Annotated in this window: 39 protein-coding genes and 4 pseudogenes; 22 read left to right on the forward strand and 21 right to left on the reverse strand. The window is 69.7% G+C overall.

Translation table 11 applies throughout. The annotated features are described in order from the left end of the window. Positions 1-136 precede the first annotated feature (136 nt). Positions 137-1075, reverse strand: coding sequence for an AurF N-oxygenase family protein (locus ABD932_RS27450; protein ID WP_345016286.1), 939 nt, complete (start codon positions 1073-1075; stop codon positions 137-139). An 89-nt stretch (positions 1076-1164) separates the two neighbouring features. Here ABD932_RS27450 and ABD932_RS27455 point away from each other — a divergent pair, with 89 nt between their 5' ends. After that, complete coding sequence (locus ABD932_RS27455; RefSeq protein ID WP_345016288.1) at positions 1165-2271, forward strand: ferritin-like domain-containing protein; 1107 nt, start codon at positions 1165-1167, stop codon at positions 2269-2271. Here ABD932_RS27455 and ABD932_RS27460 read toward each other — a convergent pair. After that, positions 2265-2558 (reverse strand): hypothetical protein, encoded by a 294-nt coding sequence (locus ABD932_RS27460; RefSeq protein ID WP_345016290.1) that lies wholly within the window; start codon positions 2556-2558, stop codon positions 2265-2267. The genes ABD932_RS27455 and ABD932_RS27460 overlap by 7 nt on opposite strands. Positions 2559-2702: 144 nt before the next feature. Between ABD932_RS27460 and ABD932_RS27465 the strand changes: the two genes are divergently transcribed. Then, on the forward strand, positions 2703-5147 hold the full coding sequence (locus ABD932_RS27465; protein WP_345016292.1) for a S8 family serine peptidase: 2445 nt from the start codon (positions 2703-2705) through the stop codon (positions 5145-5147). 73 nt (positions 5148-5220) lie between these two features. Here ABD932_RS27465 and ABD932_RS27470 read toward each other — a convergent pair whose 3' ends face one another. Next, a complete protein-coding gene (locus tag ABD932_RS27470; protein WP_345016294.1) occupies positions 5221-5739 on the reverse strand; it encodes a DUF3291 domain-containing protein in 519 nt (172 codons plus the stop codon). 167 nt (positions 5740-5906) lie between these two features. Here ABD932_RS27470 and ABD932_RS27475 point away from each other — a divergent pair, with 167 nt between their 5' ends. Next, a complete protein-coding gene (locus ABD932_RS27475) occupies positions 5907-7874 on the forward strand; it encodes a sensor histidine kinase (RefSeq protein WP_345016296.1) in 1968 nt (655 codons plus the stop codon). A 2-nt stretch (positions 7875-7876) separates the two neighbouring features. Here the strand turns inward: ABD932_RS27475 and ABD932_RS27480 are convergent, their stop codons facing one another. The 6 genes from ABD932_RS27480 to ABD932_RS27505 all read right to left on the reverse strand — a co-directional run bounded on the left by ABD932_RS27480 (position 7877) and on the right by ABD932_RS27505 (position 14099). Beyond that, positions 7877-9352 carry a penicillin-binding transpeptidase domain-containing protein gene (locus ABD932_RS27480; protein WP_345016298.1) on the reverse strand — a complete coding sequence of 492 codons (1476 nt, stop codon included), beginning with the start codon at positions 9350-9352 and terminating at the stop codon, positions 7877-7879. Beyond that, entirely contained in the window at positions 9349-10767 is a 1419-nt protein-coding gene (locus ABD932_RS27485) for an FtsW/RodA/SpoVE family cell cycle protein (protein ID WP_345016300.1), read from the reverse strand. The genes ABD932_RS27480 and ABD932_RS27485 overlap by 4 nt, the downstream gene beginning before the upstream one ends. A gap of 43 nt (positions 10768-10810) precedes the next feature. Then, entirely contained in the window at positions 10811-11293 is a 483-nt protein-coding gene (locus ABD932_RS27490) for an SH3 domain-containing protein (protein ID WP_345016303.1), read from the reverse strand. Positions 11294-11479: 186 nt separating this feature from the next. After that, entirely contained in the window at positions 11480-12718 is a 1239-nt protein-coding gene (locus ABD932_RS27495; RefSeq protein WP_345016305.1) for an ATP-binding protein, read from the reverse strand. Further along, positions 12715-13500 (reverse strand): hypothetical protein, encoded by a 786-nt coding sequence (locus ABD932_RS27500; RefSeq protein ID WP_345016307.1) that lies wholly within the window; start codon positions 13498-13500, stop codon positions 12715-12717. The genes ABD932_RS27495 and ABD932_RS27500 overlap by 4 nt, the downstream gene beginning before the upstream one ends. 92 nt (positions 13501-13592) lie before the next feature. Next, on the reverse strand, positions 13593-14099 hold the full coding sequence (locus ABD932_RS27505; RefSeq protein WP_345016309.1) for a protein-tyrosine phosphatase family protein: 507 nt from the start codon (positions 14097-14099) through the stop codon (positions 13593-13595). Between the two features lie 114 nt (positions 14100-14213). Between ABD932_RS27505 and ABD932_RS27510 the strand changes: the two genes are divergently transcribed. After that, positions 14214-15023: a nuclease-related domain-containing protein gene (locus tag ABD932_RS27510; RefSeq protein WP_345016311.1), complete on the forward strand. Its 810-nt coding sequence runs from the start codon at positions 14214-14216 to the stop codon at positions 15021-15023. Between the two features lie 195 nt (positions 15024-15218). On the opposite strand, the gene ligD is transcribed toward ABD932_RS27510, so the two are convergent. After that, on the reverse strand, positions 15219-16100 hold the full coding sequence (gene ligD / locus ABD932_RS27515) for a non-homologous end-joining DNA ligase (RefSeq protein ID WP_345016313.1): 882 nt from the start codon (positions 16098-16100) through the stop codon (positions 15219-15221). Between the two features lie 86 nt (positions 16101-16186). On the opposite strand from ligD, the gene ku reads away from it, so the two are divergent. Further along, the gene (gene ku, locus ABD932_RS27520; RefSeq protein ID WP_486389370.1) at positions 16187-17245 is read left to right on the forward strand and encodes a non-homologous end joining protein Ku; all 1059 of its coding nucleotides are present in this window, start codon (positions 16187-16189) and stop codon (positions 17243-17245) included. Positions 17246-17271: 26 nt separating this feature from the next. On the opposite strand, the pseudogene ABD932_RS27525 reads toward ku, so the two are convergent. Beyond that, positions 17272-18537, reverse strand: a pseudogene (locus ABD932_RS27525) (beta-ketoacyl-[acyl-carrier-protein] synthase family protein); the annotation flags it as partial. Positions 18538-18646: 109 nt separating this feature from the next. Further along, entirely contained in the window at positions 18647-19399 is a 753-nt protein-coding gene (locus tag ABD932_RS27530; protein ID WP_345016317.1) for a thioesterase II family protein, read from the reverse strand. A gap of 130 nt (positions 19400-19529) precedes the next feature. Here ABD932_RS27530 and ABD932_RS27535 point away from each other — a divergent pair, with 130 nt between their 5' ends. Further along, the gene (locus ABD932_RS27535; RefSeq protein WP_345016319.1) at positions 19530-20348 is read left to right on the forward strand and encodes an SAM-dependent methyltransferase; all 819 of its coding nucleotides are present in this window, start codon (positions 19530-19532) and stop codon (positions 20346-20348) included. Between the two features lie 6 nt (positions 20349-20354). On the opposite strand, the gene ABD932_RS27540 is transcribed toward ABD932_RS27535, so the two are convergent. Together ABD932_RS27540 and ABD932_RS27545 are read right to left on the reverse strand one after the other, a co-directional pair. Then, the gene (locus ABD932_RS27540; RefSeq protein WP_345016321.1) at positions 20355-21275 is read right to left on the reverse strand and encodes a helix-turn-helix domain-containing protein; all 921 of its coding nucleotides are present in this window, start codon (positions 21273-21275) and stop codon (positions 20355-20357) included. 142 nt (positions 21276-21417) lie between these two features. Further along, entirely contained in the window at positions 21418-21648 is a 231-nt protein-coding gene (locus tag ABD932_RS27545) for a DUF397 domain-containing protein (protein ID WP_345016322.1), read from the reverse strand. Positions 21649-21907: 259 nt separating this feature from the next. On the opposite strand from ABD932_RS27545, the gene ABD932_RS27550 reads away from it, so the two are divergent. The 6 genes and pseudogenes from ABD932_RS27550 to ABD932_RS27580 all read left to right on the forward strand — a co-directional run bounded on the left by ABD932_RS27550 (position 21908) and on the right by ABD932_RS27580 (position 27011). After that, positions 21908-22435, forward strand: a complete 528-nt coding sequence (locus ABD932_RS27550) for an ATP-binding protein (RefSeq protein WP_345016323.1) — start codon at positions 21908-21910, stop codon at positions 22433-22435. 190 nt (positions 22436-22625) lie between these two features. Then, entirely contained in the window at positions 22626-23000 is a 375-nt protein-coding gene (locus ABD932_RS27555; protein ID WP_345016325.1) for a hypothetical protein, read from the forward strand. A gap of 28 nt (positions 23001-23028) precedes the next feature. After that, positions 23029-23226 (forward strand): hypothetical protein, encoded by a 198-nt coding sequence (locus ABD932_RS27560; protein WP_345016327.1) that lies wholly within the window; start codon positions 23029-23031, stop codon positions 23224-23226. A 203-nt stretch (positions 23227-23429) separates the two neighbouring features. Continuing rightward, positions 23430-23931 (forward strand): annotated as a pseudogene (locus ABD932_RS27565) (VOC family protein); the annotation flags it as partial. Positions 23932-24183: 252 nt separating this feature from the next. Next, positions 24184-24822: a TetR family transcriptional regulator gene (locus ABD932_RS27570; RefSeq protein WP_345016329.1), complete on the forward strand. Its 639-nt coding sequence runs from the start codon at positions 24184-24186 to the stop codon at positions 24820-24822. Between the two features lie 581 nt (positions 24823-25403). Next, positions 25404-27011, forward strand: a complete 1608-nt coding sequence (locus tag ABD932_RS27580) for an MFS transporter (protein ID WP_345016331.1) — start codon at positions 25404-25406, stop codon at positions 27009-27011. Positions 27012-27200: 189 nt separating this feature from the next. Here ABD932_RS27580 and ABD932_RS27585 read toward each other — a convergent pair whose 3' ends face one another. Next, the gene (locus tag ABD932_RS27585) at positions 27201-27476 is read right to left on the reverse strand and encodes a hypothetical protein (protein ID WP_425587519.1); all 276 of its coding nucleotides are present in this window, start codon (positions 27474-27476) and stop codon (positions 27201-27203) included. Positions 27477-27588: 112 nt separating this feature from the next. Here ABD932_RS27585 and ABD932_RS27590 point away from each other — a divergent pair, with 112 nt between their 5' ends. Continuing rightward, positions 27589-28380, forward strand: coding sequence for a hypothetical protein (locus tag ABD932_RS27590; protein ID WP_345016333.1), 792 nt, complete (start codon positions 27589-27591; stop codon positions 28378-28380). Between the two features lie 324 nt (positions 28381-28704). Then, positions 28705-29350 (forward strand): annotated as a pseudogene (locus ABD932_RS27595) (SWIM zinc finger family protein); the annotation flags it as partial. A 126-nt stretch (positions 29351-29476) separates the two neighbouring features. Here the strand turns inward: ABD932_RS27595 and ABD932_RS27600 are convergent. After that, positions 29477-31189: a DUF6119 family protein gene (locus tag ABD932_RS27600; protein WP_345016335.1), complete on the reverse strand. Its 1713-nt coding sequence runs from the start codon at positions 31187-31189 to the stop codon at positions 29477-29479. A 143-nt stretch (positions 31190-31332) separates the two neighbouring features. Between ABD932_RS27600 and ABD932_RS27605 the strand changes: the two genes are divergently transcribed. From ABD932_RS27605 to ABD932_RS27620, 4 genes are all read left to right on the forward strand, one after another. Further along, entirely contained in the window at positions 31333-33489 is a 2157-nt protein-coding gene (locus ABD932_RS27605; RefSeq protein WP_345016337.1) for an N-6 DNA methylase, read from the forward strand. Between the two features lie 88 nt (positions 33490-33577). After that, complete coding sequence (locus ABD932_RS27610) at positions 33578-35569, forward strand: type I restriction-modification system subunit M (RefSeq protein ID WP_345016339.1); 1992 nt, start codon at positions 33578-33580, stop codon at positions 35567-35569. Further along, positions 35566-36717 (forward strand): restriction endonuclease subunit S, encoded by a 1152-nt coding sequence (locus tag ABD932_RS27615; RefSeq protein WP_345016341.1) that lies wholly within the window; start codon positions 35566-35568, stop codon positions 36715-36717. The genes ABD932_RS27610 and ABD932_RS27615 overlap by 4 nt, the downstream gene beginning before the upstream one ends. Further along, positions 36714-39911: a type I restriction endonuclease subunit R gene (locus ABD932_RS27620; protein ID WP_345016344.1), complete on the forward strand. Its 3198-nt coding sequence runs from the start codon at positions 36714-36716 to the stop codon at positions 39909-39911. Before ABD932_RS27615 ends, ABD932_RS27620 begins: the two co-directional genes overlap by 4 nt. 56 nt (positions 39912-39967) lie before the next feature. Here the strand turns inward: ABD932_RS27620 and ABD932_RS27625 are convergent, their stop codons facing one another. The 3 genes and pseudogenes from ABD932_RS27625 to ABD932_RS44030 form a co-directional block, all read right to left on the reverse strand. Next, the gene (locus ABD932_RS27625; protein WP_345016345.1) at positions 39968-40180 is read right to left on the reverse strand and encodes a DUF397 domain-containing protein; all 213 of its coding nucleotides are present in this window, start codon (positions 40178-40180) and stop codon (positions 39968-39970) included. Continuing rightward, positions 40177-41033: pseudogene (locus ABD932_RS27630) on the reverse strand (helix-turn-helix domain-containing protein). The gene ABD932_RS27625 and the pseudogene ABD932_RS27630 overlap by 4 nt, the downstream one beginning before the upstream one ends. A 77-nt stretch (positions 41034-41110) precedes the next feature. Continuing rightward, positions 41111-41359: a hypothetical protein gene (locus tag ABD932_RS44030; RefSeq protein WP_425587520.1), complete on the reverse strand. Its 249-nt coding sequence runs from the start codon at positions 41357-41359 to the stop codon at positions 41111-41113. A gap of 422 nt (positions 41360-41781) precedes the next feature. Here ABD932_RS44030 and ABD932_RS27640 point away from each other — a divergent pair, with 422 nt between their 5' ends. From ABD932_RS27640 to ABD932_RS27655, 4 genes are all read left to right on the forward strand, one after another. Beyond that, on the forward strand, positions 41782-43347 hold the full coding sequence (locus ABD932_RS27640; protein WP_345016347.1) for a serine/threonine-protein kinase: 1566 nt from the start codon (positions 41782-41784) through the stop codon (positions 43345-43347). 79 nt (positions 43348-43426) lie between these two features. After that, the gene (locus ABD932_RS27645; RefSeq protein WP_345016349.1) at positions 43427-45625 is read left to right on the forward strand and encodes an AIPR family protein; all 2199 of its coding nucleotides are present in this window, start codon (positions 43427-43429) and stop codon (positions 45623-45625) included. Between the two features lie 25 nt (positions 45626-45650). Next, complete coding sequence (locus ABD932_RS27650) at positions 45651-47777, forward strand: UvrD-helicase domain-containing protein (protein ID WP_345016351.1); 2127 nt, start codon at positions 45651-45653, stop codon at positions 47775-47777. A gap of 35 nt (positions 47778-47812) precedes the next feature. Further along, a complete protein-coding gene (locus ABD932_RS27655; protein WP_345016353.1) occupies positions 47813-48616 on the forward strand; it encodes a hypothetical protein in 804 nt (267 codons plus the stop codon). Positions 48617-48645: 29 nt separating this feature from the next. Here ABD932_RS27655 and ABD932_RS27660 read toward each other — a convergent pair whose 3' ends face one another. Together ABD932_RS27660 and ABD932_RS27665 are read right to left on the reverse strand one after the other, a co-directional pair. Beyond that, positions 48646-49059: a PIN domain-containing protein gene (locus tag ABD932_RS27660; RefSeq protein WP_345016355.1), complete on the reverse strand. Its 414-nt coding sequence runs from the start codon at positions 49057-49059 to the stop codon at positions 48646-48648. Continuing rightward, positions 49056-49319, reverse strand: coding sequence for a CopG family transcriptional regulator (locus ABD932_RS27665; RefSeq protein WP_345016357.1), 264 nt, complete (start codon positions 49317-49319; stop codon positions 49056-49058). The genes ABD932_RS27660 and ABD932_RS27665 overlap by 4 nt, the downstream gene beginning before the upstream one ends. Positions 49320-49480 lie beyond the last annotated feature (161 nt).

A 49480-nucleotide genomic window follows, 5' to 3' on the forward strand; every position in this document is an offset into this window, starting at 1 on the left:
TGTCCGTCCTCGGACCGGCGGTTGGACTTAGGCCGGGAGGTGCTGCGTGTTGACGCCGGCCACTGCGGGCGGACACCCCCCGACGCGTCCCCTTGCCGCCGTGCGCGGGTGCCGCGCCGCGGGGGTGCACCCCGCCTTATGCCAGGAGGCCGGATGACTTCCACAGGCGGCGGCCCACTCCGCGCAGTACGCCGATGTCGTCCAGGAAGTCCGTCAGCCTTTTCGCTCCCGTCTGCATGACCTCGCGGCGGTGGGCGCTGGCCTTCACCTGGGCCAGGGCCTCGCGCTTGTCCAGGCCTACGTTCGTGTAGACGTCGGGGTTGACGAAAGCGACCGAGAACACGCGGGCGAACTCGCCGGAGGTGACGCGGGTGAACTCCTGGGACCACTTCGGGGCCGTCACCATCTGGCGGCGCAGTTCCTCGCGGGCGTAGCGGACGTGGCGGGCCTCCTCGACCACGTGGATGCGGGTGACGCCGCGGATGAGGGGCTGTACCCGCTCGTCGGGGAACGTCAGGCGCTGCATCCAGTCGAGGACCTCCTCGCCGAGGAGGGTGGCGGTGAAGGAGCCGGGGGTGGTGGAGATCGTCTTGAAGAGGCGGCCCAGGTGCTGGTGTGCGCGGCTCACGGGGTACCAGGGTGTGTCGCCGTGGGAGATCAGGCGGGCGAACATCTTGGAGTGGCGGCACTCGTCCTCTATCTCGGTGAGGGCGTAGCGGACGTGTGCGCTCGTTGCCGCCTTGTCGTAGATGTGGCGGACCAGGAGCTGCATGAGGATGATCTCGAACCATATGCCCAGGGAGGCGAGCGCTGCGGCCTCGTGCTGGGAGAGCAGGAGGCGCTGTTCCTCGCTCATGCGCTTCCAGAGCGGGGTGTCGTAGAGCGAGAGCAGTTCCGGGGGCCAGAACCACTTGCCCTCCTCGAAGGGCGCGTCCCAGTCCAGTTCCTTGTCCGGGTCGAAGGAGTGCTTGGCGGAGGAGTCGAGCAGCCGCTGGGCCACCTGCTCCCGGTCCTTGAGCAGGCCGAGCGCGTCGCGGAGGCCCGCGAGCGCATCGGCGTCCGTCAGCGTCGTCATGTGCTTATGAGACTGCCTGTCAGCAAGGTCGTCAATCCCTTGCGCAAGAGTTGTTGACCCCGCGTCTACTACGTGTGAGCCTGCGGAGCATGCCGACTTACGACCTGTACGCCACGGATCCGGGAGACCCTCTCTGGCAGGTGCCGGCGACCGGCTCGGCACGTTTCGGCTGGGAGTACGACGACGGCCGCGACCGGCTGCTGGCCCTGTACCAGAAGGGCAAGGACAAGCAGTGGGACGGGCAGAAGCGCATCGACTGGGGGATCGAGGTCGATCCGTCCGACCCTCTGGGTACGCCTGATGAGTCCATGTCCCTGTACGGCACCAAGTACTGGGCCAAGCTGACCGAGAAGGACAAGGGGGAGCTGCGCAAGCACTACGCTTCCTGGCAGTTCAGCCAGTTCCTGCACGGCGAGCAGGGGGCGATGGTCTGCGCCGCGCGGATCGTGGAGTCGGTGCCGGACATGGACGCCAAGTTCTACTCGGCGACCCAGGTGATGGACGAGGCCCGGCACGCCGAGATCTACGGGCGCTTCCTGCACGAGAAGATCGGGATGCTGTACCCGATCAACGACAATCTGCAGGCCTTGTTGGGCGACACGCTGCGGGACAGCCGGTGGGACATGCCCTACCTCGGTATGCAGGTGCTGATCGAGGGGCTCGCGCTGGCCGCGTTCGGCATGATCCGGGACACCACCGACAAGCCGCTGCCCAAGCAGATCCTGGCGTATGTGATGCAGGACGAGGCCCGGCACGTGGCCTTCGGGCGGATGGCGCTGCGGGACTACTACCAGCAGCTGAGTGACGCCGAGCTCCGTGAGCGGGAGGAGTTCGTGATCGAGGGCTGCTATCTGATGCGCGACCGGCTGCGGGGCGTGGAGGTGCTGAAGAACTTCGGCATCCCGGCCGCCGAGGCCGAGGAGTACAGCGAGCAGTCCGAATTCCTCGCCCTGTTCCGCCGGTTGCTGTTCTCCCGCATCGTCCCCTGCGTCAAGGACATCGGGCTGTGGGGGAAGCGCCTGCAGCAGGCCTATGTCGACATGGGCGTGTTCGAGATGGGCGACTCCAATCTGGACCTGCTGATGGCCCAGGACGAGGAGATCGCCGAGCGGTTGGACGCCGAGCGGTTCGCGGTGGAGGAGAGGGAGCGGGTCACGGAGGTGGCGGAGGCGATCGAGGCGGGCGGCTCTCAGTAGGACGTCGGGCCGAAGTCGGGCGGCGAGAGGACGGCCACCGCCTCGATGCCGTCCGCGATCTCGCGCGGCAGCCGCTCCAGCGGCAGTTCGTCCGACTGTGTCGTGTCCGGGGCCGTCCCGAAAGTCTCCAGGTACACGGCCCGGGGACCGGTCAGCGCGAAACCCGAGGCGATCACCTCGCCCACGTCGAATCCATGGTCCGTGAAGTAGGCGAGAACCTGCTCGACGGGTTTCTGCGGAACGAGCAGCACATGGGACGAAAGAGGGTTCAGGGAATTCTGGGTCACGGTTCGTCCAACGGTCGAGAATCATGAGGGCATACGTCTAAATGAGTATGTCCAACGGGTGTGGTTTCCCCTATAGATGAAGGCTGTCCGCCGAAGAGTTTCTCGGCGGCTTCGTCGGAACGTTCATCGGAGTTGGGGGAGAAAATGCCCGATGAGGTCGATTCAAGGCTGCCCGAAATTCTGTTCGCCCAGGCGTCGCCGCGTTCCGTCGGCGGGACCTCGCTGTTCGAGGCGGACGACGTCACCGTCGGTCAGGCGGCGGACTACACGTCCGAGGACCAGGTCGTGGCGGCCGCCGAGGAGCGGCTGACCAGGGCCGGCTTCCGCGTCCTGCAGCGGTCCCCGCAGACCCTCAACATCGCAGGTCCGCCCGCGCTTTACCAGGAGTACTTCGGCACCCGGCTGATCACGGAGGAACGCCGGGTCCTCAAGCCGGGTGCGCAGGAGGCGACCGCCACCTTCATCGACTCGCCGGACACCGACCTGCCCGGACTGATCTCGACCGACGGCACGCCGGCCGGCGACGTCCTGGAGGGCGTGGCCATCGAGGAGCCGGTGTACACCTTCCAGAACGCCACTCCGCCGAAGGTGAATTACTGGCATCTGGAGGTGCCGGACCAGGTGGCGGCACTGCTGGGCGCGAACCGGGCGCACCAGAATGGAATCAAGGGAAATGGAATCCGGCTGACCATGGTGGACAGCGGCTGGTTCCGGCACCCGTATTTCACCGCACGGAATCTCAACGGTACGGTCGTGCTAGGCCCGGGTGCGAACAACCCGGCCGACGACGAAAACGGCCACGGAACCGGGGAATCCGCCAATGCGTTCGCTCTGGCCCCCGGGATCGACTTCTCGATGGTCAAGGCGAACTTCGTCAACATCCTCGGCGCGTTCAACACCGCCGTGGCCCGCACCCCGGCCCCGCAGATCATCAGCAACAGCTGGGGATACGACGTCCCGGACCGCCCGTTGAGCGCCATCCAGCGAGCCCTGGCCGCCTCGGTCGCGCTCGCCACGGCGAACGGCATCATCGTGGTGTTCTCGGCGGGCAACGGGCAGTGGGGCTTCCCCGCCCAGCACCCCGACGTCATCGCCGCCGGCGGTGTGTACATCGACCAGGTGGGCAACGCCCGCGCCTCCGACTACGCCAGCGGCTTCGCCAGCCGCGTCTACCCCGGCCGCAACGTCCCCGACGTCAGCGGACTGGTCGGGCTGCGGCCGCGCGCCGCGTACATCATGCTGCCGGTCCAGGCCGGCTGCGAGATCGACCAGGACCTGGGCAACGGGGTGGCCTTCCCGAACGGTGACGAGACCGCCCCGGACGACGGCTGGGCGGCGTTCAGCGGCACCTCGGCGGCGGCGCCGCAGATCGCCGGCATCTGCGCGCTGATCCGCCAGACCCAGCCCAACCTGAACCTGCGCGGGATGCGCAACGCCCTGACGCGCACCGCCAAGGACATCACGACCGGCACGTCCAACCGCTCGACGGGCGGCCACGCCGCGCACCCCGGCTTCGACCTGGCCACCGGCTGGGGCCTGGCCGACGCCCAGGCGGCCGTGCACGCCGCTGTCCCCGCGGCCGGCGGTCCCGCCGCCTACGCCCGCGGCACCGACCGGCACGTCTTCTACCGCGGCGCGGACAACCTCCTGCGCGAGCTGTGGTGGTCCCCGGCGACCGGCGGCTGGCGCGTCGGAGACCTGGGCGCGACGGCGCTCGGCATCCCGGCGTCGGGCAACCCGGCCGCGTACCTCCTCGGCGACAGCCAGCACGTGGTGTTCCGGGGCACGGACGGCCGTATCCGCGAGCTGTGGTGGTCTCCGGCGAGCGGCGGCTGGCGCACGCCCGGCCTGGACGCAGCCGCACAGGGCCTCCCGGCGGCGGGCGACCCGCACGGCTATGTCCTCGGGGACAGTCAGCACGTGGTCTTCCGGGGGACGGACGGCCGTATCCATGAGTTGTGGTGGTCGGCGGCCACGGGGTGGCGTGTGGGTGGTACGTCGGCGGTGGCGCAGGCGGTTCCGGCGGCGGGTGACCCGTTCGGTTATGTGCTGGGGGACACGCAGCACGTGGTCTACCGGGGGACCGACGGTCGTGTCCACGAGCTGTGGTGGTCGGCGCTGACCGGCTGGCAGCGTGGTGGTCTGGACGCGGTGGCGCAGGGCCTCGCGGCGGCCGGCGATCCGCAGGGTTACGTCCTGGGGGACAGTCAGCACGTGGTCTTCCGGGGGACGGACGGCCGTATCCATGAGTTGTGGTGGTCGGCGGCCACGGGGTGGCGTGTGGGTGGTACGTCGGTGGTGGCGCAGGCGGTTCCGGCGGCGGGCGATCCGTTCGGTTATGTGCTGGGGGACACGCAGCACGTGGTCTACCGGGGGACGGACGGTCGTGTCCACGAGCTGTGGTGGTCCGCGGCTACGGGCTGGCAGCGTGGTGGTCTGGACGCGGTGGCGCAGGGCATCGCGGCGGCCGGCGACCCTCAGGGGTACGTCGTCGGTGACGCCCAGCGCGTCGTCTTCCGGGGGACCGACGGCCTACTGAACGAACTGTGCTGGACCGCGGCGCGCGGCTGGTACATCGGAGACCTCTGACCCGTACGCCCGTGGACCGGGGGAAAACCTCCCGGTCCACGGGCGCGCAGTGGTGCGGGACGCCCTCTCGGAGCTAGACCTCGCAGCCCAGCCCCTCCGGCACGTTCCCCAGCACCGGCTCCGCGCCCTGCGGCGGGAAGGACGTGCGCAGGGTGAAGGCGTAGGGGGTCGGGCCGTTCGTGCGCAGGTGGAGCAGGCGGGACTCGGCCTCCGCGACCGTCGGGCGGTGGCCCGCCGGCACCCACCACAGGGCCGTCATCGCCTCCTGCACGCGCTCGAACCACTCGCGGCGGCGGGCCAGCATCTCGCGGTGGCGGCCCTGGTACATGTACGCGGTCAGGGCGTTCGTGTCCCGCCACATCGTCAGATTGATGATCAGCCACTCGTCGCCGAAGACGCTCACGTCCGTGGCGTCTCCCGAGTCGCCCTTCAGTCGCCAGACGAAGCCGTCAGCGGCGTCGGCGTCGGCGTTCACGGGGTCGAGGTTGTCGACGAAGTCCTTCAACTGCGGGGAATCCAAAGGGGCCTTGAGGCGGGCGATGTTGACCTGGGCGAGTTCGTAGGCGGCTTCCGGGTTGGCAGATGTCGTCATGGACCGAACGATAGGTCGGGCGGGAGAGAAGCCCCAGAGGGCGTCTCAGTACGTGGGCACATGTCCCTCTTTCACAGGCGCGGCCGTGCGGGGGTGAGTACCTGTCTACGGTTGTCTTACGGGCGGGAAACCGTGCCCTGACCGGCCCGCCCGTAGCCTCACGGGGCATGACGGGGAATGTACTGACCACCCTCCGCTCGACCGCCCGCCGCCCGGCCGCCCTTCCCGGCTGGAGCTCGATCCGTGGCCGTATGGCCATCGTGCTGGCCGTCCCGACCTGCCTGCTGCTCGCCCTCACCGGGCTCGGCGTCGCCGACCGGGCCGCCGACTGGTCCGCCGCCCGGGAGACCGAGGCACATGTCGGGGTGCTGCTGCGGGCGCAGGAACTCGTCCGCGAGGTGCAGCGGGAACGCGGCCTGACCAACGGGCTGTTGGGGGGTGAGGAGGGGTACCGCGACGATGTCGTCGCGCAGCGCGGCCGTACCGACGAGGCGCGGGACGCGCTGCATGCCGCCGTCGACGAGGAGAGCGGTGCGCTGCCCGATGCCGCGCTCTCCGCCCTGCGCGCCGCCGATGTTCCCCTCGCCACGCTCACCGCGACCCGCGAGGACGTCGACGCCGGCACCGCCGACCGCGCCGCCACCCTGCGGACGTACACCAAGGCCGTCACCGTCCTCATCGACGCCGAGTCGGCGGGTGCCCCGGACGGTGACCGGCGTATCGCCCAAGGGGTGCAGGCGCTCCAGGCCCTCGCCCGGGCCACGGAGGCCGTCGCGCTCGAACGCGGTTCCCTCAACGGGGTGTTCGCGGCCGGGCGGTTCCGTGCCGGGGAGTACCTGGACTTCACGGAGGTCCGGGCCACCCGGGTGGCCGCGCTGGGGCAGTTCCGGCAACTCGCCGGGGGAGACGAGGAGTCCGCGCTGGACGATGCCTTCGGTACGGCCGCCGCGCGCCGGGTCGCCGGATACGAGGCGCGGGCCGAGCGGGGTGCCGACGGATCCGCCCTGGCGGTTGCCCCCGGCCGCTGGTGGGCCGACATGACGACCCTCGTCGACGATCTGCACGGTGTGCAGAGGGCGGTGGGGGACGACGTCCGCGCGCGTGCCGACGAGGCCGGGTCCGCCGCCACCCGTCAGCTCGGCGGGTTCCTCGCCCTCGGGGTGCTGATCCTCGGTGTGGCCGTCGCCCTCGCCGTGTTCTCGGCCCGCTCCATCACCCGGCCGCTCGGCGCCCTCGCCGACGAGGCGGACGCCGTCGCCGGGAACCGGCTGCCCGAGGCCGTCCGGCGGATCCAGGAGGCCGACCCCGACAGCCCGCCCCCGTCGGAGTCCGAGCGGCCTCGACCGGCCGGTGGCGCCCGGGAGATCATCCGCCTGGCCGCCGCCCTGCGCAACGTCGAGGACACCGCCGTCGGACTCGCCGCCGAGCAGGCCGTCCTGCGCCGCACCAGCACCGAGTCCCTGGCCAGCCTCGGCCGCCGCAACCAGAGCCTGCTCAACCGGCAGCTCGGCCTGATCACCACCCTGGAGAGCCAGGAGCTCGACCCGGACGCCCTCGCCGAGCTCTTCGAACTCGACCACCTGGCCACCCGGATGCGCCGCAACGCCGAGTCGCTGTTGGTACTCGCCGGTGAGGAGTCGCCGGCCCGGTCCTGGAAGGGCACGGTCGCCGTCGCCGACGTGGTGCGGTCGGCCGTGTCGGAGGTCGAGCAGTACCGCCGAGTCGCCGCCGTCGACATCCAGCAGTGCGGGGTCCGGGGCCACTGCGTCGCCGAACTGTCCCACCTCCTCGCCGAGTTGGTGGAGAACGCGCTGATGTTCAGCCCGCCCAAGCAGCCCGTGGAGGTCTACGGCTGGCGGGACGGCACCGAGTACTGCCTGGCCGTCGTGGACCGGGGGATCGGGATGACGCCGGAGCGCATGGCCGAGTCCAACGCCGTGCTGTCCGGCAAGGGCGCCGCCCTGCACACCGCCCCGACCAGGTTCCTCGGACACCACGTCGTCGGCGCCCTCGCCGCCCGCCTCGGCGCCCACATCGAGCTCCGCCCCACCCAGGGCGCGGGCGTCACGGCGTACGTCGCCCTGCCGGCCGCTCTGATCCAGGAGCCGACGTCAACGGCCGTTGTCCGAGGGTAACTTCAGCGGCCGTGGCCCGAGGGTGACTTCAGCACCGCCTCCATCACCGCCCGCGCGATCGGCGCCGCGTCCCCGCCGCCGCTGATCTCGCCCCGGTCCGCGTCCGCGTCCTCCACCACCACGGCCACCGCGACCTTGGGCTCCAGGTCGCGGTCGCCCTGCGCCCAGGAGACGAACCAGGCGTACGGCGTCCCGGAGTTGCCGAGGCCGTGCTGGGCCGTGCCGGTCTTGCCGCCGACCGTCGCGCCGGGGATCCAGGCGTTGCTGCCGGTGCCCTCGCGCACCACGTCCACCATCAGTTCCTTCAGCAGCACGGCGGTCGACGGGCGCATCGCCTCCCGGGCGGGGCTCGACCCGGCGGTCGACACCGTGGCACCGCTCGCCCGCGTCGTGCGCTCCACCAGATACGGCGACCGCACCTTGCCGCCGTTCGCCACCGCCGCCGCGACCATCGCCATCTGCAGCGGGGTGGCCCGCGTGTTGTACTGGCCGATCGACGACAGGGCGAGCTGTGCCCTGTCCACCTTGGAGTCGAAGGTGCTCTCGGAGACCGAGAACGGGATCCTCAGGTCCGGCTCGTTGAAACCGAAGGCCTGCGCCGTCGCCGCCATCCGCTCCACCCCGACCTTGACCCCCAGCTTGGCGAACACCGTGTTGCACGACCACTCGAACGCGTTCCGCAGCGAGACGTCCGCGCAGCCCTTGGAGGCGTTCGTCAGCCGCGTCCTGGTGCCCGGCAGGCGGTACGGATCCGGGGAGTCCGTCCGTTTGTCCAGGTCCTCGACCACCCCCGCGTCCAGGGCCGCCGCAGCCGTCACCACCTTGAAGGTCGAACCCGGCGGATAGGTCTTGCGCACCGCCCGGTTGAGCATCGGCCGGTCCGGATCGCGGTTCAGCGACTTCCAGGACCGGGGGACCGCCGAGCCGTTCCCGGACAGCACGGACGGGTCGTACGACGGGGCGGACACGAGGGCCAGGATCCGCCCGGTGGCCGGCTCCACGGCGGCGACCGCGCCCTTGCGACCGGCCAGCCCCTCGTACGCCGCCTCCTGCGCGCCCGGGTGCAGGGTGGTGACGACGTCGCCGCCGGGGTTGCGGTCGCGGACGGTGCCCTTCCACAACGGGAACGGCGACAGCAGCGGGTTCGTGCCCGACAGGACGCCGTCCTCGGAGTGCTCCAGGAAGGTCGTGCCGTACACCTGCGAGGCGAAGCCGGTGACGGGGGCGTACATCGGGCCGTTCGTGTACGTCCGCTCGTAGCGGAGGTGTTCGCCGGTGTCCTGGGATCCGGTGACCGGTTCGCCGCCGACCAGGATGTCGCCGCGCGGCTGCCCGTACCGGGAGATGGTGGTGCGGCGGTTGGCGATGTTGTCGTCGTAGGACGGCGCCTCGAAGACCTGGATGCGGGCGGCGTTCACGAGCAGCGCGGCCAGCAGCAGGGCGCAGAAGAAGGCGGCGTGCCGGATGTGCCGGGTCATCGGGCAGCCTCCGCACGCCGGCCGTGCCCTGTCTCCACCGTGGCCTCCTCGCTCTTGGGCACGCCGAGCCGGCTGCGCGCCTTGTCGCTCAGCCGGATCAGCAGCGCCACGATCGCCCAGTTGGTGACCACCGACGAGCCGCCCTGTGCCAGGAACGGCATCGCCATGCCGGTCAGCGGGATCAGGCCGGTCACCCCGCCCGCGATCACGAACACCTGAAGCGCCACGATCGAGGCCAGCCCCACCGCGAGCAGCCGGCCGAAGGGGTCGCGCAGGGCGAGGCCCGCGCGATAGCCGCGCTCCACCAGCAGGCCGTAGAGCAGGAAGATCGCGGACAGGCCCGCCAGGCCCAGCTCCTCCCCGGCCGTCGCCAGGATGAAGTCCGACTTGGCCGCGAAGCCGATCAGGATCGAGTGGCCGAGGCCCAGCCCCGTGCCGAGCAGGCCGCCCGCAGCGAAGGCGAACAGCGACTGGGACAGCTGGTTGGGGCCCTCGCCCGCCTCGATCGAGGCGAACGGGTGCTGCCAGTCCTCGACCCTGCTGTGCACATGCGGCTCCAACTGCCCGACGGCCACCGCGCCGAGCGCCGCGAGCAGCATGCCGACGGCGATCCAGCCGGTGCGCCCGGTCGCGGCGTACAGCAGGACCACGAACAGGCCGAAGAACAACAGCGAGGTGCCCAGATCCCGTTCGAGGACCAGCACACCCACGCTCAGCAGCCAGATGGCGACGATCGGCCCCAGGACGCGCCCGGTCGGCAGCTGCAGCCGCTCGACCCCCAGGACCCGACGGCCCGTGTACGCCAGCGCACTGCGGTTGGCGGCCAGATACGCCGCGAAGAACACCGCGAGCAGCACCTTCGCGAACTCGCCGGGCTGGATGGAGAATCCGGCGATCCGGATCCAGATGCGGGCGCCGTTCACGGACGGGAAGAAGATCGGCAGGGTGAGCAGCACGAGGGCGGCGACGACACACACGTAGGCGTAGCGCTGGAGCACGCGATGGTCGCGCAGCATGAGGACGACCACGATGAACAGCGCCACCCCCAGCGTGGACCACACGAGTTGGGTCGGTGCCGCCAGATCGTCCGGCGTCTCCAGGTCGAGCCGGTAGATCAGGACCAGGCCGAGGCCGTTCAGCAGCACGCCGATCGGCAGCAGCAGCGGGTCGGCGCAGGGGGCGCGCAGCCGCACCGCCAGATGCGCGACCAACGCCAGCACGCCGAGCCCGGCGCCGTAGCCGGCGGCGCCGGGTGGGACGGTGCCCTCCCGGGCGAGGCCGACCGCGCAGTAGCCGTACACGGAGAGCAGGACGGCCACGACGATGAGGGCCAGTTCGATGCCACGACGCCGGGGGAGAGGCACGGCGGGGGCGGGCGCGTCCGCTGCCACCAGGGTGGTTCCGGCCTTGGTCATGTCCGGAACTTACCCAAATAGTCCGTCTTGTGTACCTAATGGCTCAGCACCAGCGCGGCGCGGCCCCGATGGTGTCGATGAACCGGCCCGATCCCCAGGTCCAGGTGCCGTCCGCGAGCAGATACCAGAGGGGATTGCCGTCGACCCGCTGGCCCGACGTCTTGCAGAAGATCCTGACGACGTCCCCCCGGTGGACGACCCGGATCACCCGGCTGCCCCGGTGGGGAGCACTGCGCAGCAGTAGGCGGTTCGCGGTGACACGCCCCCTGGTGAACCCGCGGTCATTGCCGCCGTCGTCGTTGCCCCAGTCGCCTCCGCCCTGGTCCCCGCCTCCATCTCCTCCGCCCTGGTCCCCGCCCCAGTCCCCTCCACCGTCCCCTCCACCCTGGTCGCCGCCCCCGTCCCCTTGGGACTGACCCGGGTCGTCCGACTCCCACTCATCACTGGCGACAGCAGGCGTGGTGAAGGCCGCGGCAGCGAGAGCGCCGGCGGCTATGGATATGGCGAGGCGCGAGCGCAGGGCCATGGGGACCTCCATAGGAGGGGGGCGAACCTGACTGAACGCCACATTAGGAGTGGTGAAGGGTGCTCGCGCGTCCTGATGGGCCATAGGAGAAGCGCCCCGAAGGGACGCGGGGAACTGCGCGACAAGCCCCCACGGCCCGCGGCCGACGAACAACCGGTCGTAGCGAGCTCTCGCGTCCCGGTCCAACTAGCGCAGCGTCAGCGTGGCCACGGCCCCACCGTCAGCCGCATTGGAGAACGAAAGCCGCGCCCCCAACACCTCCGCCTGCCCCAACGCGATGGTCAGCCCCAGCCCGTGCCCCTTGGACCCACCCTCCGTACGAAACCGCTGCGGACCGTGCGCGACGAGATACCCCGGATACCCCTCACCGTGATCCCGCACAGTCACCACGGGCCCGTCCACCGTCAGAACCACCGGCCCACGCCCGTGTTTGTGCGCGTTCGCCACCAGGTTCCCCAGCACCCGCTCCAGCCGCCGCCGATCGGTCTCCACCACGACGTCCCGCACGACAACGACCTCCGTGTCCCCTCCGGAGGAACCCCGCGCCACCCGCTCGGCCAGCGCGGCGAGCGGCTCGGTGTCCAGCTCCACCCGCTCCCGCCCGGTGTCCAGCCGCGAGATCTCCAGCAGATCCTCGGTGAGCGTCCGCAGCGCGGCCACCCGGTCCCGCACCAACTCCGTCGGCCGCCCCGGCGGCAGCAGCTCGGCCGCCGCGTGCAGCCCCGTCAGCGGCGTCCGCAGCTCATGCGCCACGTCCGCCGTGAACCGCTGCTCGGACAGCAGCTTGCTCTGCAGCGACGACGCCATGGAGTCCAGCGCCGCGGCCACCGCGGCCACCTCGTCCGGCGGCCTGGTCGGATCCTTCGTGCGGGGATCGTCGACCCGCGCGTCCAGATCACCGCCGCTGATCCGCCGGGCCACCTGGGCCGTGGCATGCAGCCGGCGCGTCACCCGCGTCACCGCGAACGCGCCCACCAGCAGCGTCGCCCCGATCGCCAGCCCCGACGACCACAGGATCGCCCGGTCCAGCCCGTCGATGGTGCGGGCCTGCTGCGAGTAGTCGATCTCGACCGCGAGCACCCGCTCGCTGTCGACCGGCCCCGCCGCCCACATCGTGGGCCGCCCCCGGTGCTCGGCGACCATCGTGCCGCGCTCCCCGGCCACCGCCAGCGCCCGCAGCTCCTCGGGCAGCCCCGGCGGATCGAGGGCGACGCCGTGCCCGGCGGTGTCCCCGGCCTCGAACGCCGCCGTCGCGTCCGCCAGCCGGGACAGCGCGCGGTCGCGGGCCTGGCCGACGGTCTGGTTCGTCACCGAGACGTGCACGAGGATGCCGAGCAGCGCGGCGAGCGCACAGCACATCACCGTGATGAAGACGGCCGCCTTCACGGCGAGCGTGCCCGCCCACTGGGGCAGCGCGAGCCTCATGGAGTACTCGCCGAGGGCGCGGCGGCGGAACGCGAGGGCGACACGGAGGACGAGGGGGAGGGCGACGGGGAGCGGTGCGACGACGAGGGGTGCGGCGCCTTCTTGCGCCGGTCGGTGCGCAGCATCTCGTCGTTGGTGAGCAGCATCGCCTTCTGGTCGGCGTCCCAGGTCCACTGCAGCCGGTACTCGTACCCGGCGACCTCGGACGGCGAGCGGATGATCACCGACCGTCCGGCCAGCTCGACCCCGCTGATGGCGTCGTCCCACCCCATCACCTTCACGAGCCGGTGCTTCTCGACGGTGTAGACGCGCACCGCGGTCGTCCTGCCGGGCATCAGCCGGAAGCCCAGGGTCAGCTCGGGGTGCCCGTCGCCGGTGAGGTCCCGGTAGTAGGGCTGGAGCACCGGGCACCTCCCGCGCCCGGCTCCCTTGTCGCACTCGGCCATCAGACGGCCGGTCCGGGCGTACGTCGCGTCGTCGCCCTCGTAGTCCCCCGGGCTCTGAGCGATCTCCTTGCGGATGACCGCCACCGGGTCCACGTCGAGGATGTCGTCCCCGGGGACGGTGACGCCCTTCACGACCTCCCGGTTCACCTCGCCGATCTCATAGGCCGGCCTGGACGCCGGCGTCAGCTCCGGCCACAGCTTGTCCGGGCTCACCGCGGTCTCGGTCGGGCCCGCGCCCTGGAGTCCCCCGGCGTCACCGCAGGCCGTGGCGGCAGCCAGCAGCAGTGCGACAAGGGCACTGAGCGCGGCGACGCGCGTGGGGCGGCTGCGGGGCACGGTTCTCCTGGGGCTGGGACGGTTGTCGGCCCGTACACCCTATTCGTACGGAAGTCCTTTTTGCGCACCCGGTGGGCGGACGGGCGAAACGGCTACTCGGCGAGTTCCTCCAGGAGGCGGGCGGTCGACAGACCGGCCCGGAGGTACTCGACGAACAGCTCGTTGTGCAGCGCCCACGGAGAGCGGCGGGAGCGTATCAGCCGGATCGCCCGCTCGACGGAGTGGTTCCGGCGGATCAGGGCGTGGGCCACGACCAGACCGGAGCGGTTGTAGCCGTGATAACAGCGGACGAGGACCCTGCGGCCCTCGTCCAGCGCCTCGCACGCCGCCTCGGCCAGCCGTATCACCCCCGCGAGCTGGGTGCCGTCCAGCGGCCCGTCGGGAATCGGCCACACATGGTGCTCGACGCCGGGATCGGGTCCGTGCCCGGGCAGCCGTAGGAGAGTCTGTACGAGATCGAACTCGTCCTGGACGACGGCGAACTCCAGTTGTCCCGAACGCCCCCGGAACTCGTGCCCGCCCATCCACAGGCCGGGCACGATCTCGCTCCACGGACTGTCCGGAGCCGGAACGTCGGGTTGCTTCCTGCGGGTACGCAACGGCGCCTCCCCAACCACCCCTCCCGGGGGGTCTGCCCAACTCCTCTCAAAGGTAACCGGGTTCTTGCCCGCGCAGCACCCCGCCTGTTCCCATGGTCAGTGGGGTGATGGTGCATGAGCGGACTGCGCGTCATACCGACCTGGCGACACGGCCAGGAACGGCTCTACGTCTGCCTCCGGGACGGGCGGAACATCGCCTGGTACGACCGTGAGGCGGCCCGGATCAACCTGCTCAGCGAGGACCGCAGAGAGGATGTGCTGGAGGTGCTCGGCCCGTTCGTCACCGGCCCGGTGACGGTGGGCCCGCCGCCGGTCCCCACCCCGGCCGAGCTGGCCCGGCTGACCCTCCACCCGGACGACGACCTGGCGCCGAACCGTCCCGGCGAGGCGCTCCTGGTGGACCTCGACCGGGATCCCGGCCCCACGCACCGGCTGCGGCGTCCCGACCCGCGCCGGCGCGCGCTGACGGCGGAGCAGGCGGTCGGCGAGGCCCTGGACCGGCTCGACGGCGCCGGCTGGCACGCGCTGCACTCCATCGCGCTGCCCGGCGGTGACCGCATCCACCACCTGGTGATCGGGCCCGGCGGACTCTTCGCGCTGCACGCCCTGTACGCCCGTAAGCAGAAGGTGACGATTTCCGACCCGATGGTCTCCCTCGGTCGCCGCGAACCGTATCCCCTGCTGCGCCGCGTCCGTGCCGATGCCGACCGTGCCTCTTACGCCCTGACCGCCGAGGTCCACCCGGTCCTCGTCCTGGTCGGCCCCTCGGGTGTGGCGATCCCCGGGCCGCTGCGTGAGGTTCGGGTTCTCCGGGAGAGGGAGGTGGAGGGGCTGGGCCGGCTGGGCGGGGTGCTGAAACCGGCGGATGTGGAGGCGCTGCATGCGATGGCTCGGGACCGGCGGGTGTGGGCTGCCGCCGGCTGAACGCTGCTGGTCGGCCGGGGTGACCGTCCCTGGGGGCCTGCGGCCCCCAGACCCCCGCTTCGGCCCTGAAGGGGCCTCGTCCTCAAACGCCGGACGGGCTGAATTACCTGGGCCGGCGCCGAAGCTTGTTCTCGGACGTCGGGCGGGCTGAATGACGCCGACCGGCGTTGGGAGGTGACCGACCGCGTCGCGGAGTCAGGGCAGCCGCCCCGCCCGCCCCCCGTCCAGCAGCGGGGCCAGCAGGTCGCCGTAGTCCTGTAGCCGTGGGGCCAGGTCCGGGGCCAGGAAGGTCAGGGCCGCGGGGGAGCGGCAGTCCTGTACCTCCTGCCAGGTCACCGGTGCGGACACCGTCGGCTCGGGGCGGGCCCGCAGGGTGTACGGCGTGGCTGTCGTCTTGCGGGCGGCGTTCTGGCTCCAGTCGACGAAGACCTTTCCGGGGCGCAGGCTCTTCGTCATCCGGTGGATCACGAGCCGGGGCAGGGCCTTCTCGGCCTCCACGGCGAGTTCCTTGGCGTAGTCGGTGGCCTGCTGGGAGGAGGCCGACCGGATGGCCGCGGTGAGATGCAGGCCCTTCGAGCCGGAGGTCTTGGCGTACGCCTCGATGCCGTCGGCGGCCAGCCGCTCGCGCAGCCAGAGGGCGGCCTCGCAGCACTCGACCACGGTCGCGGGTGAGCCGGGGTCGAGGTCGAAGACCAGGCGGTCGGCCTCGCCGGGCGCGTCGATCACCCACTGGGGCGTATGGAACTCGGTGACGAGGTTGGCGGCCCACATCAGGCTCGCGAGGTCCTGCACGAACACCATGCGCGCCGGACCCTCGACACGGGGCACCTCCTCGGTGGTGACCCACTCAGGGGTGCCCGGCGGGACGTTCTTGGTGAAGAACACCTGGCCGTCCGGGCCGTCGGGATAGCGGAGGAAGGACACCGGCCGGTCCCGCAGATGCGGCAGCAGGACGTCGGCGGTGGTGGCGTAGTAGTGCAGCACCTCGCCCTTGGTGAAGCCGGTCGCCGGATACAGCACCTTCTCCAGGTTGCTGAGCGCGAGCCGTCGCCCCTCCACCTCCGTGATCGGCGTCATACGATGAGAATTCCAGAAATAGTAGTGAATGTCCGTGCGAACTACGCGAAGGTGAACTGCGCGGAACGACGGAAAGGGTGCTGCACGTGCGATCGATATGGAACGGCGCCATCTCGTTCGGCCTGGTCAGCATCCCGATCAAGGTGGTGAACGCGACCGAGAGCCACTCGATCTCCTTCCGCCAGATCCACCTGGAGGACGGCGGCCGCATCCGCTACCGCAAGGTCTGCGAGCTGGACGACCGCGAGGTCGGCCAGGCGGAGATCGGCAAGGGGTACGAGGACGCGGACGGCACAATCATCCCGATCACGGACGAGGACCTCGCCCACCTCCCGCTCCCGACCGCGAAGACGATCGAGATCGTGGCCTTCGTGCCGGCCGACCGGATCGACCCGCTGCACATGGACAGCGCGTACTACCTCGCGGTGGGCGGGGCGCCGGCGGCGAAGCCGTACACGTTGCTGCGGGAGGCGCTGAAGCGCAGCCAGAAGGTGGCGATCGCGAAGTTCGCGCTGCGGGGTCGGGAGCGGCTCGGCATGCTGCGGGTGGTCGGCGACGCCATCGCCATGCACGGGCTGCTGTGGCCGGACGAGGTGCGGGAGCCCGAGGGGGTCGCGCCGGACACGAAGGTCACGGTGAACGACAAGGAACTGGACCTCGCGGACGCCCTGATGGACACCCTCGGCGAGATCGACCTCACCGAACTGCACGACGAGTACCGCGAGGCAGTGGAGGAGGTCGTCGCCGCGAAGGCCGCCGGCGAGGCCCCGCCCGAGGCCCCCGAACCGGCGTCGGGCGGCAAGGTCCTCGACCTGATGGCGGCCCTGGAGAACAGCGTGCGGGCGGCCAAGGAGTCGCGCGGCGAGGAGCCGGCCAAGGCGGAGGCCCAGGTCAAACGCCTGCCCCAGCGCAAGTCGGCCAGGGCCGCGCCGAAGCAGGCAGCGGGCAAGAAGTCGACGGCGACGAAGAAGGCGGCGGCGAAGAAGACGGCGGCCTCGGCCAAGAAGTCGACCTCGAAGACGGCCCAGGGAGCGAAGAAGACGACAGCGAAGAGCACGGCCAAGAGCACGGCCAAGAGCACGGCCAAGAGCACCGCGAAGAAGACCCCGGCCAAGAAGGCGACGTCCCGCAAGCGCACGGCGTGACCGCGCACCTGGTCGAACCCGTCGTCCTAGCGCTGTTGCCCTCGCACCCGCCGCAACGCCAGCACCGCGTTGTGCCCCCCGAACTCGAACGAGTTGCTGAGCACCAGGTCCCCGTCCGCGGGCAGCGCCCGAGGCGCCCCCCTCACCACATCCAGGCCGATCGCGTCGTCGACCTCCCCGCACCCCACGGTCGGTGGCACCACCCCGTGATGCAGGCTCAGCGCGGCGGCGACCGCCTCGACCCCGCCCGCCGCGCCCTGCAGATGCCCCAGGTGGCCCTTGAGCGCGGTGACCGGGACGGACCGTCGGCCGAGCACCGCCCGCAGCGCGCCCGCCTCCGCGAGGTCGCCCTCGATCGTGGCCGTGGCGTGCGCGTTCACGTGCACGACGTCGTCGACCTGGCTCCCGGCGTCCCGCAGGGCCCGTCGCAGGGCGAGGGCGACGCCGTTGCCGGACGGATCGGAGGCGGCCATGTGATGGGCGTCGGCGGACAGGCCCCACCCCGCGGCCTCGCAGTAGATCCGCGCCCCACGGGCCCGGGCATGCTCCTCGGCCTCCAGTACGAGGATCCCGGCACCCTCGCCGTTGACGAACCCGCCCCGGTCCTTGGCGAACGGCCGGGAGGGCGAACCGTCGGCGAGGTCCCCGTCGGCCAGCGCCCGCATCGCCGCGAAGGACGCCATGATCGCCGGTGTGACGACCGCTTCGGCGCCGCCCGCCAGTGCGACGTCGACGCGCCCGTACCGTATGCGGTCGATCGCCTGCCCTATCGCCTCGGTCCCCGACGCGCACGCGCTCGTCACGGTCCGGGCCTCTCCGGTGATGTGCAGATCGAGCGAGACCTGGGAGGCGGCCTGGGAGGGCGCGGTCATGGGGGTGGTGAGCGGCGAGACCGCGCGCGGCCCCTTCTCCCGTAACCTCCGGTCCCCGCCCACCAGCACGGACGCGTCCCCGAGGATGGCCCCCAGGCTCACCCCCACCCGCGCCGGATCGACCCCGCTCTCCCGCGTACCGCCCTCGGCGAACCCGGCATCGGCCCACGCCTCCCGAGCCGCCAGCACCCCCAGCTGCGCCGCCCGGTTCATCCGCCGCGCCACCGGCCGGGGCAGCAGCTGGGCGGGATCCACGGGTACGACCCCCGCGACCCGCACCGGCAGCCCGGCGAACTCCTCGCCCGTCAACTCCCGTATTCCGTGCCGCCCGTCGAGCAGCCCCTGCCACAACTCCCGGAACCCGGCCCCGAGTGGTGTGATCGCCCCCAGACCGGTGACGACGACCTTGCGGGGCGCGGACGCGGCGGACTCGCTCATCTCTGCATGTCCCCTCTGATGTCGTTGAAAGGGAAACATGCCCAGTCTTCACGTCACTTGCACGTCCGTTCGACGTGCCCGGCCTCACGTGTCACACCAGCCGTGACGTCAGGAAGGCGAGCAACTCCTCCTTGCGCGGGTTGAGATAGAAGTGGTTCCCCGGGAACGCCCGGACGTCCAGGCCCTCCGTCGTGACGTCCGACCAGGACGAGAGCGTCTCGACCGGGCACATGGGGTCGCGGTCGCCCCCGCAGGCCGTGACGGGAATTCCCAGCCGGTGCAGGTGGGCCGGGCGGTACGCCGCGAGGATCCTGAAGTCCGCGCGCAGGGCCGGCATGATCACGGGCCGCAGCTCGGGGTGGTCGTAGAGGGCCGCGCCCTCGGGGTCCAGCCGGCGGACGTAGTCCAGGATCTCGGAGTCGGTCGGGGCCGGGCGGGGTGCCAGCTCCTGCGGGAGGCGGGGCCTGGGCCGGCCCGACACGATCAGGCGGGTGAGGGTGCGGCCGGGCACGTCCTGCAGCCGGCGGGCCACCTCGTAGGCCACCGACGAACCCATGCTGTGGCCGAAGAGCGCCAACGGCAGGCCGTCGGACGGCTCGTGGAGCAGGGCCGTCGTGATCGCGTCCGCCAGCTCCTCCATCGTGGTCGGACACGGATCGCCCAGGCGGTCCTGGCGGCCCGGGTACTGCACGGAGACGACCTCGATCTCCGGTGGCGTCAGCGTCGCCCAGTCGCGGAAGGAGACCGCCGCTCCGCCCGCGTGCGGGAAGCACACCAGCCGGACCTTCGCGCCGGGCTCACTCACACCCCTGAACCACCGGGTTCGTATGTCCTGGGTCGTCATGTCCCCCATTGTGGTCGGTCCGTGGAACGGTCCGCTGATTGACCGATGGACTGGCCCCACCAACTGCCGTTTCCCTAGGATGTGTTGTCGGTGAGGTGATCTCCTCGGCCGGCCTGCCCCTGGGGGAACGATGGAGCCTGGAAAGCAGCTGTCCACGTCGATCGATGCCACGGTTCCGACCGCCGCGCGCATGTACGACTACTACCTCGGCGGCAAGGACAACTACGCCTCCGACCGAGCCGCCTGCGAGCAGTTGGACAAGGTCGTCCCCAGCACCCGAGCCCTCGCCCTGAACAACCGGCGCTTCCTCCAGCGGGTGGTCAGGACCCTGGCCGAGGACTACGGCATCCGGCAGTTCCTGGACCACGGCTCCGGCCTGCCCACCCAGAACAACGTCCACCAGGTCGCGCAGTCCGTCGACCCGTCCTCGCGCGTGGTGTACGTCGACAACGACCCGATGGTCCTGGTCCACGGCCGCGCCCTGCTCGACCAGAACGACAACACCGCCGTCATCCACGCCGACATGCGCGAGACCGACGCCATCTTCGCCCACGCGGACACCGAGCGCCTGATCGACTTCTCGCAGCCGGTGGCCGTGCTGTTCAACTCGGTGTTCCACTGCATCCCCGACAGCGACACCGACGGCCCGCTCGCGGTGGTCCGCCGGGTCCGCGAACGGCTCGCGCCCGGCAGCTACATGGTGATGTGCCAGCTGGTCAGCGAGGACCCCGAGGTCCGCAAGTTCGTCACCGACTTCATGGACCAGGCCACGCAGGGACACTGGGGCCGGGTGCGCCAGGAGAAGGACGTCGCGGAGTTCTTCGAGGGTCTGGAGATCCTCGAACCCGGCCTGGTGGAGGTCTCCACCTGGCGCCCGGACACCGAGGTGGCGCCGCGCCAGCTCACCCAGGAGTGGATCGAGTTCGGCGGCGTGGGCCGGCTCCCGTAGGAAGGTTCAGGTCGCCGGGGAGTAACGGGCCTTCGTCTCGCGCAGCCGTTCCAGCGACTCGCGCGGGTTGAGGGCCTCGTCGCCCAGCCGGTCCAGGGCGATCCGGTACTCCTCCGTCTCGTCCTGGTCCTCCAGGAACGCGGCGCTCTTGATGTGCTCCAGATAGACGATGTCGGGCAGATCGACGCCGCCGAAGCGCAGATACGTGACGGGAATGGCGGGCGCGGAGGCGTTGGTCACGTCCAGCGGAACGATCTGCACGGTCACATGGGGGAGCCGGGCCATCTCCTCCAGGTACTCGAGCTGCTCGCGCATCACCTCGCGGCTGCCCAGCACCCGCAGCAGCACCGACTCGTCGACGATCGCCCACAGCCTGGGAGCCTCGGCGCGCTGCAGCAGCTCCCGTCGGCGCATCCGCAGCTCCACGCGCCGCTGCACCTCACGGGCCGGCGCCGAGGGCAGCCCGCGCTCCACCACGGCCCGGGTGTAGGCCTCGGTCTGCAGCAGGCCGGGAACGTACTGGAGTTCAAAGGTACGGATGGCCGTCGCGGCCTCCTGCAGCCCGACCAGCCGGTCGAACCACTCCGGCATCAGCCGTTTGTCATAGCGCTGCCACCAGCCCGGCTCACCGGCGCGTCGCAGCAACTGCAGCAGTACCGAAGCCTCGTAGTCCTCGGACCCGTACAGCTTCAGGAGTGCGCGGACGTCGCCCTCCGTGGGCGGGCGGCGGCCCTTGCCCGCCTCGATGCGCGACAGCTTCGCCGGGCTGAACCCGGCGGCACGCGCCGCCTGGTCCTGGGAGAGACCGGTGTCCTCGCGAATACCCGCCAGCTGGACGCCGACCAGCATCTTCAGCAGGGTCGGCGCGGGCTCGGTGCGGGCCAGATACGGTTCGAGGCGGGAGATGCGAGGTGACTCGACGGACATCCTGACTCCCCGTAGACCGGCATACGACAGACCGCATTATCGCATCCCGCCGCCTCGTGTCGCCGGAACCGCAGGAAATGGGGGAGTCAACTTCCGCTTCCCTACGGGCTTTTGACCCCGTGCCGGGGTCCGGGAGGACCGGTCAGACCAGGTGGTCGAACTCTCCCTCCTTCGCGCCCGCCAGAAAGGCGGAGATCTCGGCGGGCGTGTAGACGAGGGCGGGCCCGTCGGGATGGCGGGAGTTGCGCATCGCGATGCTGCCGTCGCTCAGGGAGGCCACCTCGACGCAGTTGCCCTCGGCATTGCTGTGCCGGCTCTTGATCCAGCGGACGCCCAACGAGCTTGCCCGTACGCCGTTCGGTGCTGTTGGCACTGCACTCTCCTTGCTCACGTTCCGCCACGCGTACGCCCCCGCGGCCTCGGCGGGCCAGGACCGCACCACGTGCTCTGCGTCGGCACCGCTCGCGCAATTTCCCGTGAAATTGCACGGAGGCGCCGTCGGCGTGGATAATAGTCCTTGGCGTCAACTGCTGCTCAGCCGCCTCGTCCTGACCGTGTATCAGGGAGACGTTGTGTCCTTACCTGCGTACGAAGGGCTTCGACTGCCCGGTAGCGCCGCGTCACGCGAGGGGTTGACCGTCTCGCCGGAAGCGCGCTCCGACGCTCCGGACCGGCACCGTCCCAGCAGGCCCGAAACCCCGCACACACCGCCCCGCGCGGTCGCCCTGCGCCTCACCGGCGCCGAACAGGACTGCGGCAGGGCCCGCGACTTCGTCCGTCGCACCCTCGGCGAATGGGCGCTCGACCACTGCAGCGCCGACGCCCTCATGGTGGTCACCGAACTCGCCGCCAACGCCGTACTGCACGGCGTATCGCACTCAGCGGTTCGCACCTCGGCCCGTTCCTCGGTCCACTCCCCGGCCTGCGGCGAGGCGGAGATCTGGCTGCGGCTCAGCCTCCGCCGCCCCGCCCATCTGGTCTGCGCCGTCACCGACCCCTGCGACAGCCCGCCCGTGTACCCGCACGCGAGCGACCCCCTCGACGAGCACGGCCGGGGGCTGCGCATCATCGACGCCCTGTCCGAACACTGGGGCTGGACCCGGCGGCAGCCCATGGGCAAGACGGTCTGGGCGATGCTCCCGACCGGTCGGCAGGTCTGATCCGCCGGACCCCGCGTCCGCACATGTGCCCACGCGCGCGAACATTTCGGCAAGTGACCCAATAGGCCGCCATATTTGGGATGTCCCCGGCGGCGGTGTAACACGGTCGCGTTCGTACGGCGCAGAACCAGCCAGAAGCGGGTCGCAGTCAATGGCCGAATTCGGCTCCTTGGGGTGACCCATCGGCCCAGTGACGCGTCAGATCGGATTTCTCGTGAACACCGACCCGGTTTCCGGATACCAGACGTACGACCAGCCCTCAGGCCATGACCGCGACCGGCGCAACCAGGCCGCCGCACGCAGGGCGGCCCTGACCATCTGCACGATCGCCGACGTCGCGGCCGGTGTGCTCGCCCTGTGGATCATGCTGTTCCTGCTCGACGCCAATCAGGGCAACGCCTTCGTGGAACTCGTCCGTGGCACGGCCGACTGGCTTGCGGGATGGGCACGGGACATTTTCACGATGGACACAGAGGGATTGCGAATTCTCCTCAATTACGGGCTCCCGGCCGTGTTGTATTTGTTGGTCGGGCATGGAATCGCTGCCCGACTGAACAGGGCCTGACGGACATACCAGTGGAAGGATCGGCATTGTGACGCGTAGTCCCGCCGAAAACGATCACCTGCCGATCTATGAGGATCTGGTGCGCGAACGCGGCGACGTCGTGGCGGAGGCCCAGATAGCCGCCGCGCACACCGAGAACCAGGCGACGGCACTGCTGGGCGACGCGGAGCCGAACCACCACTGGGACGCACCGACGGGGCGCCAGGTTCCCTCCGCCTTCGGGTAGGCGGCCGGCCCCGGACGGGCGGCCGCCCACCGTGTTCGATGGTGCCGGAGTTCCGCCCAGGCGGGGGAAGAGCGCCTCGGCGTTGGTGCGGTTGACCGCCCGGAGCGCGCCGGGGTCGACGCCGCTGTCGAGCCCGTGGGCGAAGTACTGGCCGGCGATGGTGGGGGCGAAGGGCCAGTCGCTGCCGAACAGGACGTGCCTGGGACGACCACAATCGCCGCTTCCTCGTCCGGCGCGGCCCGCCGAGGACGTCGTCGCCACCGGCTGGCACATCGACGACCACGCCTCCTTCGAGCGGATCGAGGCCCGCATCCGCGCCCACGGCGTCCCCGTGGTGCGGGGCTCCGACGAGGAGGCGGCCCTGCGCGGCGTGGAACGCCTTCTGCGCTTCCCCGGCCCCAGCGCGTCCACGAACTCGGCTTCGAGACGGCCCTGTCCGTCGGCCGGCACACCAACGACAAGGAGCTCTCCTACTACGCCCGCACCCCCTCGGGCTTCGAGTGGGAAGTCGGCTGGAACCCCCTCGTCATCGACGAGAACACCTGGGAGCCCGGCACCCACCAGGGCATCAGCATCTGGGGCCACAAGCCGGTAGGCCAGACCATCGTCGACAAATTCGACGAGTTCCGGCTCGGCGCCCGCTCCCTCGCCCGCCCGGAGCGGACCGTCCCGGCCCTGAGCGGTGCCGGCATCCCCGACGACTGAGCCGCACCTGGACGCCGGTCGGGCCGCCGACCAGCTCGCGGTGAGCCCCCTGGGCATGTTCGGCCTGCCCTACGAGGAGGCCCGGGCCCTGGCCGCGAGGCCGCTTCCGGTGTCCTGCGGTACGGGCGGCGCCCGGATCGCGTCGTGCCCCGCGTGCCAGAGATCGTGTCCTGACCCGCATGCCAGAATGAGGGCACCGACCGCTGAGGCCGGTCCCGCCGTACGCCGTCCCGAGCCATCGAGGTTCCTTCCGTGTCCAAGCCCGTCGCCCGCGAGCCGCAGCGACGCAACTCCCGTTCCAACCGTGCCCGCATCCTGGCCACGGCCCGCCGGGAGTTGGGACGGAACCCGGAGATCACCCTGGAGGAGCTGGCCCGGGCCGCCGGTGTCGTACGGCGCACCCTCTTCGGTCACTTCCCGGGCCGGGCGGCGCTGCTGGAGGCGCTGGCCGAGGAGGCCGGCGAGAGCCTCAAGGGCGCGGTCGCGGCGGGCGCGAGACCCTCGGAGCCGGCCAGTCACGCCCTCGCGCACTTCGTGCTGTCGATCTGGCCCGTGGGCGACAGCTTCCGGATGCTCATCGCTCTGGCCCGGCACGACCTGGGCGCGGAACGTGTCTCCGAGATCCTCGAACCGGCCCGCAGCGCGGCCGCCGCCATCCTGGAGCGAGGCCAGCGGGACGGCCTCTTCCACACCCACCTCCCGCCCGCCGTACTCGCCGTCGGCCTCGAGTCGATGACCATCGCCCTGCTCGAAGAGGTCAACTCCGGAGCGCTGGAGGACGACGGAAGCCAGGTGGCCGTCGCCACGCTCATCGCCGCCGGGGTGCCGGAGAAGGAGGCGTGTGCCGTGGTCGAGTCGGTCGTCGCCGAAAGAGGCGTCACGGCTGTGTGAGTGAGCAGCCTCTCATCGGACAGTCCTCCACCCCGAACCACAATTGCGCGCCACCGTGCAATTAACTTGGTCGTGCTCCTGGGCCTCTTGAGGCTGCGCGCTGTCGCGCCCTGCCTCGGCCCAGACTTCCGACCCTCCTGCCCGTCGACGGCGCGACCCTGCGTGAATCCCTGTACTCCGGGCCGCCGTTGACCGCCCGGCGGGCCCTGGAGGTGACGGCCGGCGTCCTGGGGGCCCTCGCTTCGGGATCGCCCGGGACGCGCGGGACGACGGCATGACGCAGACGTCCATGCTGAACGGCACCGCCCAGTACCTCTCCTCGGAGCAGGTTCTGGGGCGCGAGGGCGACGCCCGGTCCGCCCTGTACTCAGGAGTGTGAGAGCAGGGGTGTGAGAGCAGCCCGAGGTAATGGGCCCAGGCACAGGCCCGGCGACATGGAGCCCCCGACCGCGGATGGTCGGGGGCTCCGTCGTGCCGCGCGCCCTTCTCCCTGGCATCCCCTGACCTCACTATTTGCACATCACTGAGCAACAACCTACTCTGCTCATGGATGTGCAAATAACCGCCCCAGGGAGCCTCCGATGCCCTTCCTAGCCACCACCCCCGTCGAGAAGATGACCGGGCCGTACGCACGGCGCTGGTGGGCGCTGCTGGTGCTGTGCCTGAGCCTGCTGATCGTGGTCATGGCGAACACGTCGCTGATCGTGGCCGCGCCGGACATGACCAAGGACCTGGGCCTGAGCAGCAGTGACCTGCAGTGGGTCATCGACGGCTACACCGTCCCGTACGCCGCGCTGATGCTGGTGCTGGGCTCGATCGGCGACAAGTACAGCCGCCGCGGCGCCCTGATCACGGGCCTCGTGATCTTCGCGGCCGGCGCGGTGACGGGCAGCCTGGTCGACGAGACCGCACTGGTCATAGCGGCCCGCGCGGTCATGGGCGTCGGCGCCGCGGTGGTCATGCCGGCCACGCTCTCCCTGCTGGTCGCGATCTTCCCGAAGGCCGAGCGCGCCAAGGCCATCACGGCCTGGACCGCCACCTCCGGCCTCGCCATCGCGGTCGGCCCGCTGGTCGCCGGCTGGCTCCTCGAGGACCACGCCTGGGGCTCGACCTTCCTGATCAACGTCCCGATCGCAGTCGTCGCCGTGATCGGCGCGCTGGCCCTGGTGCCGCCGTCGAAGGCCGAGGGAATGGGCCGGATCGACTACGTCGGCGGCCTCCTCTCGATCGTCTCGGTCGGCAGCCTGGTCTACGCGACCATCGAGGGCCCCCACTTCGGCTGGGGCGTCGGCCCGGTCACCGCGGCCGTGGTCGCCGGCGTGGGCCTGCTGGCCTTCGTCGCCTGGGAGCTGCGCCACCCGCACCCCATGCTGGACGTGCGCAAGTTCGCCCAGCGGCCGTTCAGCGGCTCGATGCTCGCGGTGCTGTTCTTCTTCTTCGGCACCTTCGGCGCGCTCTACTACGCCACCCAGTACCTGCAGTTCGTCCTCGGCTACGGCGCGCTGGAGACGGGCGTACGACTGCTGCCGCTGGCCGGAGCCGTGTTCGTCGGAGCCGCGGCCACCGGCAGGCTGACCCCGAAGCTCGGCGTCAAGGCCATGGTCGTCACCGGCATGGTGGTCGGTACGGCGGGCGTCTTCCTGCTCACGCGGATCGAGTCGGGCTCGACGTACACCGACTTCCTGGCACCCCTGATGATGCTGGGCTTCGCGATCGGCCTGAGCGTGTCCCCGGCCACGGACACGATCATGGACTCCTTCCCCGAGTCCGAACTGGGCGTGGGCGGCGGCGCCAACGACACGGCCCTGGAGCTGGGCGGCGCCCTCGGCATCGCGATCCTCGGCTCCCTGCTGGGCACCGCCTACCGCGACAAGCTGACCGACCTCGTCGGAACCAACCTCCCGCACACCGCGCTGGAGACGGCGAAGGACTCGGTCGGCGGCGGCCTGGCAGTCGCCGAGGAGGTCGCGAAGAACCCCGCCGGCGGCGCCCAGCAGGCCCAGGCCCTCATCGACGCGGTGCACGAGTCCTTCGCCCACAGCGTCGCCCAGACCAGCCTGATCGGCGGGATCATCATGGCGGCCGGCACGATGATCGTCCTCGCGGTACTGCCGGGCCGCAGGCGCGCCGCGAAGTCCGTCCGGGACGAGGCGGTGGAGCCGAAGGAGGAGCGCGTGGGCGCGGCCTGAGGACCCCAAGGACGGCCGTGCCTGAGCGGCGCACGGCCTGGGCGGTGCCGGGAGGGGACACCCGGCACCGCCCCTTTGTCCGTCGTTTGGGCCGTACTTGCCTGCGCGGGCCCGGCATATGTGAGGGGGAGGGAGGCCAACCGGGCGTTTGCGCGGGGCCGGGTGGGCTCCGGGCCCGGCGAGGGCCGGTCAGATGGGCTCCGGTACCCGGCGACGAGAGGCGACGACCACTAGGCCGCCGACGACGGCGAGGCTCGACAACACGGACAACACGGACAACACGGTGCCGAAGACGGTCGCACCGCCGGTGAGCCCCATGGCGTCACTGAGGTACCCGGCGGAGACCGGCAGCAGGCCCGCCGGTAGGTAACCCCCCACATTGAGCGCCGTGTTGGCCTCGGCGAGCCGCTGTGGCGGAACGGCGGAGTTGAGCAGCGACAGGCCCTCCACGGGTTCGTCGACCACGCCATGGCCCCGGCCACGATCCGGCTGGTGGTACCGCGCAGGCCGGACAACAGCGACGGACCGAGCGAGAGCACACCCCATCACGGCTTACTCGGTCAGAAACTTCCTGACGGTGAAGCCCAGGGTTGCGACGCCGACGAACGTGGCGCCTCCCGCCCCCAGCGAGGCGTACGCGAGTGAGGACGATCGGGTACTTGCGTGGGGCAGCGCACAAGGCGAAGAGGCGGGGTACATCCCGTTCCCCCCGGCGTTCGTCATATCGCCTGAAGGCGTCGACGCGCCTCCGCCGCTTGCGCGGCTCCTTCAGGGCGGGCGTGGGGGTACGGTGCGCCTCCGGCTTTACATGTGCATCACCATGATGGCCACCCAAGAGCCCTTTGACCTGCGGAGACCGCCAGGTCCGAACGGCTGGACACAGATGCTCGCACTCGACTCGAAGACGGGGCCGCGGCGAGTCGTCGGCAACCTGAAGTGGCCGGCGGACAACAAGTTCATCGACCTGCAGCCGCAGTGGGGGCGGCCGTCTGCGATCAAGCTGCTGAGTGCCGACGGCGATGGAGGGGAGTACGCGCAGCCGAGGGAGGAGGGCCGGTACGTCGGCATGCCGGTCGAGTTCTGGACGCAAGGCTGGCTCCTTCAACTGTCGCCCACGGCGACGGCCCTGCTGTTTGTCCTCAGGGAAGCCCTCGGAGGACGCTCGGAGCCGGAGTACATCCCCACGACGAAGCGGCAACGCTACGGCCTGTCCTCGGACACGTGGACGAAAGGCCGCAAAGAGCTGGAAGCGCAGGGGCTGTTGACCGTCAAGAGAGACCCGCGGGGCACGTTCTATGTCTTCACGCGGCTGAGGAACGCCTACCAGCTCACCTTGGAGCGGCTGGACGACTCGCCCTCCTGGACTTGATGGGGACCATGGCCGCCTCCATCGCAGGTCTGTCGCGATCAGCGCGAAACAACGAGAAAGAGCGGGAGTCAGTGAGACTGACTCCCGCTCTCTCATGTCGGCATTCGCCCTGGTCAGCGGTTGAATCACGCTGACTGATCGGCGAGTGCCCCCGGCAGGATTCGAACCTGCGCACACGGCTCCGGAGGCCGGACCGTTCCCAGAGGCTTCCGCAGGTCAGCGGCCTGGCTGACGAGTCGTCGGCCAGGCGGTCCCGCGCATGTCCCGCGATTCTAGAATGTCCCATTAATCCACTTTTCATGTGAAGCGGAGTGGCAGCGTGCAATGATCGCCCGCGAACTTGACACCGCTGGCCGCCCCGGCGAGGCCCTGGAATGGGCCGAGCGTGGCATCCGGGACACCGAGGACCTCAACGTCGTTGACACCGCCCTCGTCGACCACCTCTGCGACCGCTACGCACAGGTCGGCCGGCTCGGCGACGCCGTCGCCCTGCGCCGTGACCACTTCGCCGCCCGCCGCACCCTGCTCACCTACCGTCAGCTCCGCGCCTCCGCCCAACCGCCGACCGCTGGTCGGCTGAGCGCGAGAACGCTCTCTCCCTCCTGCGTGCTGACGCCGAACGGGAGGGGCACCACAGCGGCCGGAGCCTTATCGACGCTCTGCTCGACGACAAGGACACTGCAGCGGGCTGGCAGGTGGCCACGGAGCTCGGCGCCCACGACGGCCAGTGGCTCACCCTCGCCGACCAGTCCCGCGCCACCCGCCCCGCCGACGCGCTCGCTGTCTACCGGCGTCTGACCGAGCCCCTTACCCGCCAGGCAGACAACGTCTACGAGCAGCTCGTCAGTCTTCCGGTGAGCATGCGTGACTGCCACCGCCACCTGGACACGCCGGACGACTTCACCACGTACATCACCGCCCTGCGTACCCGCCCAGAAGCGCACGGCTGGTGGACGAACAGGGGCTATGAACTACGGCGATCACCGACCTGCGTCACCGTTCCCCTCGGATCCTTCTGTCCGCTGTCGAGGGCGTACGACCGATCCGGCTGGTGGAGGATTGTCGTCCGGCCGTGCCTACTGCGAGCCCAGATGAATCACGTCTGCAACTCGGTCGCTGTCCTGGTGGAACTGACGGAGGGAATGCCGACCACCGCGACCTCCACGCCCTGAGCCCTCAGCGCGCGGGCCGCTTGGAGCAGGGACACCTGGGCGAAGGTGAACAGGTTCCCCGACGTCAGGGTCTTTCCACTCTTGAGTGAGATGGCGAAGACGACCTTTGTAGGGCTGAACCCTTCGGCCACAGGATGCTCCGGGTGCTGCTGGCGTACGCGCTCGATGAATACGGCGCGCGCCTCCGCGTCGAAGCGCAAGGCATCGGCGGAGACCCTGCCCTGGGCGAAGAGATGGCTCAGTGGCGCCGAGGAGGCGGCCCTCTTCACGTGGATCAGGGTCCCGTCCTCGGTGAGCAGGTCCGCAGCTTCGAAACCGTGAGGATGCTGGGCGGTCTTGATCAGTCGACGATCCAGGCACAGGTAACCATGCTCCGCCGCGTGCAGGTTGTAGTCCCCCTCCGACTCGAGTTCGGGCGTCCAGGCCGGCAGCCGTGGGTCGCCGGACGACGTCGCGAGGAGGGCGTCGACTTCGCTGCGCATGCCCTCCAGGTAGCGGTCTCCCACCTCGAACCAGCGCCCTTCGTGGTGGAAGTAGCGGCTGGCGTCGAGGGAGATCTCGGCCGTGAGCCACTTGTGGGCCTTCACCTGTCCGCTTACGGGGTCCGTTCCTTCTTCGTCCCGGTGCATCTGTATGTAGCCGGTGGTCAGGGCTTCGAGGCGCCTGCCGGACGGGATGTCGCCGACCATCTCCAGGATGTCGTCGATCGCCGGAGAGGCTACGAGCCGGCGGACGGGTCCGATCTTGACCAGGTAGGAGAGAGTGGCATCCTCCTGGTCCAAACAGGCCGCGGGGACGGCCAGGGCAAGTGTCCCGGCGTCCGCCGAGGTGCCCAGCAGCTCATCAAGGTGTGCGTCCAGGACGCCGCGCCGCGGGTCTCCGCTCTTGAGCGGCCGGACACGAGCGATGGCCTCGAAGTCCGGCGCCGGGGACTGGCGGGCACGGACCGCCTGGATCTGTGCGAGGTCCTGGAGTAGGTGCTCGGGTTGTGCGCCGAGGTGGATCTTCAGAGCGTCGGTACCGGCCACCTGCGCCGTCCTACGACTCTGCTGTCCGATTGTGAGTTCCGTCGAACCCAGGGTGCCGACGAGACGGCTCACCACCTCTCCGTATTCCTCGATGGCAAAGGCGCGGATGTGCTGGCCGTGAGCTGCCGAGCTCCGGTCCGTGCGACCCCTGGCGTCCATCAGGCTGTGCGTGACCTGGCGGATGGCGTCCGGTTGCGCGGCGCGCAGGACGAAGTCGAAGCCGAAGCCGGGGGAGATCCTGCTCTGATCGAGCAGGAGGTGTCCCATGCCGAAGGTGAGCGCGAAAACCTCATCGGCAGCGGGAAGGAGCAGGGCGCACGCCGATGTGCGGTTCTCCACGGGCGGCTTTCGCCCGGTGAGGGTGCTCACGGCTGAGGCCCAGTCGGGCGGCCGGTGGCGACCGATCACACCGTGACACAGAAGCGCGGGGGTGACGCCGATCGTCACGTCCTCGACGACGAAAGCGTGATCACGCTGGTACCTGGCGTTGAGCGCGGCACGTAGATCGGCAGGGGACGTGCCCGTGTCCCGGAGCAGATAGACCGTGCTGCGCCGCGTCTTGGGCTTGGTGGTGGCGGGATGACGGGTGGCTGTCGTGCCCAGCGTCATGGCGGACCCCGATCGGTGAGGGGGCAGGCGAGTGCAAGCGACATCAGGTAAGCGCAGAGGTGAAAGCGCTGTCAAACAATGATTGTCGATCAGGGCATGGTGTAAGCTGTGAATCATCGGCCAATGAGAGGTGTCGCCGGGACATGCCCCAGACAACCGCCCACGTCACAGCTGCGGAGATCTCCCGCATCGCGGGTGTCACCCGGGCCACCGTCAGTAACTGGCGTCGACGGCACGAGGACTTCCCCACTCCGTCCGGCGGTACCGAGACCAGCCCGCTCTATGACCTCGGAGCTGTTCAGGCATGGCTCAGGGCGCGCGGCCACACGCAGGCAGCCGACCCCCGCGAGGAACTGCGCACTGCGGTTCGTCTCCAGGAGTCCGACCCGGCCCGGACGACCGCACGCATGGGCTTCGTTCTCGCGCTCGCCCGCTGCTCCCCCGCTGAGATGGCACAGCTCGCGGACCTCCCGGACGGCGAACTCATCGCCCGTAGCACCGACGAGGTGGCCACGCTCCTGACGTCGCTCCCCGGTCTCGCACCCGACGGCCGCCTGTTCTCGGCCGACGACGCCACCACGCTGCGGGCCCTGCTCCGTTGCGTACGTGAGGAAGGCGGACCGGCCGCGCTCGCGGTGCTTGGGGAGAGAGAACTGGAGGACAGCGCCGCGACAGGCGTCTACGGGACCCCCGAACCCCTGGCGGAGCTGGTCGCGGGGCTGCTTCCGGCCGGTAGCGAGCGGGTTCTGGACCCGGCCTGTGGTAGCGGTGCGCTGCTGGCAGCCGCCGCCCGGCGCGGCGCCACCACTCTCCTTGGCCAGGACTCTGTTCCCGTCCAGGCACAGCGCGCCGCGGTCGGCCTGAGCCTGGCGGCTCCGCGGGCCAAGACCACCGTAGGCATCGGGGACAGCCTGCGCGCGGACGCCTTCTCCGATCAGGTCGTGGACGCGGTGCTGTGCAACCCGCCGTACGGCGACCGTGACTGGGGTCACGGCGAGCTGGCCTACGACCCGCGCTGGGCGTACGGCGTCCCGCCCCGTGCCGAATCGGAACTCGCCTGGGCACAGCACTGCCTCGCGCATGTGCCCCCGGGCGGCTGGGCCCTGATGATCCTCCCGCCCGCCACCGCGTCCCGTCCCTCCGGGCGCCGGGTACGGGCGGAGCTGGTGCGTAGTGGCGCTGTTCGCGCCGTCATGGCTCTTCCTGCCGGGGCCGCGCCACCTCTGCACATCGGCCTTCAGCTCTGGGTTCTGCAGCGCCCCGAGCCGGGTGGCCCGGAGCGGAAGTCGGTGCTGTTCGTCGATCTGGCCGGAGCGGCTGCCGCGCCGGGCACCGAGGTGCGGACGGCGGCCCCGGCCCACACGGGCCCCGGCCGTACGCCGCTGGACTGGTCCGACCTGACGACACGAGCCCACACCCACTGGCTGGCGTTCGCCGCCGACCCGGACGGCTTTGTCGGCGAGCCCGGCACCGCCGACGTGGTACCCGTCGTCGATCTTCTGGACGATCTTGTCGACCTCACACCGGCCCGCCGGGTCCGCTTCTCCCGAACGGATATCGAGCCCGCCGTGCTGGCCGCCCGCGCGGACACCGGGAGCCGTGAGCTGGCCGAAGCCGCCCGGGCCCTGGCCACGGTATCCCTCCAGACCGGCTGGAGCGAAGCCGGCCCCTCGGTGCGGGAGTGGCGTACGGCCACGGCGTCGGACCTCGCGCGTGGCGGCGCACTGACCTTGCTCCGCACCGTGCCGGACACCAAGGACTCGCGAACGGCCGGAGCCTCCTCGGCCCCAGGGCAACCCGTCCTCACGGGCATGGACATCGCGCGCGGAACCGGCCCGACCGGCGACCCGGGCGAGTTCCGCTCCGACGCCGCGCCCGTCGTGGCCACGGGAGACGTGCTCGTACGGGCGGTCGTCGGCGGCACCGGCCCAATGGCCCGCGTCGCGGACGAGGGGGATGCCGGCGCGCTCCTCGGCACCCAGGTCCATCTCCTCCGCCCTGACCCGGCCCGCCTGGACCCCTGGTTCCTGGCCGGCTTCATCGACTCCGAGGACAACATCGCAGGAGCCTCGACCGGCAGCACGGTCCTGCACGTCGCACCGGGCCGCCTCCGCGTCCCCCTGATGCCGCTGGACGAGCAACGCCGGTACGGCGAGGCGTTCCGGCACATCCACGAACTACGCGCCCGGGCACGTCAGGCGGCGAGGCTCGCCGAGGAGACGGCCGCTCTCCTCACGGGCGGTCTCACGGGCGGCGCTCTCCTGCCGTTCAGGGCGCCGGCGGACGCCGATCCGGCCTGAACCCGACTCGTACGCACTCCCATCGACCACACTTGTCCGCACCCGCTCCGGTTGGGCGGGACGGTTCGGAAGGAAGCCGGGGAACCCCTTGAACAGCAGTAAGCACACGGAGCTGGCGAACCACGCCTGGTCCGTCGCCGACCTCTTGCGCGGTGACTACAAGCAGTCCGACTACGGCAAGGTCATCCTGCCGTTCACCGTGCTGCGCCGCCTGGAATGCGTCCTGGAGCCCACCCGTGACAAGGTCGTGGAGACCGTGGCCCGTTTCGAGGGCCAGGACCTCGACACGGACCACTTCCTGCGCCGCGCCTCGGGCCATTCCTTCTACAACAAGAGCGACCTGACCCTGAAGAAGATCGCGGGCGACCCCAAGAACGCCGCGGTCCTTCTGCAGAAGTACGTGGGCGCTTTCTCGGACAACGCCCGTGAGGTCCTTGACAAGTACGAGTTCGCGCAGCAGATCAAGCGGCTAGACGGCGCCGACCTGCTCTACAAGGTCATCGGCAAGTTCACGGACCTGGACCTGCACCCCGAGGTCGTGCCCAACCACAACATGGGCTACATCTTCGAGGAGCTGATCCGCCGCTTCGCGGAGCAGTCCAACGAGACGGCGGGCGAGCACTTCACCCCCCGCGAGGTCATCAAGCTGATGGTCAACCTGCTGATCGAGCCGGACGGTGACGCGCTCACCGTCCCGGGCGTGGTCCGCACGGTCATGGACCCGGCTTGCGGTACGGGCGGCATGCTGTCGGCGGCCGAGGAGTTCATCCGGAAGCACAACCCGGACGCCACAGTCGAGGTGTACGGCCAGGAGCTCAATCCGGAGTCCTGGGCCATCTGCCGGTCCGACCTAATGATCAAGGGTCAGGATCCGGAGCACATCGCCTTCGGCAACTCCTTCAGCGACCCCGGACACGGCCGCGAAAAGTTCGATTTCCTGCTCGCCAACCCGCCGTTCGGCGTGGAGTGGAAGAAGGTCAAGGACGAGGTCGAGTACGAGCATAAGCACCTCGGTGAGGCCGGCCGCTTCGCCGCGGGCCTGCCGCGTATCAACGACGGCTCGCTCCTCTTCCTCCAGCACATGATCTCGATGATGAAGCCGGTCGATGCGAAGGGCGGGGGTGGCTCCCGCATTGCCATCGTATTCAACGGCTCCCCGTTGTTCACCGGCGCGGCCGGCTCGGGCGAATCCGAGATCCGCCGCTGGATCCTGGAGAACGACTGGCTGGAGGGTATCGTCGCGCTCCCGGACCAGCTCTTCTACAACACCGGCATCTCCACGTACTTCTGGATTCTGACCAACCGGAAGTCCCCGGACCACAAGGGCAAGGTCATCCTGCTGGACGCGCGCGACCAGTTCCAGAAGATGCGCAAGTCCCTCGGCGACAAGCGCAAGGTACTGGGCAAGCAGCACATCGCGGACATCACCCGCCTGTACGCGGAGGCGATCGAGGTCGTGACGGACCCCGAACACCCCCTCCACGCCAAGGTCAAGGTCTTCGACAACGAGGCATTCGGCTACCAGCGCATCACGGTCGAACGCCCCCTGAAGCTCCGCTTCGAGGTCACGGACGAGACCCTCGCAGCCCTGTCGGCGGCGAAGCCGGTCCAGAAGCTGCCGGACGCGGAGGCTTTCGTGGCTGCCGTCCGTACGTTGTCTGGCTCGTCCTGGCCGACCAAGTCCGAGGCGCTGGTGGCCCTGAAGGACGCGGTGGTCGCCGCCGGCCTCCTGTGGCCGACGGGCGCGCCCTTCGCCAAGGCAGTACGCGACGCGGTGGGCGTCCGCGACCCCGAGGGCGAGGTACAGCTCATCAAGGGGGAGCCGGAACCGGACGCTGAGCTGCGTGACTACGAGAACGTCCCGTTGGGCGAGGACGTCGACGACTACTTGAAGCGCGAGGTTTACCCGCACGTCCCAGACGCGTGGATCGACCACACGAAGACGAAGATCGGCTACGAGATCCCGGTGACGAGGCACTTCTACGTGTACGAGCCGCCGAGGCCGCTGGCGGAGATCGACGCGGAGTTGAAGGAGCTGGAGGCGGAGATTCAGGCGCTGTTGGGGGAGGTGACGGAGTGACTGACACGGTCCCGCTGAAGCGCGTAGCGCGCATGGCCTACGGTGATTCACTCGCTGCTGAGATGAGAGTCGATGGCGAGTTTCCCGTCGTAGGGTCGGGGGGAGTTTCGGGAACGCATAATGCATCGAACTTCCGGGCTCCGGGCATCGTAATCGGCCGTAAGGGGAGCCACGGATCGGTCCACTGGATCCCTTCCGGTGGATTCGCCATCGACACGGCTTACTACATCGACGAGCGCCTCACTTCTGTCAACCTGAGGTGGCTGTACTACGTTCTGCAGGCTGTGAACCTCAAGGGTCCCTCGCAGGACGTCGGGGTTCCTGGTTTGTCCCGTGACGCCGCGTATGAGGTGCGCCTGCCAGTGCCGCCTTCGCACGAGGAACAGCGCCGCATCGCCGACTTCCTCGACACCGAGACAGGGAAGATCGATAACCTTGTTTTCAAGAAGCGCCGCCTAGTCGAGCTTCTGGAAGAGCGAAGCGACAGTAGAATTCTGAGTCACGTAGGTGCGAGCGCCCTCGTGGCTGGATCAACTGGCGTATCAGTCCAGCCTGTCAGGCGTCTTCTAGAGAAGGCAGTGAGGCCGCCAGTCGCTGATGTCGGTACTGTCACGGCCTACAGGGACGGGCGGGTGACGGACCGCTCACTACGCCGGGCAGACGGCTACACCCTTTCAGGGTCAACAGAACCGCAGGGGCAATACGTCGTGCCGGGCGACGTCGTCATTCATGGACTCGACGGATTTGCTGGCGCCATCGGGGTGTCCGAGGCGTTCGGGAACTGCAGTCCGGTGTACCACGTGTGCGAGCCCCAGAACGGTGGTGATTCACACTTCTTCGGGCGCATGCTTCGCCTGCTGGCTCTCCAGGGGTATCTGGGAAACTTTGCAACGAGCACGCGTGAGCGAGCCGTTGACTTTCGAAACTGGGAACTTTTCGGGCGGATTCCCCTTCCAGTTGTGTCGGTCGAGGAGCAGCGCGAGATCGGAGCTGCCATCAGGAGGATTCGCCCCCTCAAGGAACTGGTCGAGCGCTCTGCAGCGCTGGCGGCTGAACGCCGCCAATCCCTCATCACCGCCGCCGTAACCGGACAGTTCGACGTCTCCACCGCCAGCGGACGCAACGTCACGGAGGGAATCACCGCATGAGCCACGGCCCCGTCCACAGCGAGTCCGCGTTCGGTGACGCCATAGTCGCGGCCATGACCGAACGGGGCTGGCGGGAGACCAGCCCGGCTGGCTATCAGCCCGACCTCGGCCTGGACACCCAGGAGCTGTTCGAGTTCCTCGGCAAGACCCAGGCCGAGGAGTGGCACGAGCTGCGCACCATCTACGGTGACGCCAACGAGGCCCAGCGGGGGTTCGCCCGCCGTCTCGACCAGGCGATCGCCAACGACGGGCTGCTCCACGTCCTCCGCAACGGTGTGAAGGACCGTGGCGTACGGCTCCGCGTCGCCTACTTCAAGCCGAACCTCGTCCCGGACGAATCCGTTCTCGACGGTTACCGGGCCAACCGCCTCACCGTCGTCCGCGAGCTGGTCTACGCCACCAAGCAGCTCGACTGGAACCACAAGCTCGACCTCACCCTGTTCCTCAACGGCATCCCCATCGCCACCGCCGAGCTGAAGAACCCCCTCACCGGCCAGGGCGTCGAGCACGCCATGGACCAGTACCGGACCGACCGCGACCCCACCGAGCTGATCTTCACCCGCCGGGTCATCGCCAACTTCGCCGTCGACCCGGACTTGGTCTTCGTCGCGACCACGCTCAAGGGTAAGAACACCCGCTTCCTGCCCTTCAACACCGGCTCCGAAGGCCCCGGCCGCCCCGGCGGCGCCGGTAACCCCGCGCCCACCGCCTTCGGCCAGTACTCCACGTCGTACCTCTGGGAGCAGGTCTGGGAGCGGGACAACTGGCTGGACCTGCTCCAGCGGTTCGTGCACCAGCAGAAGACGAAGACGCCCGGCGGCGCCACGACCCGCACCACGATCTTCCCCCGCTTCCACCAGTGGGACGTGGTCAAGAAGCTGACCGCCCACGCCGCCACCCACGGCGCCGGGCACAACTACCTGGTCATGGCCTCGGCCGGATCCGGCAAGTCCAACACCATCGGCTGGCTCGCTCACCGCCTCTCCGACCTGCACGCCGACAACGACCCCCGCACCCTCGACCCCGAAGCCCTCGCCGCCGGCTTCATCAAGCCCGGCGCTCCCGTCTTCGACAAGGTCATCGTCATCACCGACCGCCGGAACCTGGACGCCCAGCTCCGCGAGACGGTCGGCGGGTTCTCGCAGACGGACGGCCTGGTCGTGAAGATCGACGAGAAGCACGGGGCGAAGAGCGAGCAGCTCGCCCGCGCGCTCTCCCGCGACACCGGCAAGATCGTCACCGTCACCCTGCACTCGTTCCCCGCGCTCCTCGACTACATGAAGCGCCACCCGACCGAGCTCAGCGGCACTACCTTCGCGATCATCCTGGACGAGGCGCACTCCTCCCAGTCCGGCGACGCGGCGACCGCCGTCCGCGCGGCCCTCCGCGAGCTCGGCCTCGACTCCGACTCCGAGGACGCGGGCGCCACCAGCCTCACCGTCAACGACCAGCTCAAGAAGAAGGCCCTGGAGCGCTCCCGGGCCGCGAACCTCTCCTACTTCGCCTTCACCGCCACGCCCAAGGCCAAGACCCTTGAACTCTTCGGCACCCCCGACCAGGTGGACGGCAAGGAGGCGTACCGCCCCTTCCACACGTACTCGATGCGCCAGGCCATCGAGGAAGGCTTCATCCTCGACCCCCTGCGCAGCTACGTCACGTACAACACGTACTGGAAGCTGGTGAACCAGAACCCCGACGAGCTTGAGGTCGACCCCGCCAAGGCGAACTCCCTCCTCGCCCGGTTCGCGCTCACCCACGACTCGACCGTCTCGCAGCACGCCCAGGTGATCGTCGAGCACTTCGTCACCCATACGCGGGGCCGCCTCGGGGGCCGGGCGAAGGCCATGGTCGTGACCGCCTCCCGGCAGTCCGCCGTTCAGATGGCGCGTGCGATCAAGAGCTACATCAAGGATCGGGACTACGACACCAAGTACCCCGACCTGGGCGTACTCGTCGCGTTCTCGGGTTCGCTCACCATCGACGGTGAGGAGACCACCGAGCCGAAGGAGAACGGCGGCCTGTCCGAGAGCGCGCTGCCAAAGGCGTTCGCGTACACCCGCGCTGACGACAAGGCCGTCCACGCCGGCGCGAAGGGCCGGCCGGAGTACAAGATCCTGGTGGTGGCCGAGAAGTATCAGACCGGCTTCGACCAGCCGTTGTTGACGACGATGTACGTCAACAAGACGCTGACCGGCATTGCGGCCGTCCAGACCCTCTCCCGCCTTAACCGCACCACCGACCGCAAGTCCCAGTCGGACCTGGCCGTCTTGGACTTCGTCAACGAGGCCGAGGACATCAAGGAGTCGTTCCGTCCCTACTTCGAGGAGGCGAACACCCTCCCCTCGGACCCGAACCTCCTCTACACAGCCCAGAGCCGGGTCATGTCCGCGCCGATCGTCTCGGAAGCGGAGATGGATGAGTTCGCCGCTGCGTACTTCGGCGCGAAGGAGAAGGCAGCCGGATCGCAGGCCGCGTGGGAGAAACTGCACGCCGAGCTGTACCGCCTGCTCTCCCCGGCCGTGACCCGGTACGAGGCCCTGCGCGACAACGACGAGGACGAGGACGACGTCAAGACGGCCGAGGACTTCCGCGCCAGCCTTAACGACTACGTCCGCAAGTACGGCTTCCTTGCCCAGATCGTGCCGTACCAGGACCCCGACCTGGAGCGGTTGTACCTCTACGGCCGTTACCTCCTCACCCGGCTGCGTGGCAAGGCCGACGGGGGAGTGGACATCGGCGAGGTCGACCTCAGCCACCTGCGGGTGGAGAAGACCGGCGAGCACGACGTCTCGCTGTCCCCCGAGGGACCCGCGACGATGCCGGGCTTCGGAGACGGCACGGGCGGTGCCAAGGAAGCCGAGAAGTCGCTCCTGTCCGAGCTGATCGAGAAGTTCAACGCCAAGTTCGGCACGGATTTCACCGAGCAGGACGTCATCCGTCCCTTCGAGGAGGCGAAGGCCGATCCCAAGGTCCGGAAGGCGGCGGTCGCCAACGACGACGTGGACAATTTCGGGAAGGTCTTCGACAAGGTCTTCGCCGACAAGATGGCTGACCACATCGACTCCATCGCTGGCCTCGGCCGCCAGTACTTCGGTCCGGACCGGAACTTCAAGTCCAGTCTCGACCGCAGCGCCCGCCGCGCCGCGTGGCGGATGATCCGCCGCGAGGAGGGCGTGGAGGACGACGCGGCGTAGTCGTCGCGGCGGGCCCGCGTACACAGGCGAGCTGTACGCGGGCCCGAGCCGCTGCGTTACGCCCGACGCCCGGCGGCCAGCTCCACGAATCCGGCCCACGCCTCGGGGCCTACGCTCAGCACGGGCCCGCCGAGCCCCTTGGAGTCCCGGACATGCACGGTGCCGGGCGTGGTGGCCACCTCGACGCACTGGCCGCCCTCGGCACCGCTGTAGCTGCTCTTGAACCAAGCGAGTGCCGACTGCGCAGACGGTGTCTCTGCGGTGCTCATAGCTCTCCCAGCAACTTCTCGATGAATCCCATGGTCTCTCGCGGAGTGAGAGCCTGACTTCGGATGATCCCATAGCGGGTGGCGGCGAGCCGGGTCTCCTCCCGGTCCGTGCGCAGGCTGCTCCGTCCTTGGACCTCCATGTACACAAGCTGCTGGCCACCTTTGCGGGTGATCACGGTAAAGGGGCCGTCCATACCGGCGTTGTCCTCGCGGTCGAGCGGCATGAGCTGAATCTCTACGTTGCGCTTCTGGCCGACGAGCAGCAGTTGTTCCAACTGGCCACGCAGAACCGACTTGCCGCCAAGGGGGCGGAGCAGTACCGACTCCTCCATCACGAAGCTCAGCAGGGGAGCCGGCCAGCGGCTGAAGATGTCGTGGCGGGCCAGCCGGCAGTCACCCGCGTCTCGATCGTCTCCGCATCCAGCAGCGGGCGTCGCATGGCCAGCACGGCTCGCGTGTACTCCTCCGTCTGCAACAGCCCGTTGACCAACAGGGTGTCGTAGGCATACAGCTCTACCGCCTCCGCCTCCAGCCGGGCCATGTCCCGGAAGAAAGCCGGATACTGCGCCCGCGCAACCTCCTCCTTCAGCGCCTTCAGCACACCCCCGGCGTCCAGGACCTCGTCCGCCTGGTCGATGAACCTCGGCGGAGGGATGCGCCGCCCCTGCTCGAAGGAAGCGATCGACTGGGCCGCGTATCCCACCCGCTTCCCGAACTCCGCCCGTTTCAGCCCGGCCCGTGTCCGGAATAGCTTCAACTGCCGCCCGAACGCCGTGACCACGCCCTGCCCCGGCTCGTCCTCCGGCCGCTGTCCCACCGGCTCCGGTACGAACCCCGCGTCATCGTCCTGCACAGCCGCCACCCTTCAGCGCACGTACATCGCGCCGTCCTCCCGCGTACAAGCGGAACGCGACGGCGCGTCACCCACGGTCACGCTACGCCACCACGGCCCACCGTGGAGTCATGACGAACAATCCCACCTGCGCCGCCGTCACCACCCAACCCACCGACCCGATCCACCACTTCGAGATGCGGTTCACCGCCACGCCACTTGGTGCCCGCCTCGGTCGCCGGCTGTGCGCGGAACGGCTGCACGCCTGGGGCATCCCATATGGCACCGAGGCACACGAAGCTCTCGTCCTCCTCGTGGCCGAACTGGCCGCGAACGCCGTTCGCCATGGCCGGGTCCTCGGACGGGACTTTCACGTACGGCTCACCGTCGCCGCGGCTCCCGTCGCGACTGTACGCGTCGAGGCGACCGACCACGCGCGCCGAACGGATGCCGGAGCCAGCGCCTCGCCTTCCCGGACCGGACCGCACGGACGGGCGCGGCCTCCTCCTGGTGGACGGTCTCGCCGACCGCTGGGGCTGGGGGCCGCGCCCCTTCGGGACGCCCGGCAAGGTCGTGTGGGCCGAATACGACAGGCGGAGCCACAGCGCAGAGACGGTTCTCAGCCAGATGTGACAGACCTTCCCCGCCTCCCTGGACGGAAGATCGTCACTCCCACCACACTGGTCCGGACATGTCGGGCCGGCCGACACCACCTGGGTACGCACGCCGGCGCACGGATGCGACGGGGGCGGGCACGGTGTCGCAGCGGATGATCGCAGGACGTTACGAACTCCTGGAGGAACTCAGCCACGGCGGCATGGGGGACGTGTGGCGCGGCTACGACGCCGTGCTGGACCGGCCGGTCGCCGTGAAGCTCATCCGGCAGCAGGCCGTCACCTCGCCGCAGATGGCGGACGAACTCGCCAAGCGGTTCCGGCGCGAGGCCCGGATCACGGCCCGCATCCAGCACCCCGGCGTACCCCAGGTCTACGACGCGGTCCTCGACGACACCCACGAGCAGCTGTTCCTCGTCATGGAGCTGGTGGAGGGCGTGCCGCTGTCCGCGTACGTGGACCCGGCCCGGCCGCTGCCGGTGAGCTGGGCCGTGGCCGTGGCGGCGCAGGTGGCCACCGTGCTGTCGCACGCCCACGAGATCCCCGTGATCCACCGCGACCTCAAGCCGGGGAACGTCCTCGTCGCCCGCGACGGGACGGTGAAGGTCCTGGACTTCGGCATCGCGGCCATCCTGCGCACCGACGCGACAAAGCTGACCGCGACCGGGACCCCGATCGGGACCTCCCAGTACATGGCGCCCGAGCAGGTCCGCGGCGGGCGCATCACCCCGCGGACGGACCTGTACGCGCTCGGGTGCATTCTCCACGAACTGCTCGCCGGACGCGCCCTGTTCCAGGCGGACAGCGAGTTCGCGCTCATGTACCAGCACGTCAGCGCCGCCCCCACCCCGCTCCGGCAGCTGCGCCCCGAGGTGCCGGCCGCGCTGGAGGAGCTCGTCCTGCATCTGCTCCGCAAGGCCCCTGAGGCGCGGCCCGCCGATGTCCAGGAGGTGTACGAGCGGCTGCGGCCCTTCCTGCCGTCGGTCGGCCAGGAACCGGTGTCCGGCGAGACGGGCCCGGACGGAGCCCCGGACCCCACGGGGCTGTTCCGCCACCCGTACGCGCCGCGCTCCCGGCCCCGGCCGTCGGCCACTCCGGCGCCTTCGGGGGAGTCGGTCCCCGCGCCCCTCCCCGTACCTGCCGAACTCCGCGCGGAGATCAAGGAGGCGTACGCGCACTCCGACGCCCTCCTCGAAGAGGAGCGGTTTGCGCAGGCCGCCGAGGTGCTGAGCGAGGTCATCGAGCCGGCCGCCCGCGCCCTCGGCGCGGAGAACCGGCAGGTGGTGGAGCTGCGCACCCAGCGGGCGGCGATCCGGCTGCTCGGCGGCGACTACCGGGCCGCGTTGCCCGAGTTCACCGCTCTCGCCGACGCGTACGGCCGTATCGCCGGACCCACCAGCGAGCGGGCCCGCGCCTGCCGGGCCCAGGCCGCCCGCTGCCGCGCCGAACTCGGCCAGGTCACGGAGGCGCTCACGGCTCTGGAATCGGTTCTGGCCGTCGTCCGGTCCGTGGACAGCGACGTCAGTGAGGAAGCCATCGAACTGCGCCGTGACATCGGCATGCTGCTGCTCGCCCAGGGCCGCGCGGCTGATGCCCGGGTCGTGCTGGAACCGCTGCACGCCGACCTAGACGTCGTCTACGGGCCTGCTGACGAGCTGACCGCGGAGGTCGGTGAGGCCCTGGCGCTCATACGGCTCGATCTCGACGGCCAGGAGCGCTGAACGCCGTTGGGCGGACGATCCGGGGCGCCGGTAAGACGGTCGGGCCGGCTGGCTCGGCCATGGGGAGGGGAAGAAGTACGTGAACACACAGCAGCCCAAGGGCGGACAGCCCGATCTGAACACCACGGTACGGCAGGTGGGCACCGCCCTCCAGAAGGTCTACGCCGACCTTCTGGACACCAGCGACCTGGCGGCCAAGTACACGGGGGAAGACTTCGAGAAGCGATGCACCTCCAGGGCGCTGGCCGCCCAGGCGGTGCGGATCGTCACTGGCTTCAGCCCGGAGGAGGCCGCCGCCACCGTCATCGACGGAGACCTGGATCAGGGCATCGACGCGATCGCCGTGGTCGAGGGGTCCAGGCCCCACGTCTATCTCGTCCAGAGCAAGTGGAGCCCCGAGGGCAAGGCAAAGGGGGATAGGCAGGCCGTTTTCGAACTCCTCGCCGGCCTCCGGCTCATCGACGAGGAGAACTTCGCGCCGTTCAATCCGCGAGGCCGGAGGCTGGCCGAGTACGCCAAGTCCGTCATGGACCAGGGGACCGTACCCGTCACCCAGGTCGTGGTGCTGATGCGCCCCGACATGCCCGGTGAGGGCTTCATGCAGGCCATTAAGAACGGCGAGCACGAGTTCAACCGGTACGGCGACGTCCTGGACCACCGGATCATTCTCGCTCCCGAGGTGTGGGCGTCAGTACGAGCCGACCAGGCGCCCGAGCCGGTGGTCCTGACCGCGGAGCTGTTCCCCTGGTTCGGCATGGGCTCCGACGCGCTGTACGAGTCCTACCAGGGAGTCGTCGATGCCGAGCAGGTCGCCGATTGGGCGGCGCAGCACGGGGCGAACCTCTTCAACCTGAACATCCGCAAGCCCCTGGGCAGGACGCCCATCAACAACTCCTTGATCGCCACCCTCACAGAGGAGCCGGCCAACTTCTGGTACTACAACAACGGCATCACCGTGCTCTGCGACCGTGTTGAGAAGGTCGAACGGTCGGTGCGCGCTCCCCACCAGAAACCCCTGCTGCTGACCCTGCACAACGCCAGCGTGGTGAACGGCGCCCAGACCGTGCGCGCCGTGGCGGAGGCGTTGGAGAAGGAGGACGCGGCGGCCGAGGCCAAGATCAGCGTGCGGATCATCGTCACGCACGCGGCCAAGGAGTTCGCCAGCGACACCACGCGCGCCACCAACCGTCAGAACAGTGTCGGCGAACGGGACTTCGTCGCCCTCGATCCGGTCCAGGGTGACATCCTGGACGAGATGCGGGCGGAACTCGGCCTGGAGTACGGGGTTCAGCGCAGTGAGGTCGACCTCCCCGAAGAGTCCGGCTGCACCGTGGTCGAGGCGGCCGTCGCCCTGGCCTGCGCCCATGCCGACAGTCAGTACGCGGCCCGGATCGCGCTCACGCTCGACCCCCTGTGGGAGCGCGGCCCCCAGGGGGTCTACGACGTGCTGTTCCGCCCGAGGCCGGGTGTCTACCTGCTGTGGAACGCTGTCCAGGTGCTGCGTGAGGTGCGGCGCTGTCTTCTCGACCTCCGCAAGCGCTACGAGGGTCGGGCCGCCGCGCTGACCGAACACGGCACGTACCTGCTCACCCATCTGGTGTTCCGGCTCCTCGACACCGAGGGGATCGACGAGCCCGACACCAAGCTGACCTGGGCAGAAGAGGCCAGGGCGAAGACCAAGGGCCTCGTCGGGCGGCTGCTGCCCGTCACCATCCAGGTCATCGACGGGCTGTCCGAGCGGCGCCCGCAGATCCGGGCCGTGTGCTCGGACGCCGACCGCTGCCGTGAGGTCACCGAACGGGTCATCGAGGCCATGGCAGAGGGCAAGGACGGCTCTGCCGCGAACGCGTACCGGCGCGTCCGGCCCACGCGCAAGCGCCGCCGCCCCAACGCCGTCCAGGTACTCGTCGACAAGCGGGTCCTGGACGAAGGCGAGCCGCTCACGCTCAGCACGGCCTACCCGCTGGAGACCGAAGCACTCAAGGACTGGCTCGCGGAGGACCCGCGGCGCTCTCGGGCCACGTGGACGAACCACCGGACGAAGCCGGTCGTCTGGGCCGCGGACGGCCGGCAGTACTCGCCTTCGGGGCTGATCACCCTCATGTGGGAACGTGCCGCGTGGGCGGACCGGCCCGTGGCCAACCAGGGCACGGCCCGCTGGGTCACGTCGTCGGGCGACACTCTCGCCGACCTCGCGTGGCGGACGCTGGGGGATCTGGAAGAGCCAGACGAGTCCGATGAACCGGGCAGCCGGAATGAGGACGACACCAACCGATAGAACCAACAGGAGACGCCTGCCCGCCATGCCCCGCCTCGCCTTCGACATCGGTTTCTGCGCCCAGCTCCCCAAGCTCCAGGGAACGGTTCGCAGGGGCGTGTTCGACGCCTGGGAGAAGTTCGAACGCCTCACCCTGGATCAGCTTTTCAAGGACCCCGGCCTGAAGCTGGAGTCGCTCAAGGGCGCGCGGGACCCGCACATCCGGACCATCCGGATCGACCGGGGAACCCGCGGCGTCGTGCTCGCGCCCGACAGCGGGGACACCTACGTCCTGCTGCGGGTGCTGCCGCACGACTCCGCGAACGCCTGGGCCGTCAAACAGAAGGCGAGCATCAACACGGCCACCCGGGCCGTCGAGATACGCGACATCGCCGTCCTGGAGAAGCTCACCCCCACCTACGAGCGAGTCGCGCCGCCGCCCGAGCAGCGGCTCTTCGCTAGGTTCTCGGACGGGGACCTGGCGGCCCTCGGGATCGACGGGACCACGTTGCGCCAGGCACGGGTATTGACCACCACGGAGCAACTGGAGGTGTTCGCGCCCCACTTCCCGCAGGACCAGCGCGAGGTCCTGGAGTACCTCGCGGCCGGCTTCACGGTCGAAGAGGTGTGGCGCGACGTGGTAGCCGTCAGCCTGGCAGCCAAGGACACCACGCGGCCACTTGATCCGGCCGACTACGACACCGCCATCCGGCACACCCGTACCCGCATCGCGCTGGTCACCGGAGAGGAGGAGCTCCGGGAGATCCTCGACAAGCCGTTCGCCGCGTGGCGCGTCTTCCTCCACCCCTCCCAGCACAAAGTGGCGTACCGCCCCTCGTACTCCGGACCCGCCCAGGTCACGGGAGGCCCGGGAACGGGTAAGACGGTTGTCGCGCTCCACCGCGTACGGCACCTGCTCCGGCATCTGCGCGACGGTGACCGCATCCTGCTCACCACCTACACGAACGCTCTGGTCGCCGCGCTCCGCGCCGGCCTCGCCGAGCTCGTCGACGACGAGACGCTCAGGGACCGGGTGGACATCATGACCGTCGACGCGTTCGCCGGACGTATGGTGTCCACGTCACGCCGTCCGCTGCGCGCCGACGAGGAGCCGGTCCGCTGGCAACAGGCGACTCGAAACGCCGGTTTCACCGGGAGCCCGCAGTTTCTCGCTCAGGAGTACAAGCACGTCATCCTCGCCCAGAACCTGCGTACGTACGACCAGTACGAGTCCGCCGAGCGCAGGGGGCGTGGAAGCGCGCTGCCGGCCATCGCCCGGCCCGCGGTCTGGCGCGCCGTGGACGAGTTCACGCGGCGGCTCGCCGCCGACGGGCTGCGCACCTACCTCGGTACCTGCGCCGAGGCCGCCGACCTGCTGGAGCGGTCCGGGCCGCGCTACCGGCACGTCGTCGTGGATGAGGCGCAGGATCTGCACCCGGCCCAGTGGCGGCTCCTGCGGGCAGCCGCACCGGCACGCCCGGACGACCTGTTCATCGCGGGCGACCCGCACCAGCGGATCTACGACAGCAAGGTCTCGTTGAAGGCGCTCGGTATCAAGGTCGCGGGCAGGTCTACGAAGATGCGGAAGAACTACCGCTCCACCCACGAGATTCTGAGCTGGTCCACGGCGCTTCTCGTCGGCCGTCCTTTTGCGGAGCTAGAGGACGACGCCCGTCACGACACTCTGGTCGGCTACCGCTCGGCTCTGCACGGAAGCGGTCCCGAGACACACGCGGCCAACTCCCTGGAAGAGGAGTTGGCCGCGCTCGTGGCACGAGTCCGGGTGTGGTTGGACGACGGCATCGCCCCCGGTGACATCGGCGTGAGCACCCGCTTCAACCGGACCTGCGATCAGGTGGCGGAGCGCCTGGCTTCCGCCGGCATCCCGGCGCAACGCCTGAGAACAGACCGGCCTACGACGGTAGAAGCCGTCAACGTGGGCACGATGCACTCGTTCAAGGGCCTCGAATACCGCTGTGTCGCGGTGGTCGGCGTCCATGACGGGGCCCTCCCCTTCCCCAAAGCCGTGACGCCCGTGGAGGTCGACCGCCTCCAGCACGAGGCCGACCTTCTGGCGGAACGCTGCCTACTGTTCGTCGCCTGCACCCGGGCGCGCGACGAGCTGTACGTGTCCTGGACGGGAGAGCCCAGTTCATTCCTGCCCGCCACATGAACATGACCGAGACGGGATGAGTGAGAGGGAAAACGATGGGCGAACTCGCCGACCGCGTGGCCGGTCTGGAGCGCGAAGTGGCTGATGCTCAAGAGGCACTCCAGCTCGTCGAAAGGGTGGACGAGGAGATCGAAGCCGCTGTGGAGGTGGTGGAGAGTGTGTACGAGCGGATCACCAACCTCGCGTGGGAGCTTGACGGGGAGATCGCCGATCACAATTACATGGAGGTGGAGCGCTGTTCCTACGAATTACGGGGTCTGATTGCCGATCAAGAACTGCTACGCGCCATTGACACCATTGGGCTGTGCACGGCCCTGCGGAGTGGGGGCCCTCTTCCAGCCTCGTCCATCGAAAGCCGTATGCACGGCTTGAAGGACATTCACCCATCCCATCCCACACTCACCCAGGAAGAGCTTGATCGGGAATTCAAAGCCGCGCTGCATCGGGCCGAGCAAACCTGGAACGAGATCTACGACGATGGCGCGTGGGACAGCGAGGACGAGCGGAGCAATCACCTCGCCGATCACCTGCACGAAGCGAGGCAGGAGGCAGTCTCTGCCCGCGCGGATCGAGCGGGCCGCTCCTTGATCAAGCTCTGCGATCACCTTGCGGAGACGGTGTGGCCGGAAGTGACGGCTGCAGCCCGTGCCGCGGATCTTGAGCGTGCGGCGCGCGGCCTGAAAGAGGCTTTCCTGGCAGCAGAGACCGCTCCAGCGCTGTACAAGCTCTATGAAGTCAACCTTTCAATTAAATACGAGTCCGCCCCCTACTCGCTCGGAGGGGTGGGTGAGCAGCTGATGGCCTTCGAGTCGTGGCTTGGGCTCCAGAACGAAGAATGACCGACGTCGTTCCGCTATGGCCCGGCGCGTCACACCTTCATGACGGTGACGCGTCCGCCGCACAGCGCTAGGAGGTCCTCGGGGTCGGAGGTGAGGACAGTCACCGGCCCCGGGGTGGCCAGGGCGGTGGCGGCGAGCATGGCGTCGATGGCGTACTTGTGGCCGTGCAGGCCGGCGTCGGCTAGGAGGGCAGCGGCGTGCCGGGCGGTGTGCTCGGTGACCGGTTCGACGACGAGGCGGGAGAGCGTCCACTCCAGGGCCGGGCGGTTGATCCGGGGGTGTACCACTTCGACCAGAGTGGCTGCTGAGGTGACCACGCGCAGGTCGTCGGTGCGGGCGAGGGCGAGCCAGCCGGTGACCGTGCGATCGCGCAGGACAGACTTGGCCAGTCCTTCGCTGTCGAGGACGAGGGTGCCGCCGGGGACTGCGGGGGAGCGGGTCACGCGGCGCTCGCTCCGCCCTGTGTCTGCTCGTGCCGTGCCTGCGTGAGTTGATCGCGCAGGGAGTGGATTTCTTCGTCCGTGATGGGGCCGTGCTCGGCTTCGGCGACGGCGATGAGTTCGTTGAGGTTGTCCCGCTCGATCTGGCGGGCGACGGCCGCGGCGACATAGGCGGACAGACCGGAGGGGCCGCTGCGGGCCTTGGCGGCTTCGGCGATGTCGCGTGGCATAGTGATTGAGTACTTACCGGTAGGCTCACTCATGCTACTCATCCTACCGCCCGTCCTCCCCGTTCGAGGGCGGCGCTCGTCGTTTGCCCCGGAAACGCTTCCGCCTCGTCACCGTGCCCGGTGCGGCCTCACTAAGACCGTGTCCTATGTGGTGAGGCGGACGAGGCGCTTGTAGCAGCACAGGGCAGCGGCGA

This window comes from Streptomyces shaanxiensis (assembly GCF_039537145.1).
Lineage (GTDB): Bacteria > Actinomycetota > Actinomycetes > Streptomycetales > Streptomycetaceae > Streptomyces > Streptomyces shaanxiensis.

Excerpts from the sequence above, each read along its gene's own strand:
- ABD932_RS44030 (WP_425587520.1), bottom strand. The coding sequence starts at position 41,359 with ATGGCGAACGGCGTTCGCGGCCAGTTCGGCCACGAGGAGGACGAGAGC.
- ABD932_RS27655 (WP_345016353.1), top strand. The coding sequence starts at position 47,813 with ATGGGCGAACTCGCCGACCGCGTGGCCGGTCTGGAGCGCGAAGTGGCT.
- ABD932_RS27580 (WP_345016331.1), top strand. The coding sequence starts at position 25,404 with ATGCCCTTCCTAGCCACCACCCCCGTCGAGAAGATGACCGGGCCGTAC.
- ABD932_RS27535 (WP_345016319.1), top strand. The coding sequence starts at position 19,530 with ATGGAGCCTGGAAAGCAGCTGTCCACGTCGATCGATGCCACGGTTCCG.
- ABD932_RS27465 (WP_345016292.1), top strand. The coding sequence starts at position 2,703 with ATGCCCGATGAGGTCGATTCAAGGCTGCCCGAAATTCTGTTCGCCCAG.
- ABD932_RS27625 (WP_345016345.1), bottom strand. The coding sequence starts at position 40,180 with ATGAGCACCGCAGAGACACCGTCTGCGCAGTCGGCACTCGCTTGGTTC.
- ABD932_RS27540 (WP_345016321.1), bottom strand. The coding sequence starts at position 21,275 with ATGTCCGTCGAGTCACCTCGCATCTCCCGCCTCGAACCGTATCTGGCC.
- ABD932_RS27510 (WP_345016311.1), top strand. The coding sequence starts at position 14,214 with ATGAGCGGACTGCGCGTCATACCGACCTGGCGACACGGCCAGGAACGG.
- ABD932_RS27495 (WP_345016305.1), bottom strand. The coding sequence starts at position 12,718 with ATGAGGCTCGCGCTGCCCCAGTGGGCGGGCACGCTCGCCGTGAAGGCG.
- ABD932_RS27475 (WP_345016296.1), top strand. The coding sequence starts at position 5,907 with ATGACGGGGAATGTACTGACCACCCTCCGCTCGACCGCCCGCCGCCCG.
- ABD932_RS27620 (WP_345016344.1), top strand. The coding sequence starts at position 36,714 with ATGAGCCACGGCCCCGTCCACAGCGAGTCCGCGTTCGGTGACGCCATA.
- ABD932_RS27530 (WP_345016317.1), bottom strand. The coding sequence starts at position 19,399 with ATGACGACCCAGGACATACGAACCCGGTGGTTCAGGGGTGTGAGTGAG.
- ABD932_RS27600 (WP_345016335.1), bottom strand. The coding sequence starts at position 31,189 with ATGACGCTGGGCACGACAGCCACCCGTCATCCCGCCACCACCAAGCCC.
- ABD932_RS27485 (WP_345016300.1), bottom strand. The coding sequence starts at position 10,767 with ATGACCAAGGCCGGAACCACCCTGGTGGCAGCGGACGCGCCCGCCCCC.
- ABD932_RS27490 (WP_345016303.1), bottom strand. The coding sequence starts at position 11,293 with ATGGCCCTGCGCTCGCGCCTCGCCATATCCATAGCCGCCGGCGCTCTC.
- ABD932_RS27665 (WP_345016357.1), bottom strand. The coding sequence starts at position 49,319 with ATGAGTGAGCCTACCGGTAAGTACTCAATCACTATGCCACGCGACATC.
- ABD932_RS27455 (WP_345016288.1), top strand. The coding sequence starts at position 1,165 with ATGCCGACTTACGACCTGTACGCCACGGATCCGGGAGACCCTCTCTGG.
- ABD932_RS27650 (WP_345016351.1), top strand. The coding sequence starts at position 45,651 with ATGCCCCGCCTCGCCTTCGACATCGGTTTCTGCGCCCAGCTCCCCAAG.
- ABD932_RS27480 (WP_345016298.1), bottom strand. The coding sequence starts at position 9,352 with ATGACCCGGCACATCCGGCACGCCGCCTTCTTCTGCGCCCTGCTGCTG.
- ABD932_RS27640 (WP_345016347.1), top strand. The coding sequence starts at position 41,782 with ATGATCGCAGGACGTTACGAACTCCTGGAGGAACTCAGCCACGGCGGC.
- ABD932_RS27605 (WP_345016337.1), top strand. The coding sequence starts at position 31,333 with ATGCCCCAGACAACCGCCCACGTCACAGCTGCGGAGATCTCCCGCATC.
- ABD932_RS27450 (WP_345016286.1), bottom strand. The coding sequence starts at position 1,075 with ATGACGACGCTGACGGACGCCGATGCGCTCGCGGGCCTCCGCGACGCG.
- ABD932_RS27470 (WP_345016294.1), bottom strand. The coding sequence starts at position 5,739 with ATGACGACATCTGCCAACCCGGAAGCCGCCTACGAACTCGCCCAGGTC.
- ligD (WP_345016313.1), bottom strand. The coding sequence starts at position 16,100 with ATGACGCCGATCACGGAGGTGGAGGGGCGACGGCTCGCGCTCAGCAAC.